The organism is Pseudomonas sp. P65(2024), from assembly GCF_057480955.1.
On sequence record NZ_JBLIYX010000014.1, the window covers coordinates 56995 to 113564 of the forward strand.

51 protein-coding genes (2 of these 51 only partly in view) are annotated in these 56570 nt (G+C 66.3%); 31 read left to right on the forward strand and 20 right to left on the reverse strand.

Features of this window, described 5'->3' with window-relative positions:
* Both AC25MA_RS18465 and xseA read right to left on the reverse strand, forming a co-directional pair.
* Positions 1 to 498, reverse strand: partial view of a M23 family metallopeptidase gene (locus AC25MA_RS18465; protein WP_069017657.1) — the 5' portion only. It extends 330 nt beyond the left edge of the window; only the first 498 of its 828 coding nucleotides appear in the window; its start codon is at positions 496 to 498; its stop codon lies beyond the left edge, outside the window.
* A gap of 3 nt (positions 499 to 501) precedes the next feature.
* Positions 502 to 1881 carry an exodeoxyribonuclease VII large subunit gene (gene xseA, locus AC25MA_RS18470; RefSeq protein WP_486972282.1) on the reverse strand — a complete coding sequence of 460 codons (1380 nt, stop codon included), beginning with the start codon at positions 1879 to 1881 and terminating at the stop codon, positions 502 to 504.
* A 138-nt stretch (positions 1882 to 2019) separates the two neighbouring features.
* On the opposite strand from xseA, the gene AC25MA_RS18475 reads away from it, so the two are divergent.
* The gene (locus AC25MA_RS18475) at positions 2020 to 2784 is read left to right on the forward strand and encodes an N-acetylmuramoyl-L-alanine amidase (RefSeq protein ID WP_486972283.1); all 765 of its coding nucleotides are present in this window, start codon (positions 2020 to 2022) and stop codon (positions 2782 to 2784) included.
* On the opposite strand, the gene AC25MA_RS18480 is transcribed toward AC25MA_RS18475, so the two are convergent.
* The gene (locus tag AC25MA_RS18480) at positions 2772 to 3671 is read right to left on the reverse strand and encodes a LysR family transcriptional regulator (RefSeq protein ID WP_069017653.1); all 900 of its coding nucleotides are present in this window, start codon (positions 3669 to 3671) and stop codon (positions 2772 to 2774) included. The two genes, AC25MA_RS18475 and AC25MA_RS18480, sit on opposite strands and share 13 nt — an antisense overlap.
* Positions 3672 to 3768: 97 nt before the next feature.
* Here AC25MA_RS18480 and AC25MA_RS18485 point away from each other — a divergent pair, with 97 nt between their 5' ends.
* The 4 genes from AC25MA_RS18485 (at position 3769) to guaA (ending at position 8341) form a co-directional block, all read left to right on the forward strand.
* The gene (locus AC25MA_RS18485) at positions 3769 to 4524 is read left to right on the forward strand and encodes a sulfite exporter TauE/SafE family protein (RefSeq protein ID WP_028691635.1); all 756 of its coding nucleotides are present in this window, start codon (positions 3769 to 3771) and stop codon (positions 4522 to 4524) included.
* A gap of 50 nt (positions 4525 to 4574) precedes the next feature.
* Positions 4575 to 5132 (forward strand): hypothetical protein, encoded by a 558-nt coding sequence (locus AC25MA_RS18490; RefSeq protein ID WP_023628476.1) that lies wholly within the window; start codon positions 4575 to 4577, stop codon positions 5130 to 5132.
* Positions 5133 to 5218: 86 nt separating this feature from the next.
* Entirely contained in the window at positions 5219 to 6688 is a 1470-nt protein-coding gene (guaB, locus tag AC25MA_RS18495) for an IMP dehydrogenase (RefSeq protein ID WP_028691634.1), read from the forward strand.
* Positions 6689 to 6763: 75 nt separating this feature from the next.
* The gene (gene guaA / locus AC25MA_RS18500; RefSeq protein ID WP_088852311.1) at positions 6764 to 8341 is read left to right on the forward strand and encodes a glutamine-hydrolyzing GMP synthase; all 1578 of its coding nucleotides are present in this window, start codon (positions 6764 to 6766) and stop codon (positions 8339 to 8341) included.
* A 66-nt stretch (positions 8342 to 8407) separates the two neighbouring features.
* Here guaA and AC25MA_RS18505 read toward each other — a convergent pair whose 3' ends face one another.
* Positions 8408 to 9352, reverse strand: coding sequence for a helix-turn-helix transcriptional regulator (locus AC25MA_RS18505; RefSeq protein WP_186596985.1), 945 nt, complete (start codon positions 9350 to 9352; stop codon positions 8408 to 8410).
* A gap of 177 nt (positions 9353 to 9529) precedes the next feature.
* Here AC25MA_RS18505 and AC25MA_RS18510 point away from each other — a divergent pair, with 177 nt between their 5' ends.
* From AC25MA_RS18510 to tadA, 6 genes are all read left to right on the forward strand, one after another.
* Positions 9530 to 9976, forward strand: a complete 447-nt coding sequence (locus tag AC25MA_RS18510; RefSeq protein WP_050704160.1) for a hypothetical protein — start codon at positions 9530 to 9532, stop codon at positions 9974 to 9976.
* A gap of 2 nt (positions 9977 to 9978) precedes the next feature.
* Entirely contained in the window at positions 9979 to 10638 is a 660-nt protein-coding gene (locus tag AC25MA_RS18515; protein WP_081100399.1) for a hypothetical protein, read from the forward strand.
* Complete coding sequence (locus tag AC25MA_RS18520) at positions 10598 to 11296, forward strand: hypothetical protein (RefSeq protein ID WP_238348151.1); 699 nt, start codon at positions 10598 to 10600, stop codon at positions 11294 to 11296. Before AC25MA_RS18515 ends, AC25MA_RS18520 begins: the two co-directional genes overlap by 41 nt.
* Before the next feature lie 31 nt (positions 11297 to 11327).
* Positions 11328 to 12800 carry a M48 family metallopeptidase gene (locus tag AC25MA_RS18525; RefSeq protein ID WP_486972284.1) on the forward strand — a complete coding sequence of 491 codons (1473 nt, stop codon included), beginning with the start codon at positions 11328 to 11330 and terminating at the stop codon, positions 12798 to 12800.
* Positions 12801 to 12889: 89 nt separating this feature from the next.
* Positions 12890 to 14272, forward strand: a complete 1383-nt coding sequence (locus AC25MA_RS18530) for a multicopper oxidase family protein (RefSeq protein WP_486972285.1) — start codon at positions 12890 to 12892, stop codon at positions 14270 to 14272.
* A complete protein-coding gene (gene tadA, locus AC25MA_RS18535; RefSeq protein WP_028691629.1) occupies positions 14272 to 14754 on the forward strand; it encodes a tRNA adenosine(34) deaminase TadA in 483 nt (160 codons plus the stop codon). The genes AC25MA_RS18530 and tadA overlap by 1 nt, the downstream gene beginning before the upstream one ends.
* Positions 14755 to 14816: 62 nt before the next feature.
* Here the strand turns inward: tadA and mltF are convergent, their stop codons facing one another.
* The gene (mltF, locus tag AC25MA_RS18540; RefSeq protein ID WP_486972286.1) at positions 14817 to 16274 is read right to left on the reverse strand and encodes a membrane-bound lytic murein transglycosylase MltF; all 1458 of its coding nucleotides are present in this window, start codon (positions 16272 to 16274) and stop codon (positions 14817 to 14819) included.
* A 278-nt stretch (positions 16275 to 16552) separates the two neighbouring features.
* Between mltF and purL the strand changes: the two genes are divergently transcribed.
* Positions 16553 to 20452: a phosphoribosylformylglycinamidine synthase gene (purL, locus tag AC25MA_RS18545; RefSeq protein ID WP_028691627.1), complete on the forward strand. Its 3900-nt coding sequence runs from the start codon at positions 16553 to 16555 to the stop codon at positions 20450 to 20452.
* 2 nt (positions 20453 to 20454) lie between these two features.
* Positions 20455 to 20766, forward strand: coding sequence for a YqfO family protein (locus tag AC25MA_RS18550; protein ID WP_028691626.1), 312 nt, complete (start codon positions 20455 to 20457; stop codon positions 20764 to 20766).
* Between the two features lie 87 nt (positions 20767 to 20853).
* Here the strand turns inward: AC25MA_RS18550 and nagE are convergent, their stop codons facing one another.
* The 8 genes from nagE to tatA all read right to left on the reverse strand — a co-directional run bounded on the left by nagE (position 20854) and on the right by tatA (position 29421).
* Positions 20854 to 22512, reverse strand: coding sequence for an N-acetylglucosamine-specific PTS transporter subunit IIBC (gene nagE, locus AC25MA_RS18555; protein ID WP_486972287.1), 1659 nt, complete (start codon positions 22510 to 22512; stop codon positions 20854 to 20856).
* 12 nt (positions 22513 to 22524) lie between these two features.
* Positions 22525 to 25068, reverse strand: a complete 2544-nt coding sequence (gene ptsP, locus AC25MA_RS18560) for a phosphoenolpyruvate--protein phosphotransferase (protein ID WP_486972288.1) — start codon at positions 25066 to 25068, stop codon at positions 22525 to 22527.
* 18 nt (positions 25069 to 25086) lie between these two features.
* Positions 25087 to 26109, reverse strand: a complete 1023-nt coding sequence (locus AC25MA_RS18565) for an SIS domain-containing protein (RefSeq protein ID WP_486972289.1) — start codon at positions 26107 to 26109, stop codon at positions 25087 to 25089.
* On the reverse strand, positions 26106 to 27194 hold the full coding sequence (nagA, locus tag AC25MA_RS18570) for an N-acetylglucosamine-6-phosphate deacetylase (protein WP_280064213.1): 1089 nt from the start codon (positions 27192 to 27194) through the stop codon (positions 26106 to 26108). The genes AC25MA_RS18565 and nagA overlap by 4 nt, the downstream gene beginning before the upstream one ends.
* A gap of 11 nt (positions 27195 to 27205) precedes the next feature.
* Positions 27206 to 27937, reverse strand: coding sequence for a GntR family transcriptional regulator (locus AC25MA_RS18575; RefSeq protein WP_028691621.1), 732 nt, complete (start codon positions 27935 to 27937; stop codon positions 27206 to 27208).
* Positions 27938 to 28181: 244 nt separating this feature from the next.
* Positions 28182 to 28916, reverse strand: a complete 735-nt coding sequence (gene tatC, locus AC25MA_RS18580) for a twin-arginine translocase subunit TatC (protein WP_062360469.1) — start codon at positions 28914 to 28916, stop codon at positions 28182 to 28184.
* Complete coding sequence (gene tatB / locus AC25MA_RS18585) at positions 28916 to 29203, reverse strand: Sec-independent protein translocase protein TatB (RefSeq protein WP_486972290.1); 288 nt, start codon at positions 29201 to 29203, stop codon at positions 28916 to 28918. The genes tatC and tatB overlap by 1 nt, the downstream gene beginning before the upstream one ends.
* On the reverse strand, positions 29203 to 29421 hold the full coding sequence (tatA, locus tag AC25MA_RS18590) for a twin-arginine translocase TatA/TatE family subunit (RefSeq protein WP_186596971.1): 219 nt from the start codon (positions 29419 to 29421) through the stop codon (positions 29203 to 29205). The genes tatB and tatA overlap by 1 nt, the downstream gene beginning before the upstream one ends.
* 135 nt (positions 29422 to 29556) lie before the next feature.
* Between tatA and gspK the strand changes: the two genes are divergently transcribed.
* Positions 29557 to 30522, forward strand: coding sequence for a type II secretion system minor pseudopilin GspK (gene gspK / locus AC25MA_RS18595; RefSeq protein ID WP_236248232.1), 966 nt, complete (start codon positions 29557 to 29559; stop codon positions 30520 to 30522).
* Between the two features lie 122 nt (positions 30523 to 30644).
* On the opposite strand, the gene AC25MA_RS18600 is transcribed toward gspK, so the two are convergent.
* Positions 30645 to 32690, reverse strand: a complete 2046-nt coding sequence (locus AC25MA_RS18600) for a PhoX family protein (protein WP_486972291.1) — start codon at positions 32688 to 32690, stop codon at positions 30645 to 30647.
* A gap of 218 nt (positions 32691 to 32908) precedes the next feature.
* Between AC25MA_RS18600 and AC25MA_RS18605 the strand changes: the two genes are divergently transcribed.
* The 12 genes from AC25MA_RS18605 to AC25MA_RS18660 are packed head-to-tail and all read left to right on the forward strand — an operon-like array spanning position 32909 to position 43532.
* Complete coding sequence (locus AC25MA_RS18605) at positions 32909 to 34552, forward strand: bifunctional UDP-sugar hydrolase/5'-nucleotidase (RefSeq protein ID WP_236248233.1); 1644 nt, start codon at positions 32909 to 32911, stop codon at positions 34550 to 34552.
* Positions 34549 to 34968: a pilus assembly protein PilZ gene (locus AC25MA_RS18610; RefSeq protein WP_036986278.1), complete on the forward strand. Its 420-nt coding sequence runs from the start codon at positions 34549 to 34551 to the stop codon at positions 34966 to 34968. The genes AC25MA_RS18605 and AC25MA_RS18610 overlap by 4 nt, the downstream gene beginning before the upstream one ends.
* 3 nt (positions 34969 to 34971) lie before the next feature.
* Positions 34972 to 36924 carry a type II secretion system secretin GspD gene (gene gspD, locus AC25MA_RS18615; protein WP_486972292.1) on the forward strand — a complete coding sequence of 651 codons (1953 nt, stop codon included), beginning with the start codon at positions 34972 to 34974 and terminating at the stop codon, positions 36922 to 36924.
* The gene (locus AC25MA_RS18620; protein WP_088851971.1) at positions 36924 to 38372 is read left to right on the forward strand and encodes a GspE/PulE family protein; all 1449 of its coding nucleotides are present in this window, start codon (positions 36924 to 36926) and stop codon (positions 38370 to 38372) included. Before gspD ends, AC25MA_RS18620 begins: the two co-directional genes overlap by 1 nt.
* Before the next feature lie 2 nt (positions 38373 to 38374).
* Entirely contained in the window at positions 38375 to 39571 is a 1197-nt protein-coding gene (gspF, locus tag AC25MA_RS18625; RefSeq protein ID WP_486972293.1) for a type II secretion system inner membrane protein GspF, read from the forward strand.
* Between the two features lie 14 nt (positions 39572 to 39585).
* On the forward strand, positions 39586 to 40020 hold the full coding sequence (gene gspG / locus AC25MA_RS18630; protein WP_028691608.1) for a type II secretion system major pseudopilin GspG: 435 nt from the start codon (positions 39586 to 39588) through the stop codon (positions 40018 to 40020).
* 1 nt (position 40021) lies between these two features.
* A complete protein-coding gene (gene gspH, locus AC25MA_RS18635; protein WP_182324204.1) occupies positions 40022 to 40483 on the forward strand; it encodes a type II secretion system minor pseudopilin GspH in 462 nt (153 codons plus the stop codon).
* A complete protein-coding gene (locus AC25MA_RS18640) occupies positions 40480 to 40848 on the forward strand; it encodes a type II secretion system protein (protein WP_028691606.1) in 369 nt (122 codons plus the stop codon). The genes gspH and AC25MA_RS18640 overlap by 4 nt, the downstream gene beginning before the upstream one ends.
* A complete protein-coding gene (locus AC25MA_RS18645) occupies positions 40845 to 41435 on the forward strand; it encodes a prepilin-type N-terminal cleavage/methylation domain-containing protein (protein WP_182324206.1) in 591 nt (196 codons plus the stop codon). Before AC25MA_RS18640 ends, AC25MA_RS18645 begins: the two co-directional genes overlap by 4 nt.
* On the forward strand, positions 41432 to 42493 hold the full coding sequence (locus tag AC25MA_RS18650; protein ID WP_207851935.1) for a GspL/Epsl periplasmic domain-containing protein: 1062 nt from the start codon (positions 41432 to 41434) through the stop codon (positions 42491 to 42493). The genes AC25MA_RS18645 and AC25MA_RS18650 overlap by 4 nt, the downstream gene beginning before the upstream one ends.
* Positions 42490 to 42876, forward strand: a complete 387-nt coding sequence (gspM, locus tag AC25MA_RS18655) for a type II secretion system protein GspM (protein WP_486972294.1) — start codon at positions 42490 to 42492, stop codon at positions 42874 to 42876. The genes AC25MA_RS18650 and gspM overlap by 4 nt, the downstream gene beginning before the upstream one ends.
* On the forward strand, positions 42873 to 43532 hold the full coding sequence (locus AC25MA_RS18660) for a general secretion pathway protein GspN (protein WP_069016788.1): 660 nt from the start codon (positions 42873 to 42875) through the stop codon (positions 43530 to 43532). The genes gspM and AC25MA_RS18660 overlap by 4 nt, the downstream gene beginning before the upstream one ends.
* A gap of 1 nt (position 43533) precedes the next feature.
* Here AC25MA_RS18660 and AC25MA_RS18665 read toward each other — a convergent pair whose 3' ends face one another.
* From AC25MA_RS18665 to AC25MA_RS18680, 4 genes are all read right to left on the reverse strand, one after another.
* Positions 43534 to 45240, reverse strand: a complete 1707-nt coding sequence (locus tag AC25MA_RS18665) for a ShlB/FhaC/HecB family hemolysin secretion/activation protein (protein WP_182324212.1) — start codon at positions 45238 to 45240, stop codon at positions 43534 to 43536.
* 99 nt (positions 45241 to 45339) lie between these two features.
* Complete coding sequence (locus tag AC25MA_RS18670; protein ID WP_486972295.1) at positions 45340 to 49461, reverse strand: hemagglutinin repeat-containing protein; 4122 nt, start codon at positions 49459 to 49461, stop codon at positions 45340 to 45342.
* 146 nt (positions 49462 to 49607) lie between these two features.
* Complete coding sequence (locus AC25MA_RS18675) at positions 49608 to 50171, reverse strand: L,D-transpeptidase family protein (protein WP_062360491.1); 564 nt, start codon at positions 50169 to 50171, stop codon at positions 49608 to 49610.
* Positions 50172 to 50191: 20 nt separating this feature from the next.
* Positions 50192 to 50746 (reverse strand): NUDIX hydrolase, encoded by a 555-nt coding sequence (locus tag AC25MA_RS18680; protein WP_069016785.1) that lies wholly within the window; start codon positions 50744 to 50746, stop codon positions 50192 to 50194.
* Between the two features lie 137 nt (positions 50747 to 50883).
* Between AC25MA_RS18680 and AC25MA_RS18685 the strand changes: the two genes are divergently transcribed.
* From AC25MA_RS18685 to purT, 5 genes are all read left to right on the forward strand, one after another.
* A complete protein-coding gene (locus AC25MA_RS18685; RefSeq protein WP_062360495.1) occupies positions 50884 to 51483 on the forward strand; it encodes a CoA pyrophosphatase in 600 nt (199 codons plus the stop codon).
* A 44-nt stretch (positions 51484 to 51527) separates the two neighbouring features.
* On the forward strand, positions 51528 to 52052 hold the full coding sequence (locus AC25MA_RS18690; RefSeq protein ID WP_062360497.1) for a gamma carbonic anhydrase family protein: 525 nt from the start codon (positions 51528 to 51530) through the stop codon (positions 52050 to 52052).
* Positions 52042 to 52239 carry a DUF1289 domain-containing protein gene (locus AC25MA_RS18695; RefSeq protein WP_028691596.1) on the forward strand — a complete coding sequence of 66 codons (198 nt, stop codon included), beginning with the start codon at positions 52042 to 52044 and terminating at the stop codon, positions 52237 to 52239. Before AC25MA_RS18690 ends, AC25MA_RS18695 begins: the two co-directional genes overlap by 11 nt.
* 87 nt (positions 52240 to 52326) lie before the next feature.
* Complete coding sequence (locus tag AC25MA_RS18700; protein WP_028691595.1) at positions 52327 to 52794, forward strand: VUT family protein; 468 nt, start codon at positions 52327 to 52329, stop codon at positions 52792 to 52794.
* Positions 52795 to 52868: 74 nt separating this feature from the next.
* Positions 52869 to 54050, forward strand: a complete 1182-nt coding sequence (gene purT / locus AC25MA_RS18705; protein WP_050704195.1) for a formate-dependent phosphoribosylglycinamide formyltransferase — start codon at positions 52869 to 52871, stop codon at positions 54048 to 54050.
* 78 nt (positions 54051 to 54128) lie between these two features.
* Here the strand turns inward: purT and AC25MA_RS18710 are convergent, their stop codons facing one another.
* Both AC25MA_RS18710 and AC25MA_RS18715 read right to left on the reverse strand, forming a co-directional pair.
* Positions 54129 to 55433, reverse strand: a complete 1305-nt coding sequence (locus AC25MA_RS18710; RefSeq protein ID WP_062574980.1) for an MFS transporter — start codon at positions 55431 to 55433, stop codon at positions 54129 to 54131.
* A gap of 242 nt (positions 55434 to 55675) precedes the next feature.
* Positions 55676 to 56570: the 3' portion of a transporter associated domain-containing protein gene (locus tag AC25MA_RS18715; protein WP_028691592.1), read on the reverse strand. The gene runs 293 nt beyond the window's last position; the window shows 895 of its 1188 coding nt (coding positions 294–1188); its start codon lies off the right edge, out of view — the gene reads right to left on this strand; the stop codon is at positions 55676 to 55678.

Here is a 56570-nt window from a genome sequence, read left to right on the forward strand (position 1 = left end):
GTTGAAGAAGCGGCGCACGCCGAACTTGCTCGACAGCGGGCCGTTGACCGGCTTGTCGAGGATCAGGTTGCTCGGCAGGGTCGGGCTGAAGCTGCGGTAGGCCTTGACCTGCTCGGCCAGCTCGCGGTCGATGCGCTTGAGGTCCTCGGGCTCGGGGTTGACCTGGCGCTTGTTCTTCAGGGTGATGTGCTGTTCGGGGTATTTCTTGCTGCCCACGCTGAAGCGGATGTCGCGCCCCCCCTGGGTGAGCACGGCGCTACCGGGTTTCTGGGTGAGCGGGATGCCGACGATGGCCAGCCAGTTGTCCTGCTCCTTCACCACCAGCACCGGCTTGCCGTCGAAGCGGGCGCTGGGCGCGCTGGCGGCCGGCCCCAGGTTGACCACGGCCACGCCGCCGGGCACCGGCTTGTCGAGGGTGCGGGTGATGTAGCTGGCCTGGGCCGCGGTGAGCGGCAGCAGCAGGGCAAGGGCGAGCAGGGGCGCGAACAGGCGGGGCATGTGTCAGTCCAGTAGCGAGAGGTTGACCGGAGTCTGGTGGTTGTCCTCGACCCGCACCTTGAGCTCGCCTTCGTTGAGGCGGGCGGTCAGGCGCTGGCCGTTGTGGGTCTGCGCGGCGCTGCGGATGGCCTGGCCGCGCTCGTCGAGAAGGATGCTGTAGCCGCGGGCGAGGGTGGCCAATGGGCTGACCACCTGCAGCGTCTGCAACTGCGCCTGGAAGCGCTGGCGGCGGTCCTTGATCACCTCGCGCATGGCCCGTGGCAGGCGCTCGGCCAGGCTGTCCAGGCGCTGCTTGAGCAGTTTCAGGTTGCGTCCCGGGTGTTGCGCGGCCAGGCGCATGTCGAGGCGGCCGAGGCGTTCGTGGCGTTGGCGCAGGTTCAGCGCGAAGGCGCGGCGCAGGCGCATGTCCAGGTCGTCCAGGCGTTGGGCCTGCTGGCGCAGGCGCTCACCGGGGTGGCGCAGGCGTCGGGTCAGGCCCTCGACGCGCAGGCGGTCATGGGCCAGACGGCTCTGCATGCGCAGCAACAGGCGCCGCTGCAGGCTGTCCAGGCGCTGCTGCAGGCCGCTGCTGTCGGGGGCGAGCAGCTCGGCGGCGGCTGATGGCGTGGGGGCGCGCACGTCGGCGACGAAGTCGCTGATCGACACGTCGGTCTCATGGCCCACGGCGCTGACGATCGGCGTCACGCAGGCGGCCACGGCACGGGCCACGGCCTCTTCGTTGAAGCACCAGAGGTCTTCCAGCGAGCCGCCGCCACGGGCCAGGATCAGCGCGTCGAAGCCCTGCCGGTCGGCCATCTGCAGGGCGCGGACGATCTGCGCGATGGCCTCTCGGCCTTGCACGGCGGTAGGGATCAGGTTGAGCTCGACCTGCGGCGCACGGCGGCGGAACACGCTGATGATGTCGCGGATCACCGCGCCGGTGGGCGAGGTGACGATGCCGATGCGCCGCGGATGGGCCGGCAGCGGCTGCTTTCGTTCGGTGCTGAACAGCCCCTCGGCGCCGAGCTTTTCCTTCAGCGCCTCGAAGGCCAGGCGCAGGGCGCCGTCACCGGCCGGTTCGACGGTGTCGAGGATCAGCTGGTAGTCGCCGCGGCCCTCGAACAGCGAAACCTTGCCGCGCACCTTGACCGCCAGGCCATCGCGCAGGGCCTGGCGCACGCGAGCGGCGTTTTGCCGGAACAGCGCGCAGCGGATCTGCGCGCCGCTGTCCTTGAGGGTGAAGTACATGTGGCCGGAGGCCGGGCGGGCGAGGTTGGAAATCTCGCCTTCCACCCAGACACTGCGGAACACGTCCTCGAGCAGCACGCGGGCGCGGCCGTTGAGCTGGCTGACGGTGAGGACCTCGCGGTCCAGGCCGAGTCGTTCGAAAGGGTCTCTGATCATGCCGGGCATCATAAAGGAGCCGTCGCGCGGATGCACTGTGCCGGCTGCTGGCACGCCCCACCTTGGGAGCATTTCCGGCTGTCGGCCCCGATATCCGGCGATGCACGCTGGGCGCCTGATTCCATGAGGAGATTCGCCATGTATCCCATAGACGCCTACACCTACCGCTCCAAGGCGTTCAACCGACGGGTGCGATTCCTGGTGCTGCATTACACAGCCGTCAATTTCAACGGCTCGATCAATGCGCTGGTCAACAGTCCCCAGGTCAGCGCCCATTACCTGGTGCCCGACCCATCCGATCCGAGCTTCACCAGTGCAGGTTTCGACGCGATGCGCACCTTCAACCTCGTCGACGAGAACGAGCGCGCCTGGCACGCGGGTGTCAGCGGCTGGGCCGGACGCAGCAACCTGAACGATACGTCGATCGGCATCGAGATCGTCAGCCAGGCGTCGGTGAGCAACGGCCAGTTCGTGTTCCCGCCCTATCACCCCCAACAGGTGGAGGCCTTGATCCAGCTGGGCCAGGCGATCCTGCAGCGCTATCCGGACATCACGCCGACCCAGGTGGTCGGCCACAGCGACATCGCCATTGGCCGCAAGAGTGACCCGGGTGCCGCTTTTCCCTGGCAGGCGCTGCACCAGGCCGGTATCGGTGCCTGGTATGACGAGGCGCGCAAGGCGTACTACCAGCAGCGGTTCGCGGGCTGCCTGCCGCAGGTCAAGGTCGTCCTCGCCAAGCTGCGTACCTACGGCTATAGCTTCCCGACCAGCCCCGATCCGGCCCAGGTGCGTGCAGTGCTCAGGGCGTTCCAGCTGCATTTCCGGCCAGGCAACTTTGACGGTGTACTGGATGCCGAAACCGCGGCGATCATCTTTGCGCTGGTGGAGCGCTACATGCCCTGATCGCCCTGTGGCAAGCGCAGGCTATCCAGTAGCTTTCTCGACAGCGCTCCCGCGTCGCGTCGGCAGGCCAGGGCCACGGTGCTCTGGCAGGCCTCGGCCAGCGGCACGAAGGTGACCGAGGGCGGGGCGATCTCGCGCATGCTCAGGGGCAGCAACGCCACCCCGAACCCAGCCTGGATAAGCTGCAGTTGGGTGGTCTTGCGCGATACCACCTGCGCCGCCTGGGGAAAGAATCCCTCGTTCATGCACAGCGACGCCGACAGGTAGCTCAAGCCGCCGCGCTGACGATGGGGTATGGAAATGAAGCGTTCCTCGCGCAGTTGCCCCAGTCGGACACTGCCAGTCGTGGCCAGTGGATGGCTCGCCGCCACCGCCAGCAGCAGGGGCTCGTCGAATAGCGCATGCAGCTCCACGCCCTCGTGCTGGCGCAGCACCGGCAGGCGCAGCAGACCGATTTCCAGGCGGCCCTCGGCGATGTCCTCCAGTTGCGCCTCCGACGATTGCTGGGCGATCTCCAAGGAGACGCCGGGGTTGTCCGCGAGGTAGGTGCCGAGGCGCTGCAGCAGTTGTCCAGTCAACGGCACGGTACTGGAGTGGTTCAGCCGCAGACTGCCACGCAGGCCCTGGCCCACCTCGCGGGCCAGACGTTCGGCTTTGTCCAGGTCGGCCAGCAGGTGTCGGGCGCGGTCAAGGAAAGCCAATCCTGCGGCGGTCAGCCGTGGCTGGCGCGCGGTGCGTTCGAACAACGCGGACCCCAGGTGCAGCTCCAGTTCCTTGATCTGTCGGCTGAGAGCCGACTGGGCGATGTACAGCCGCTCGGCGGCGGCACTGAAGCTGCCGGCCTCGGCGATTTCGACGAAGTAGCGCAGTTGGCGGATCGAGGTCATGCCATGCCTTTTTCAGATATCTCGTGGCGTAAAGGCATATTAGTCGGCATGGCTTGTCGCTGGCTAACCTTCTGGGGTCTCCCGAGGAATTGCTGCGATGCTCGCTCAACTGTCGTTTTCCATGCTCGACTGGCTACCCATCCTGCTAGGTGTGGGGGTGGCTTATATCGTCTTCGGCATCGCCGGTTTCGGCACCGCGCTGGTCGCTGGCCCCGTGCTGATCCATTTCATGCCATTGTCGCGGATCGTTCCGTTGCTGGTGCTGCTGGACTTCGTCGCCGCCTTCGGCAACCTGCTACCGTCGCGGCGCGACGTGGTGCGCGGCGAACTGCTCAGGCTGCTGCCGTTCATGGCCGTGGGCTGCACGCTGGGCGTGGTGTTCCTGCTGCGCCTGAAGTCCGATGTGCTGCTGTTGCTGATGGGGCTGTTCGTCACCGCCTATGCGGTCTATGGCCTGGCGGTGAAGGTACGGCCGGCGAATCTGTCGGGCGCCTGGGCGGTGCCCATGGGGACGGTAGGCGGGTTGTTCGGCGCCCTGTTCGGCAGTGGTGGTTTTCTGTACGCGATCTACCTCAGTGCGCGGCTGGAGGCCAAGGAGCAGGTGCGGGCGACCCAGGTCGCGCTGATCAGTTGCAGCACGGTGGTGCGCCTGTCGCTGTTCCTGATCGCCGGGGTGTATGCCGACGCCAGCCTGTTGCTGCTGGCCGCCTGCCTGCTGCCGGTGATGTTCATCGGTACCTGGCTGGGCCGACGGTTGACGCTGAGGCTGTCCCGCGAGGCCTTCGTGCGGCTGGTCACCTGGCTGGTGCTGGCCAGCGGCCTGGCGTTGATCGGTCGCTACCTGAGCGCCTGAGCAGGCGGTAGAATTGCGTCCTTACCGCAGTTCCCAGGCCCGCCTCAAGCATGAACACCCAGAGCATCATCGTCCCCAAGCTGTCCACCGTGCCGGTCCACGAAGCCCGGGCCCGCGCGATCCTGCGCTGGCTGGTGCGCGAGAAAATCGTCGAGGAGCAGTTGAGCACCTGTGGCCGCACCGGCAATCGCATGGGCCATGCCCTGGCCGAAGGGGCGCGCAAGGTGGCCCTGCACCCCGAGAAACTGCCGTTCGGTGAGCAGGTCAATGGCCTGGAGGTGATGCTCAAGCGCTGCATCTACACCCCCACCGACGGTTTTCTCGAGGAGGCCGGCTGCCCGGAATGCCGGCGCGAGGTGGGCGAGCCGCTGTTCGAGAGCCTGGAGGAGTGGATGCCGGGGGTGAGTGACAACTTCACCTGCCCGCTGTGCGGCTTCGAGGACGACATCAATGGCTTCCTTTACCTGCAGCCGTGTGCCTTTTCCAACCTGGGGTTCATCTTCAATAACTGGGGCGAGGCCGGGTTCACCCAGGCCTTCCTCGACAGCTTCGCCGACTGGCTGGACCAGCCGGTGGCGGTGGTGCAGGTAAAACTGCCGCAAGGCTGACCGAAGGCCCTTATTTTGCATTGAGCGGCGCGCCATGGATGGGTATAATGGCGCGCTTCCATTTTTCCCTCCCGGGAGCCCCCGCGATGCTGCGTATCAGCCAAGAAGCCCTGACTTTCGACGATATCCTCCTTGTACCTGGCTACTCCGAGGTACTGCCCAATGAAGTCAGTCTCAAGACCCGTTTGACTCGTGGCATCGAGCTGAACATTCCCCTGGTCTCCGCCGCCATGGACACCGTGACCGAAGCGCGCCTGGCCATCGCCATGGCCCAGGAAGGCGGCATCGGCATCATCCACAAGAACATGACCATCGAGCAGCAGGCCGGCGAAGTACGCAAGGTCAAGAAGTTCGAGGCTGGCGTGGTCAAGGACCCGATCACCATCGACGCCGACGCCACCGTGCGCGACCTGTTCGACCTGACCCGCCTGAACAACATCTCCGGTGTTCCGGTGCTGGCGAACGGCGATCTGGTCGGCATCGTCACCTCCCGTGACGTGCGTTTCGAAACCCGCCTGGACGCCAAGGTCCGCGACGTGATGACCCCCAAAGAGCGTCTGGTCACCGTCCGCGAAGGCGCCGACAAGAACGAAGTCCGCGAGCTGCTGCACAAGCACCGCCTGGAAAAAGTCCTGATCGTCGACGACAAGTTCAACCTCAAGGGCATGATGACCGTCAAGGACATCGAGAAGGCCAAGGCCTACCCGCTGGCCAGCAAGGACGACCAGGGTCGTCTGCGCGTCGGCGCCGCGGTCGGCACCGGCAAGGACACCGGTGAGCGCGTAGCCGCCCTGGTGGCCGCCGGCGTTGACGTGGTGGTGGTGGACACCGCCCACGGTCACTCCAAAGGCGTGATCGACCGCGTTCGCTGGGTCAAGGAGAACTACCCGCAAGTGCAGGTGATCGGCGGCAACATCGCCACCGGCGCTGCCGCCAAGGCCCTGGCTGAAGCTGGCGCCGACGCGGTCAAGGTCGGTATCGGCCCGGGCTCGATCTGCACCACCCGTATCGTCGCCGGTGTCGGCGTGCCGCAGATCAGCGCCATCGCCAACGTCGCCGCCGCACTGGAAGGCACGGGCGTGCCGCTGATCGCCGACGGCGGCATCCGCTTCTCGGGTGACCTGTCCAAGGCCATCGTTGCCGGCGCCTCGTGCGTGATGATGGGCTCGATGTTCGCCGGTACCGAAGAAGCCCCGGGTGAAGTCGAACTGTTCCAGGGCCGTTCCTACAAGGCCTACCGCGGCATGGGCTCGCTGGGTGCCATGGCACAGGCGCAAGGCTCCTCCGACCGCTACTTCCAGGACTCCTCGGCCGGCGCCGAGAAGCTGGTACCGGAAGGCATCGAAGGCCGCGTGCCTTACAAGGGCGCCCTGGCCGCGATCATCCACCAGCTGATGGGCGGCCTGCGTTCGTCCATGGGCTACACCGGCAGCGCGACCATCGAAGAGATGCGTACCAAGCCGGAGTTCGTGCGCATCACCGGTGCCGGCATGGCCGAGTCCCACGTGCATGACGTGCAGATCACCAAAGAAGCCCCTAACTACCGCGTAGGCTGAGGCTTCAAGCAATAGCAAGCGGGGCTGTCATGACAGCCCCGTGTCGTTTCCGATTTCCACTGACGAGATTGAGTCATGGCCCTCGACATTCACGCTCACCGCATCCTGATCCTCGATTTCGGTTCCCAGTACACCCAGCTGATCGCCCGCCGCGTGCGCGAGATCGGCGTGTACTGCGAGCTGCACCCGTTCGACATGGACGATGAAGCGATCCGCGAATTCAACCCGCGCGGCATCATCCTGGCCGGAGGTCCCGAGTCGGTCCACGAAGCCAACAGCCCACGCGCCCCGCAAGCGGTGTTCGACCTGAAGGTCCCGGTGCTGGGCATCTGCTACGGCATGCAGACCATGGCCGAGCAGATGGGCGGCAAGGTCGAAGGTTCCGACCTGCGCGAGTTCGGCTATGCCCGCGTCGACGTGGTCGGCAAGAGCCGCCTGCTCGACGGCATCGAAGACCATGTCGATGACGATGGCGTGCTGGGCCTGGACGTGTGGATGAGCCACGGCGACAAGGTCACCCAGATGCCGGGCAACTTCCATGTGCTGGCCAGCACCCCGAGCTGCCCGATCGCCGGCATGTACGACGATGCCCTGGGCTACTACGGCGTGCAGTTCCACCCGGAAGTGACCCACACCAAGCAAGGCGGTCGCATCCTGTCGCGCTTCGTCAAGGACATCTGCGGCTGCGAAGCCCTGTGGACCGCCTCGAACATCGTCGAGGACGCCATTGCCCAGGTACGCGCACAGGTCGGTTCGGCCAACGTCCTGCTCGGCCTGTCCGGCGGCGTCGACTCCTCCGTGGTTGCCGCGCTGCTGCACCGCGCCATCGGCGACCAGCTGACCTGCGTATTCGTCGACAACGGCCTGCTGCGCCTGCACGAAGGCGACCAGGTGATGGCCATGTTCAAGGAGAACATGGGCGTCAAGGTCATCCGCGCCGATGCCGAGAAGCAGTTCCTCGACAACCTGGCCGGCGAAGCCGACCCTGAGAAGAAGCGCAAGATCATTGGTCGCACCTTCATCGACGTGTTCGATGCCGAGGCCAGCAAGCTGGAGAACATCCAGTTCCTCGCCCAGGGCACCATCTACCCCGACGTGATCGAGTCGGCCGGCGCCAAGAGCGGCAAGGCCCATGTGATCAAGTCGCACCACAACGTCGGTGGCCTGCCGGAGGAAATGAACCTCAAGCTGGTCGAGCCGCTGCGCGAGCTGTTCAAGGACGAAGTACGCAAGATCGGCCTGGAGCTGGGCCTGCCGTACGACATGGTCTACCGCCACCCGTTCCCGGGCCCGGGCCTGGGCGTGCGCATCCTGGGTGAAGTGAAGAAGGAGTACGCCGACATCCTGCGTCGCGCCGACCATATCTTCATCGAAGAACTGCGCAAGGCCGACTGGTACCACAAGACCAGCCAGGCGTTCGTGGTGTTCCAGCCGGTCAAGTCGGTCGGCGTCGTCGGCGACGGCCGTCGCTACGCCTGGGTCGTGGCCCTGCGTGCCGTCGAGACCGTGGACTTCATGACCGCGCGCTGGGCGCACCTGCCGTACGAGCTGCTGGAAACCGTCAGCGGTCGTATCATCAATGAAATCGACGGCATCTCCCGCGTCACCTATGACGTGTCGAGCAAGCCGCCGGCGACCATTGAGTGGGAATGATCCCGACTCGCGGTTGAGTGAAACGGGCCTGCATTGCAGGCCCGTTTTTTTTGGGGGGGCTGAACCCTACTCAGCCCCGGGAGAATGCCCAAAATACGCCTTGTAGGCATGGCAGAAATTGGCCGGGTTGGCGTAGCCGACATGATAGGCAACCTGCGATACCTGCCAGCGACGCTCCAGCAGCAGGGCGCGGGCCAGCTCCATTCTCTGTTGCCGAACATACTGCAAGAGCGACCGACCGTACTCGTGGCTGAAAGCGCGGCGCAAGGTGGTCTCGCTCACCCCCAGCTGGCGAGCGAGTGCGGCAGCAGTGGGCGGTGCGTTCAGGTTTTCATCGAGCTGGCGGCGCGTTTCAATGGCCAGGTCGCGGCGCCCCCGGTCTTGAGTCTTTTCGGCGGATCTGTGCCCGATCAGGTGGCTGGCCAGTTCCAGCATGATGGCCAAGCTCAGGCTCTCGCAATGCAGGCGCCTGAGCCCGCCGGTATAGGGCGACAGATACAGCTGCTGGAACAGGCGGCTCACCGCTGGACACTGCGGTAGCTGGTCGAAGCGCATGCCGTCGGCGACAAGTGCCAACAGGGGCTTGAGCTGCGCGTCCTCCCGGGCCAGTTCTTGCAGGTAATCGCCGGCAATACGTACTCCGGCCATGCGGGCATGACTGTTGGCGGGCAGTTGGTCCTGCGCCTCCAGGCTTTCACCCAGGCTCAGCATGTGCAACTGGCCAGGGGCATAACTGTTGAGCCTACCGTCCACCGTGTGCTGCCACGCCCCGTCGAACACCTGCACGATGCACAGGCTTTGCGGTAGCACCTTGTCGATCCTCAGCGGCTCTGGAAACTGCAGGTTGCAATCGAAGTATTGCAACCCGCTGTGTACCGTCTGCGCCCGATAGTGGCCGGTCGCGCTACCCATCACTCGCGCGCTGCTCGCATCCAGTACACCAGCCTCAGCGAGTGACCCGGGGCTGTCGAATGAAAAGTCGGTGTCGAGGTAGGGGCTGATCGATCGCATGTGCGCTAGGCATCCTTGGCTGAGGGCGGCATGGCCGCGAATGGTAACGCGCGCACATTTTCAGCGACAGCCGTTGTGCGCAGGGTGCTGTCTGTTGTGCGAGCCGGTCAGCGGGGTTGGCTAGTCGGGCCAGGCTTATTTCAATGGGCGTTTGTTTCGATTCAGGATGGAAAAGACATGCTCGCTTATCGCAAATGGACAGCCCTGGTGGTGGCTGCGCTCGCCCTGTGGCTGGGCCAGGTTCACGCTGAACAACGGCCGGAAGTGGCCGACCAGGTAGTTGCCTACATGGGGGCGCAAGGGACCAAGGTGTGGACGCTGCGTATCGGTGAACGTGCCGCCAACGAAGCGCTGGTACAAATCGAAGGCATCGATCACGACTGGAACATGCGCATCCAGAAAATGCAGGTGGAGAAGACCAGCAAGGACACCCGCTACTCCACCACCGTGGACGGCAAGAAGTACGTGGTGCTGATCATCCAGGGCAACTGGGGCGGCGAGTTGAACCTGCCGGGTGAGGCGCAGACACAGCAGGTCGGCTATTCGGAAGGGCTGTCGCGTGAGGGCAATGCCCAGGCGTTCCTTACCGATTATCTGGCAGCACAAAACACGGAGGCGCAATGATCATGGGCGAGTTCAACGACCCGCTGTCCGAACTGTCTGGCTCGCTGGGCCAGGACTACGAGCAAAGCCGTGCCGCCCAGCGCGACCGAGTGATCGCTGAGCTCAAGCAGGTAATCGAGCGCGTGCCCGAGCAGAGCGAGTTCACCAACTCCCGGCGTTACCGGATCTGGGGGCCAGTATTGTTGCTGGGTGCACTGATTATCACGGCCGTGACCTTCAACCCGGAACGCTTGGGGGCGGTTGCAGCAGGTGTCTTCATCACCTTGATCGCAGCAGCGGTGACCTGGCAACACCGTAATGCCGGTACCCAGGTATTCATGCGCTTGACCCGCCGGCAGTTGTTCGTCGATACGCTGGATGCACCGGTAGACCTGGCGGAAGTGGAGGACGTTTCGGTCAAGGATGAAGGGCTGGTCATGGTACAGACGCTGGAAATGAGCAGCGAAGCCGTCCTGCCAAAGCATCATGTGGTGAAACTGCAGTTCTTCGGTAACCAGGCCATGGTGTTGAAGAAACCGCGACCGCAGATCCGCATCATGTCCGCAGGCCTGGCCAGCAACGGACGCAAGCTGGGGAACGAGGAAGTGCTCGCGCTGCTGGCAGCCTACCGCGATGCGGCACATGCGCAACGGCAATTGGATCTGTTGCAGAACGATGGATAACGGCGAACGCGAAGCCCACCTCGCGTACCTGCAGGCTCAGGCTGATGGCCCCACCGACAGCTTCGTACTGCTGGAGCATTCGCTCGGTAACGCGCTGGCATGTGCTGTGATTGGCCTGTTGTTCGGCGCGCTGGGCATATGGCTGACCGCTCTGGCGGTGCGGTTCAGTCCCGGTGCCAGCAGCGGTGTCATCTGGCTGATGTCTGGTTTCGGCCTCGGCCTGGCCGGCGTCGGGGTGGCGGGGCTGGCCTGTGCCGTCGTGCTATACCGCCGGCACGGCAAGCGGGTGCTGAGCGTGACACCAGATACCCTGTGCTTCGCCAACGCGCAGGCGCCGACCCCACTGGACTCCTTCGACGGCTTCGAGGTCGAGCAGGGTTACTTCACTACCTGGCTGATCTTTACCGTGTCGGCGTTCAGCCATGCACCAGTGCTGGCACCGGCCTGTTTCAGGGCGCTGGCCTCACCTGACGCGGTGGTCGTCGCGGGCGGCTTGCGCGTCAGGCTGTGGCTGTGCACGCCCGTCGTGGCTGGGCGACGCCTTGGCCTGCAGGAACTGGTGGATCTGCTTTATGCCTATGTGCAAGCGGCCCAGGCCAGGCGTACGTTGGCGCAGCTGTTTCCGGGTGTGGCGCGGATGGGTGAAGCGGCCAGATGAGCCTGAACGTGACCATTGGCGCTCTGGGGCAATGAAGCGCTTCGGCTGGGGCCTGATCCTGCTGCTGTTGCCTCTGGTGCTGTTTGGCTGGGGTAAAGTGCAGTACTGGCGGGCTGACACGGCGCAGGATCAGGCCCGGACCATACGGCAATGGCTGGCTGCCCCCGATGAGACGTTGCCACGCCAATTGCCGTGGGAAGCCCGCAAGGAGCTTGCCAGGCATGTCGATCCGCGGCAGGCCCTGCAGCGCCAACTGGACCTGCTCGATGCGGATCGCCACTGGGTAAGCGTACGCAAGGTGATGGCAAGTGTGAGCTGCTGGCTGGCAGTGGCCACTCTGCTGGCAGGCCTCTGGGCCTGGCTCAAGCTGAAGTTGGGCGCCTGGCGGGCGCTGCGCTCTGCGGCCTACCTGTATGAACGCATGATGGCCAACTGGCAGGCCCTGGGCTGTTGCTTGAGTCTCTACATGGTCATGCTTGCCGGTTCGCTGTGCCTGTTGCTGCTCTATGAGGCCAGTTCCGGAGCAAGCCGCGCAGCGCAGGGCGGCATGACGGTGCTGGTCGTGGTGCTGCCGCTGGCCTCAGTCCTGGTTGTGTGTGTTCGCCAGGTCTGGCGAATGCGTCGGCACTGGCCGCTGATGCAGTCTCCGACCGCCAGTTTTCTCGCCCGCCCGCTAGGCAGGCAGGCGACGCCAGCGGTGTGGCAGTGGATCGAGACCTTGGCAACACAACTGCACGCGCCTGTCCCGGACCATATCGTGGTCGGCCTTGACCAGGGTTTTTTCGTCACCAGTGTTCCGATCCTGCTGCAGCCCGGGGGGCAGGTCCTCAGGGGGCGCACGTTGTATCTGCCTCTACCTTGCCTGGCTGCCTTGAGCCAGGCCGAGGCGGCCTCGGTCATCGGTCACGAACTGGGCCATTTCAGGCGCCGTGATACGGAGCGGGGCAGCGAAACCAGTGCGCGTTTCAGCCTGATGTGCGCGCATTATTCGGCCATGGTCGGTGACGAGGATGCTCCGCGCTGGGTGGTTCGGCCCACCTTGTGGCTGGCCGGGCAGTTCTTGCACCATTTCCAGCTTGCGGTTCATCACTGGGGGCGTGCACAGGAATTGCTGGCTGATCGGGCAGGTGCCGAGGTCGCTGGCCCGAAGCTGTTCGTACAGGCGCTGTTACGGGTGATTGCCCTGGGTCGGGTGATCGACGGCTTGTTGGTCGCACACGGTGGCAGCAACCTATTGCGGGCGCTGGCGGCGCACCTGCAAGGCACGCCGTTGCATCTGGGCGAGGAAGTGCTGGGGCTGGCCACTGCCCATCCGTTCGATACGCACCCCGACCTCGCCACGCGCCTGAACAACCTGGACATCCTGCTCGACCCGCAATTGCTGCAGGCCGCCTTGCGCGTGCCGTCCGCTGATGACCAGCAGTGGTTCAATGACCTTTGTCTGGCTCCAGGCAGCACTTGCGATAGCAAGGCTGCGGGCAGCATCCAAAGAGACTTCACTTAATATTTCCCATTTGCAGGTGTATCGTATTCGCCCTTCATCGCCAGCCATGCTGGCAGCTTGATTGCGCAGAACACGAGGTACCCGCACCAATGTCCTTCACCCGTCGACAAATGCTCAAGGGCCTGACCGGCCTTGCAGTGGTAGGCCTGGGCGCCGGAGGCGCGGCGCGTTACTGGCTTGGCAAGGTCGAAGACGACAACGCCGGGCACGACTATGAACTGATCGCCGCGCCCCTGGACGTCGAGCTGGTGCCGGGCTTCAAGACCGAGGCCTGGGCCTTCGGTCCGTCGGCGCCGGGCACCGAGCTGCGGGTGCGCCAAGGCACCTGGCTGCGGGTACGCTTCATCAATCAGCTGCCGGTCGAGACCACCATCCACTGGCACGGCATCCGTTTGCCGCTGGAGATGGACGGGGTTCCATATGTCTCGCAGTTGCCGGTCAAGCCGGGCGAATACTTCGATTACAAGTTCCGTGTGCCGGATGCCGGCAGCTACTGGTATCACCCCCATGTGAGCAGCTCCGAGGAACTGGGGCGTGGGCTGGTTGGCCCACTGATTGTCGAAGAGCGCGAACCGACCGGTTTCAAGCACGAGCGCACCCTCAGCCTGAAGAACTGGCACGTGGACGAGCAGGGCGCCTGGCTGCCGTTCAGCATCCCCCGCGAGGCGGCCCGCAACGGCACCGCCGGGCGCCTGATTACCATCAACGGTCAGGCTGAGTCGGTCACCGAACTGCCGGCCGGGCAGGTGGTGCGGGTACGCCTGCTGAACCTGGACAACACCTGGACTTACCGCTTGAACCTCAAGGGCAACTGCGAGGCGATGATCTACGCTCTCGATGGCAATCCGGTGACCCCGCGACCGCTGGACGACGAGTACTGGCTTGGGCCGGGCATGCGCATCTGTCTGGCCATCCGCATGCCCGAGGCGGGCGAGGAAGTTTCCCTGCGAGACGGCTTCGTACGCCTGGGCACCCTGCGCTCGGTGGCCAGCAGCGAGGCGCCCGGCGACTGGCCCAAGGCCCTGCCGCCCAACCCGGTTGCCGAGCCGGACCTGGAGAACGCCGAGAAGCTCAACTTCAATTTCGAATGGGTCGGCAAGGTCTCGGTGAACACCGAGAACGGCAAGCCGCCGAGCTTGTGGCAGATCAATGGCCAGGCCTGGGACATCACCGACAAGACCTGCGCCGACCGGCCAATCGCCACGCTGCAGAAGGGCAAGAGCTACATCCTCGAGCTGAAGAACATGACTCAGTACCAGCACCCTATCCACCTGCATGGCATGAGTTTCAAGGTGATCGCCTCCAATCGGCGCAAGATCGTCGAGCCGTGGTTCACCGACACCTACCTGCTGGGCAAGAACGAGCGGGCCCAGGTGGCGCTGGTGGCGGATAACCCAGGCACCTGGATGTTCCATTGCCATGTCATCGATCACATGGAAACCGGCCTGATGGCCGCGATCGCGGTGGTCTGATGCGACCGCAGATCATCGATCGCAGCCGCGACCAGGAATTCATGCGCCTGGCCCTGGAGCTGGCCGCCGAGGGCGCGGCCTTGGGCGAGGTGCCGGTGGGCGCGGTGCTGGTGCAGCACGGCCAGGTGATCGGCCAGGGTTTCAACCGGCCGATCATCGACAGCGACCCCAGCGCCCACGCCGAAATGGTGGCGATCCGTGCCGCGGCCAAGTCGGCCAGCAACTACCGGCTGCCGGGCAGTACCCTGTACGTGACCCTGGAGCCGTGCAGCATGTGCGCGGGGTTGATCGTCCATTCGCGGGTGGCGCGGGTGGTCTACGGAGCGCTGGAACCCAAGGCGGGGATCGTGCAGAGCCAGGGGCAGTTCTTCAGCCAGGGGTTTCTCAACCATCGGGTGATGTTCGAGGGTGGGGTGCTGGCAGAGGAGTGCGGAACGATCTTGAGTGAGTTCTTCAAGGCGCGGCGGGCGAAAGGTCAATGATCGATCGCGGGGCAAGCCCGCTCCCACCGATATCGTGGGAGCGGGCTTGCCCCGCGATGGCATCACATCGGCGGCGACTGTTCCGCCGGCTTGTCCTTGTTAACCGCAGGCACATGTAGGTTGCCCTCGGCCACCTGGCCTTCGAGCTGCGGCTGCGTGACCCAGGTGAGGATGTCGTAGTAGCGGCGGATGTTGGCCACGAAGTGTACCGGCTCGCCGCCGCGGGCGTAGCCGTACTTGGTCTTGCTGTACCACTGCTTCTGCGACAGGCGCGGCAGCATTTTTTTCACGTCCAGCCACTTGTTCGGGTTCAGGCCTTCGCGCTTGGCCAGGGTGCGGGCGTCTTCGAGGTGGCCGCTGCCGACGTTGTAGGCGGCCAGGGCGAACCAGGTGCGGTCTGGCTCCTTGATGCTGTCGTCGAGCTGGTCCTTGACCAGCATGAAGTACTTGGCGCCACCCTGGATGCTCTGCTTGGGGTCCAGGCGGTTGGACACGCCCATGGCCTGGGCGGTGCGCTGGGTCAGCATCATCAGGCCGCGCACGCCGGTCTTGGAGGTGACCTCGGGCTGCCACATCGATTCCTGGTAGCCGATCGCGGCGAGCAGGCGCCAGTCGACCTGCTCGACCTTGGAGCTGGTCTTGAAGTGTTTCTCGTACTTGGGCAGGCGCTGCTGCAGATGCTGGGCGAAGGTGTAGGCGCCGACGTAGCCGAGGACATCGACGTGGCCGTAGTAACGGTCCTTCAGACGCTGCAGGGTGCCGTTCTTCTGCGACTTGTCGAGAAACTCGTTGATCTCGTTGAGCAGGCTGTTGTCTTCGCCGGCAGCTACCGCCCAGCGCTGGTCGCGGGTGTCGCCCAGGTCGAAGGCCACGCGCACGTTGGGGAAGTACACCTGGTTCATAGCCAGCTCGTTGGAGTCGACCAGGGTCAGGTCGATCTGGCCCTCGTCGACCATGCGCAGCAGGTCGACCACCTCGACGGCGTCGGACTCCTCGTACTCCAGCCCCGGGTTCTGCTTTTTCAGTTCGGCGAGCTGGTCGGCGTGGCTGCTGCCCTTGAGCACCATGATCTTCTTGCCCACCAATCCCTTGACGCTGGTCGGCCGCGAGCGGCCATTGCGGTAGATGACCTGTGGGGTCACCTCGAGGTAGGGGTGGGAGAACTTCGCCTGGGCGGCACGGCGCTCGCTGCTGACCAGGCCGGCGGCGGCCAGTACCGGGCCGGACGGCTTGCCCAGCTGGTCGAACAGCTCATCGAGGTTGTCGGCGGTCTCGATCTCCAGCTTCACGCCCAGGTCGTCGGCGAAGCGCTTGACCAGTTCGTATTCGAAACCGGTTTCGCCGTTGCGGTCCTGGAAGTAGGTGGCCGGGCTGTTGCGGGTAATCACGCGCAATACGCCATCCTCCTTGACGCGTTCGAGGGTGCTGGGTTTTTCAACGCAGGCACCGAGCATCAGGAAGAGTCCGGTTGCGAGGAGCCATCTGGCGCATCGCTGGCGCAAAACAGTGTGGGCGAACATAGGGTGCAGTATACGCAAAGGACCGGCGGCGCCATATCTCGACAATATGTGGCTTGTCTGGTAGCACGTCGCTGTGCCTGCGACAGGGCGCAGCCGGTCATGGGAGCGGGCTTGCCCCGCGATTCGGCCGCTACCGCAATCAAAAGCCCTGGTTTTTTTGACCCCTGGGTCCGGTTCCACCGCCCGGCAGCATTGGCGTTGAGCGGGTGCCGAAAGCCTGCGAATTAGGCTAGAATGCACGGCCTCTAAGCACACCCCTTCCTGAGGCTGTCCCGACGATGTTGATCCTGCGCGGCGCTCCTGCCCTTTCTGCCTTTCGCCACGGTAAATTACTCGAGCAACTGAGCCAGAAAGTCCCCGCTGTTACTGGTTTGTATGCCGAATTCGCCCACTTCGCCGACGTCGACGGCGAGCTGACCGCCGACCAGCAGCAGGTGCTGGGCCGTCTGCTCAAGTACGGCCCGAGCGTGCCGGTGCAGGAGCCAGCTGGCCGCCTGTTCCTGGTCGTGCCGCGCCTGGGCACCATCTCGCCCTGGGCATCCAAGGCCAGCGACATCGCCCACAACTGCGGCCTGCAGTCGATCCAGCGCCTGGAGCGCGGCATCGCCTACTACGTCGCCGGTAATATTTCCGACGCCGACGCCCAGGTCCTCGCCGCCGAGCTGCATGACCGCATGACCCAGCGCGTGCTGGCCAAGCTGGAAGACGCCGCCGACCTGTTCAGCCACGCCCAGCCCAAGCCGATGACCTCGGTGGACATCCTCGCCGGTGGCCGCGCCGCCCTGGCGCAGGCCAACATCGACCTGGGCCTGGCCCTGGCCGAGGACGAGATCGACTACCTGGTCAACGCCTTCCAGGGTCTCAAGCGCAACCCGAACGACATCGAACTGATGATGTTCGCCCAGGCCAACTCCGAGCACTGCCGCCACAAGATCTTCAACGCCAGCTGGGACATCGACGGCCAGGCGCAGGAGAAGAGCCTGTTCGGCATGATCAAGAACACCTACCAGATGCACAGCGAAGGCGTGCTGTCTGCGTACAAGGACAACGCCTCGGTGATCGTCGGCAGCGTCGCCGGCCGCTTCTTCCCGAACCCTGAGACCCGCCAGTACGGCGCGGTACAGGAGCCGGTGCACATCCTGATGAAAGTCGAGACGCACAACCACCCGACCGCCATCGCCCCGTTCTCCGGCGCCTCCACCGGCTCCGGCGGCGAGATCCGCGACGAAGGCGCCACCGGCCGTGGCGCCAAGCCCAAGGCTGGCCTGACTGGCTTCACCGTCTCCAACCTGCGCATCCCGGGCTTCGAGCAGCCCTGGGAGAAGCCGTACGGCAAGCCTGAGCGCATCGTCGATGCCCTCGACATCATGATCGAAGGCCCGCTGGGCGGCGCCGCGTTCAACAACGAATTCGGTCGCCCGGCACTGACCGGTTACTTCCGTACCTTCGAGCAGGGCATCAACACCCCGCACGGTGAGGAAGTCCGTGGCTACCACAAGCCGATCATGCTCGCCGGCGGCATGGGCAACATCCGTGAAGACCACGTGCAGAAAGGCGAGATCACCATCGGCGCCAAGCTGATCGTGCTCGGCGGCCCGGCCATGCTGATCGGCCTGGGCGGCGGCGCCGCTTCGTCGGTGGCCACCGGAGCCAGCTCCGCCGACCTGGATTTCGCCTCGGTACAGCGCGAGAACCCGGAAATGGAGCGCCGTTGCCAGGAAGTCATCGACCGCTGCTGGCAATTGGGCGACAAGAACCCGATCGCCTTCATCCACGACGTTGGCGCCGGCGGCATCTCCAACGCCTTCCCGGAGCTGGTCAACGACGGTGGCCGCGGTGGCCGCTTCGAACTGCGCAACGTGCCCAACGACGAGCCGGGCATGGCCCCGCACGAGATCTGGTCCAACGAATCCCAGGAGCGCTACGTGCTGGCGGTCAGCGCCGAGGACTTCGAGCGCTTCCAGGCCATCTGCGAGCGTGAGCGCTGCCCGTTCGCGGTCGTCGGCGAGGCCACCGAAGAGAAGCACCTCACCGTCACCGACAGCCACTTCGACAACACCCCGGTGGACATGCCGCTGGACGTGCTGCTGGGCAAGCCGCCGCGCATGCACCGCTCGGTCACCCGCGAAGCGGAGCTGGGCGATGAGTTCGACCCGAGCACCCTGGAACTCAAGGACTCGGTCGAGCGTGTCCTGCGTCACCCGGCCGTGGCCAGCAAGAGCTTCCTGATCACCATCGGCGACCGTACCATCACCGGCCTCGTGGCCCGTGACCAGATGGTCGGCCCATGGCAAGTGCCGGTGGCCGACTGCGCCGTCACCGCCACCAGCTTCGACGTCTACACCGGTGAAGCCATGGCCATGGGCGAACGCACGCCGCTGGCCCTGCTCGACGCCCCGGCGTCCGGGCGCATGGCGATCGGCGAAACGCTGACCAACCTGGCGGCCTCGCGCATCGAGAAGCTGTCCGACATCAAACTGTCGGCCAACTGGATGTCCGCCGCCGGTCACCCGGGTGAAGACGCCCGCCTGTACGACACCGTCAAGGCCGTCGGCATGGAGCTGTGCCCGGAGCTGGGTATCACCATTCCGGTCGGTAAAGACTCGATGTCGATGAAGACCCAGTGGAGCGAAGCGGGCGAGCAGAAGAGCGTCACCTCGCCGATGTCGCTGATCATTACCGGCTTTGCCCCGGTCACCGACATCCGCAAGACCCTGACCCCGCAACTGCGCATGGACAAGGGCGAAACCGACCTGATCCTGATCGACCTGGGCCGTGGCCAGAACCGCATGGGCGCCTCGATCCTGGCGCAGACCCACGGCAAGCTGGCCGCCCAGGCGCCGGACGTCGATGATGCCGAGGACCTCAAGGCGTTCTTCGCCGTGATCCAGGGCCTGAACGAAGACGGCCACCTGCTGGCCTACCACGACCGTTCCGACGGCGGCCTGATGACCACCGTGCTGGAAATGGCCTTTGCCGGCCACTGCGGCCTTGACCTGGAACTGGGCAACCTGACCAGCAAGCGCGAGAAAGTCGCGGCCATCCTCTTCAACGAAGAGCTGGGCGCAGTGATCCAGGTCCGTCAGGACGCCACGCCGGACGTACTGGCGCAGTTCAGCGCTGCAGGTTTGGGCGAAGATTGCGTCGCCGTGATCGGCCAGCCGATCAACAACGGTGAAGTGCTGATCAAGTTCGAAGGTGAAGAACTGTTCAAGGGTGAGCGCCGCCTGCTGCAGCGCCAGTGGGCCGAGACCAGCTACCAGGTCCAGCGCCTGCGCGACAACGCCGACTGCGCCGACCAGGAATTCAACGCCCTGCTGGAAGAAGACAACCCGGGCCTGTCGGTCAAGCTCGGCTACGACGTCAACGAAGACATCGCCGCGCCGTACATCAAGAAGGGCGTGCGCCCGCAAGTGGCGATCCTGCGCGAGCAGGGCGTCAACGGCCAGGTCGAGATGGCTGCCGCCTTCGACCGCGCGGGTTTCGCTGCGGTCGACGTGCACATGAGCGACATCCTGTCTGGCCGTGTCGACTTCGAAGCCTTCAAAGGTCTGGTGGCCTGCGGTGGCTTCTCCTACGGCGACGTGCTGGGTGCCGGTGAGGGCTGGGCCAAGTCGGCGCTGTTCAACGCCCGTGCCCGTGATGCCTTCCAGGCCTTCTTCGAGCGTACCGACAGCTTCGCCCTGGGCGTGTGCAACGGTTGCCAGATGATGTCCAACCTGCACGAGCTGATCCCGGGCACCGAGTACTGGCCGCACTTCGTGCGCAACCGCTCGGAGCAGTTCGAGGCGCGCGTGGCCATGGTTGAGGTGCAGAAGTCCAACTCGATCTTCCTGCAGGGCATGGCCGGTTCGCGCATGCCGATCGCCATCGCCCACGGCGAAGGCCATGCCGAGTTCGCCAGCGAGGAAGCACTGCTGGAAGCCGACCTGTCCGGTTGCGTGGCCCTGCGCTACGTCGACAACCACGGCAAGGTCACCGAAGCCTATCCGGCCAACCCGAACGGCTCGCCGCGTGGCATCACCGGCCTGACCAGCCGCGACGGCCGCGTGACCATCATGATGCCGCACCCGGAGCGGATGTTCCGCGCCGTGCAGAACTCCTGGCGCCCGGATGAGTGGCAGGAAGACGCGGCCCTGATGCGCATGTTCCGCAATGCGCGGGTGTGGGTGAACTAAGGGTGTACAAGCTCGCCTTCTTCGTCCCCGACAGCCATGTCGAGGTGGTCAAGGCCGCCGTGTTCGCCGCTGGAGGCGGGCGCATCGGCGACTACGACCACTGCGCCTGGCAGACCCTGGGCCAGGGCCAGTTCCGCCCGTTGGACGGCAGCCAGCCGTACCTCGGGCAGGGCGGCCAGGTCGAGGTGGTCGAGGAGTGGAAGGTGGAGCTGGTGGTGGCTGATGCGCTGATCGCCCAGGTGGTCGCCGCGCTCAAGCAGAGCCACCCGTATGAAACGCCGGCTTATGAGGTTTGGCCGCTGGCGGACTTCTAGAACGGCGTCGAATGACATCGCGGGGCAAGCCCGCTCCCACAAGGCCTGTTGATACCTTGTGGGAGCGGGCTTGCCCCGCGATGCTTTTCAGCCCTGCAAAGCGCTGCTTAACGCAGGCGCCTTGCTACCCACGACCAGATGCCACACCCCACCCGCCTGCGGACTCACCCCCAGGCATCCCAGCGCGATCAAGCGTTCCTGCGCTACCTTGCCCTCATCCCTGACCCGTACCCGCACCCGGCTCGAGGCCACGCACAGGGCCTCCAGCAGATTGTCTCGCCCGCCCAGGGCCTGCAGCCATTGATCCGCGACGACCGTCTCGGTGACCACCGCGGCCTTCTCGGCAACCGGCGGCGCCACCCGCGCATGGGGCAGTTCCCCGCGAATCTCGTCGGCCAGCGCATCGGCCATCGGCCCCACCACCACCTGCAGGCTGCCACCGGTACCGGGGCGTACCACGGCGAGGGCGCCGAGGGCCTTCAAGTCTTGGTCGCGGGCCAGGTTGCGGTCGGCCAGTACCAGGCGCAGGCGCGTGGTGCAGGCATCCACGCCCTGCAGGTTGGCCGCGCCGCCGAGGGCGTCGATGTAGCGCCGGGCCCGTGGCGCATCGCTGCCCTCGGCCTGGCTGGCCGCCTGTTCCTCGCGGCCGGGGGTCTTCAGGTCGAAACGGCGGATGCAGTAGTCGAACACGAAGTAGTAGACCAACCCATAGAGCACGCCCACCGGGAACACCAGCCAGCCGTGGCTCGAACGCCCCCAGCCCAGGGCCATGTCGATGCCGCCGCCGGAGAAGGTGAAACCCAGGCGGATCCCCAGCAGGTCGCAGATGGCCATGGACAACCCGGTCAGCAGCGCATGGATCAGGTACAGCAGCGGCGCCAGGAACATGAAGGCGAATTCGATCGGCTCGGTCACCCCGGTCAGCGCCGAGGTCAGCGCCATCGACAGCAGCACCCCGCCGATCAGCTTGCGCCGCTGTGGCAGGGCATGGCGGTACATGGCCAGGCAGGCGGCGGGCAGGCCGAAGATCATCACCGGGAACATGCCGGTCATGAACTGGCCGGCGTTTGGGTCGCCGGCGAAGAAGCGCGCCAGATCGCCCGTGACCACTTGGCCGCTGGCCGCCTGGAAGCTGCCGAAGACGAACCACACCAGGTTGTTGAGGATATGGTGCAGGCCGGTGATGATCAGCAGCCGGTTGAGCACGCCGAAGAAGAATGCGCCGATGCTGCCGCTCTCCAGCATCAGCTGGCCGAGCGCGTTGATGCCGTGCTGGATCGGTGGCCAGATCAGGCCGAACAGCAGCCCGAGGAACACCGCCGATACCCCGGTGGCGATCGGCACGAAGCGCCGGCCACCGAAGAACGCCAGGTAGTCCGGCAGCTGGATGTCCTTGAAGCGGTTGTACAGGCCGCCGCCGAGCAGGCCGCAGATGATGCCGGCGAGCATGCCCATGTCGATCTTCGGATCGATCACCTTCAGCGTCGCCACCAGCACCAGGTAGCCGATGGCGCCGGCCAGGCCCGCGGTGCCGTTATTGTCGCGGGCGAAGCCCACGGCGATGCCGATGGCGAAGATCAGCGCCAGGTTGGCGAAGATCGCTTGCCCGGCGTCATGCACCAGGGCGATGTCGAGCAGGTCGGTGTCGCCCAGGCGCAGCAACAGGCCGGCGATGGGCAGGATGGCGATGGGCAGCATCAAGGCGCGGCCGAGCCGCTGCAGGCCCTGGATGAAGTGCTGGTACATGGTGCGCTCCGATTATTGTTGTAGGGCCATGGGGGCCGCGGATTGGGCGTGGGATTGCGCGGCGAAGTCGCGGCAGGCCTGGCGTACTGCCCCGGCGCTGGCCAGGCCCAGCAGGCCCTGGCTGAAGCGGTGGCAGGCACTGGCGTCGAGCTGGCGGACCAGGGCCTTGATCTCGCCGATTTGCGGCGCGCTGACCGACAGCTCGGCCACGCCGAGGCCGACCAGCACCGGCGTGGCCAGCGGATCGCTGGCCAGCGCACCGCACACGCCAACCCAGCGGCCGTGTTTCGCCGCGCCCTGGCAGGTCAGCTCGATCAGGCGTAGCAGTGCCGGGTGCAGGGCATCGACCCGCGCCGCAAGCCCGGCATGGTCACGGTCCATGGCCAGGGTGTACTGGGACAGGTCGTTGGTGCCGATGGAGAAGAAGTCCGCGTGCTCGGCCAGGCGCTCGGCGAGCAGCGCCGCGGCCGGCACCTCGATCATCACCCCCAGTTCGGCGCGCGCCGTCACGCCCAGCTCGGCGGCCAGCCGGTCGAGGCGCTGGCGGATGGCGATCAGCTCGTCGACCTCGGTGACCATCGGCAGCATGATCCGGCAGCGCCGCTGCGGGCTGACCTGGAGCAGGGCGCGCAGTTGCTGGTCGAGCAGCTCCGGGCGGAACTGGCCCAGGCGGATGCCGCGCAGGCCCAGCACCGGATTGGCCTCGGCCGGCAGGGGCAGGTAATCGAGCTGCTTGTCGCCGCCGACGTCGATGGTGCGAATGATCACCGGGCGCTCGGCCATCGCGTCGAGCACTGCCTGGTAGGCGTTGCGCTGCTCGGCCTCGTCCGGTGCGGTGGGGCGGTCGATGAACAGGAACTCGCTGCGCAGCAGGCCGATGCCGTCGGCGCCCAGGGCCAGGGCCTGGGCGGCTTCTTCGGCGCTGGCGACGTTGGCCGCGACCTCGATCAACTGGCCATCGCGGGTACGCGCGCCTTGCTGTGCGGCGGCCTGCTGGCGCTGGCGGATTTCGCGGCGTTGCTGCAGGTGGCAGTGGACCTCGGCCAGGCGTTGTGGGGCGGCCTGGGTTTCCAGGCGGCCCTGGTCGGCGTCCAGCACCAGGGGCGTGCCGGCGGGCAGGTCGAGCAGCGCTTCGCCCACGGCCACCAGGCATGGCAGGCCGCGGGCACGGGCGAGGATGGCGACGTGCGAGGTGGCGCCACCGGCGGCCATGCACAGCCCGGCGACATCGTGGCGGGTGAGCAGCAGCAGGTCGGAGGGGGTCAGTTCGTGGGCGACGACGATGGCCGCCGGTGGCAGGCGCAGTTGCCGGGTTTCGCCGAGCAGGGCGCGCAGCACCCGCTGCTGCAGGTCGTAGAGGTCGTTGGCGCGCTCGGCCAGCAACGGGTTGCCCAGGCTGCGCAGGACCTGGCACTGGGTCTCGATGGCGCGGCTCCAGGCATGGCTGGCGGCGACGCCGCCAGCGATATGCTGGCGGGCATCGCCGAGCAGAGCCGGGTCGTCGAGCAGGGCCAGGTGGGCCTCGAGAATCGCCGCCGCGTCCTCCTGGCCGCGAGGCAGGTGCCGCCAGTCGCGGTCGATGGCATGGCGGACCTCGGCCAGGGCGCTGTTCAGCGCCTGGTGCTGCTCGCCGGGGTCGTTGTCGCCGCTGTCCGCCGGCAGGCTGATGCCGTCCAGGCGCGCCAGTGGCCCGAGGGCGAGGCCGGGGGCGGCGCAGACACCGTTGAGCACGCCGGGCTCTGTATTGGGCTTGGGCGTGGCGGCACTGGTGGGCACGTGGGTGGCATGGCGCTCACCGACCGAGGCGGTCTGCACGGCGGCGATCAATGCCTGCAGCGCGGCCTGGTTGTCCGGCCCGGTGCAAATCAGTTCGACTTCGGCGCCTTCACCAACGCCCAGGCCCATGACCGCCACCAGGCTGTTGAGGTCGGCCTCGCGCTCGGCGAAGCGCAGCACGGCATGGCTCTGGAAGCCTTGCGCGGTCTGGCGCAGCAGGGCGGCTGGGCGGGCATGCAGACCGCCGTGATGAGCGACCCGGGCATGACCGCATGCACGCTCATGGCTGACCGGGCGTGCCTGCGCTTCGCTGCCCGTGGCCTCGACCTCCAGCAGCGCCGCGCCCAGGCGTGAAGCGCCTGTGTCCAGTCGCGTCAGGCCAAAGCCCGGGCCATTGCTGACCAGCATCACGGTGACCAGGCTGACGCAGTGCTGCGCCACCAGGTCCATGTCGAAGCGCACCAGCGGTTGTCCCTGTTTCACTTGGTCGCCCAGCGCCACCAGCGGCGAGAAACCGCGCCCCTGCAGCTGCACGGTGTCGACACCGATATGCAAGAGGACTTCCGCGCCGTTGGCCGCGCGCAGGGTCAGCGCATGGCCGGTGCGCGCCAGTTGCACCACTTCACCGGCGCAGGGCGCGTGCAGCACGTCGTTCAACGGGTCGATGGCGACGCCGTCGCCCAGTGTGCCGCTGCTGAACACCGGGTCCGGTACCTGGTCCAGCGGTACCTGCGGTCCGGCGAGCGGGGCATGGAGGATGATCTTGTTATTGTCGGGCATGCGCTGTTCCTCGCGGCTTCACTGCGTGCAGGTCACTTTGCTCAGGTGGCGCGGCTGGTCGGGGTCGAGGCCGCGGGCCTCGGCCAGGGCCGCGGCCATGATGTAGAAGCTCTGGATCGCCAGCAGCGGGTCCAGGGCCGGGTGTTCGGCGCCGCTCAGGGTGAGGTCGCGCCCGGCGATATCGGCTGGTGCCGCCAACAGCACGCGGGCGCCGCGCTGGCGCATGTCGGCGGCCAGCTGCAGCAGCCCGGCCTGCTCGACGCCACGGGGGGCGAACACCAGCAGCGGGTACTGGGCATCGATCAGGGCCATCGGCCCATGGCGCACTTCGGCGCTGCTGAAGGCCTCGGCCTGGATCACCGAGGTTTCCTTGAGTTTGAGCGCGGCCTCCTGGGCGATGGCGAAGCCCGCGCCGCGGCCGATCACCATCAGGCGCTCGCTGTCGCGCAGGGTATCGATGGCTGGGCTCCAGTCTTGCCCGGCGGCCTCGCGCAGCTGCGCGGGCAGGGCAAGGCCGGCTTCCTGCAGGGCGCGATCTTGGCCCCAGTGGGCGACCAGGCGGGCGCCGGCAGCCAGGGTGGCGACGAAGCTCTTGGTCGCCGCCACTGATAGCTCAGGGCCTGCGCACAGCGGCAAGTGGTACTGGCAGGCCTGCTCCAGGGGCGAGCCTTCGGCGTTGACCAGCGAGACCGTGGTCGCCCCGCACTGGCCCAGGCGGCGCAGGCTTTCGACCAGGTCCGGGCTCTGCCCCGACTGCGAGAAGCCCAGCGCCACCTGGCCACGTACTCGCAGTGGCGCCTGCTGCAAAGTCACCACGGACATCGGCAGCGAAGCCACCGGCAGCCCCAGTTGCTGCATGGCGATGTAGGCGAAGTAGCTGGCGGCGTGGTCCGAGCTGCCCCGGGCCACGGTCAGCGCCACTTGCGGATCGAGCCGGCGCAGCTGTTCGGCCAGGGTTTCCAGGCGCGGGTCCAGCGTCTGCGTCTGACGTTCGACGACCTCGGCGCAGGCGCGGGCTTCTTCGAGCATCCTTGAACTCATGCGGTTTCTCCTTCGATCATCACGGCGGTCAGGTTCAGTTGGCGGTCCAGCAGCACCGCGTCGGCCCAGGCGCCCGGTTGCAGGCGGCCACGGTCGGCGATGCCGAGATAATCGGCGGGATGGCGGGACAGGCGCTCGGAGGCTTCGGCCAGCGGCAGGCCGATCTTCACCAGGTTGCGCAGGGCCTGGTCCATGGTCAGGGTGCTGCCGGCCAGGGTGCCGTCGGGCAGGCGCACGCCGCCCAGGCACTTGGTCACGGTGTGGCTGCCCAGGCGGTATTCGCCGTCGGGCATGCCGGCGGCGGCGGTGGAGTCGGTCACGCAGTACAGGCACGGGATCGAGCGCAGGGCCACGCGCATGGCGCCGGGGTGCACGTGCAGCAGGTCGGGAATCAGCTCGGCGTAGCGGGCATGGGCCAGGGCCGCGCCGACGATGCCCGGCTCGCGGTGGTGCAGCGGGCTCATGGCGTTGTACAGGTGGGTGAAGCTGGTGGCGCCGGCCTCCAGGGCTGCCACGCCTTCTTCGTAGCTGCCCAGGGTATGGCCGAGCTGCAGGCGGATGCCGCGCTGGCTCAGGGCCTGGATCAGCGGCAGGTGGCCGGCGATTTCCGGGGCGATGGTGATGACCTTGATCGGCGCCAGGGCCAGGTATTGCTCGACCTCGTCGAGCAGCGCCTGGTGGGCGAAGTTCGGCTGCGCGCCGAGCTTGCCGGGGTTGATGTACGGGCCTTCCAGGTGCACGCCGAGGATGCGCGCGCCCTGGCGCGGTTGCTTGAGGTGTTCGCCCAGTTCGGCGAGCACGCGGGTCAGTTCCTCGCGGGGCGCGGTCATGGTGGTGGCCAGCAGCGAGGTGGTGCCGAAACGCCGGTGGGTACGGGCGATGGTGGCGAAGGCATCGCCGCCCTGCATGATGTCGCTGCCTCCACCCCCGTGCACGTGCAGGTCGATGAAGCCGGGCAGCAGGTACGGCAGGTCGTTGGCCTGCGGGTCGCACGGCGTACCCTCGATGGCCCGGATGCGGCCGTTTTCGAGGTGCAGTTGTCCGCGCACCCAGCCGTCGGGGGTGAGGATGTTGGCGATGTCCATGGGGGCTCCGGTCAGCGTCGCAGTTCGGCGACGAAGTCGTAGTAGTCGTTGCGGCAGTAGGTGTCGGTCAGCTCGATGGCGGTGTTGTCGTCGAGGTAGCCGATACGGGTCATCAGCAGCATGGCGGTGCCGGGGGCGATGCCCACCTGGGCGGCCAGTTCGTCGCTGGCGTTGATTGCGCGGATGTGTTGCAGGGCGCGGACCACCGGGCGGCCGAGCCGGTCGAGGTGCTGGTAGAGCGAATCGCCGATGGCCTGCGGGTCGCCGAGCAGGCGGGCGGGCAGGGTGCTGACCTCCACCGCCATGACGATATCGTCGGCCTTGCGCAGGCGCTTGAGGTGGACCACCTGGTCGGTGGGCGACAGGCCGAGGCGGATCAGTTCGTCGTTGCTCGGGGTGCCGATGCTGCGCTCGAGCCACTGGGAGCTGGGCACGAAGCCCTTCATGCGCAGCATTTCGCTGAAGCTCGACAGACGTGACAGGGGTTGTTCGAGGCGTGGCGTGATGAAGGTGCCGGAGCCCTGGATGCGATGGATCAGGCCTTGTTCGAGCAGGACCTCAAGGGCCTTGCGCGCGGTGACCCGGGAGATGTCCAGGGTTTCGCTGAGGGTGCGCTCCGAGGGCAGCGCCTGGTCGGCGGTCCATTGGCCGGCGTGGATGGCCTGCTCAAGGTTGCGCGCCAGTTGCAGGTAGAGCGGGGTGGCGCTGGTGTCGTCGGGGCGCAGGGCCGATAGAGGACGCATGGGCGGTGTCCGATATTGTTGTTGGGTGGAAATTAATACCACTTTAATACCAGGTCAATACCACTGGTCTGATCAGGAATCTCGTTCTTGATTCTGGGGGCGCTTTGCGCCCCTTTCCGACCGGTCCGGCGCCCCGGCAAGGCCGCTCCCACAGGGACCGCACCATGGCAGAACTGGCACATATCCTGTGGGAGCGGCCTTGTGTCGCGAAAGGGCTGCAAAGCAGCCCCGACAATCCATCGGTCTACCCCGCCCGGCGCACCAACCCACACGCCAGCAACCCCACCTCGAACAGCACCCACATCGGCACCGCCAGCAGGGTCTGGGAAAACACATCCGGCGGCGTCAGGATCATCCCCACCACGAAGCAGCCGACGATCACATAGGGCCGGCTGCGCCGCAGCGTGGCCACGTCGGTCAGCCCCGCCCAGACCACGATGAAGGTCGCCACCGGGATCTCGAAGGCCAGGCCGAACGCCAAAAACAGTGCCAGGATGAAGTCCAGGTACAAGCCGATGTCGGTCATCATCGCCACCCCGTCCGGGGTCACGCTGGCGAAGAAGCCGAACATCATCGGGAATACCAGGAAGAACGCGAAGGCCATGCCACCGTAGAACAGCAGGATGCTCGACACCAGCAGCGGCAGGGCAATGCGCCGTTCGCGGCGGTACAGCCCCGGGGCGATGAAGCCCCAGGCCTGGTGCAGCAGCAGCGGCATGGCGACGAACAGCGCGCACATCGCCGTCAGCTTGAACGGCGTGAGGAACGGCGAGGTGACGCTGGTGGCGATCATGCTGGCGCCTTCGGGCAGGTAGCGGCGCAGCGGTTCGGAGATGTGCGTGTACAGCGTCTGGGCGAAGGGGAACAAGCCGCAGAACACCAGCGCAACCACCAGCAGGCAGCGCACCAGGCGCTTGCGCAGGTCGCGCAGGTGGTCGGTCAGCGGCATGCGCGCCGCCTGGTCGAGGGCGAGGGACATCAGGCGTTTTCCTTGGTGTGGACGACCGGGGTCGGGTCATTGGCCGGCGTCGCGTCGAGCTGGATGCCCTGGCGGATCTCCTGCTCCAGGCGCTGCAACGGCGCGGCATCCAGGGCGGGCATGTCGATCTCCCGCTCCACCTGCGTCTTCAACGCATGCAGCGCCCGCCGCGCCTGGCCCAGCCCACGGCCGAGGGTACGCGCCGCCACCGGCAGGCGCTCGGGGCCGAGCACCAGCAAGGCGACGATGCCGACCAGCAGCAGTTCGGTGAAGCCGATCTCGAACATCAGGCCTGACGATCCGATTGCGCCTGCTGCATCGGCTGATTGTTCAGCACCTGCGGTTGTTGCTCGACGCTGTTGTCGGCAGTACCGCCCATGGACTTGCGAAAGCCCTGGATCGCTTCACCGACATCACTGCCCAGCCCCTTGAGACGCTTGGTGCCGAACAGCAGGAAGACGATCAACAGCACGATCACCAATTGCCAGATTCCGATGCCACCCATGTAAGACCACTCCTGTCAGGCCAAAGAAAAAGAAGGCCAATCCTGCCTTGTGCAGATGACGGGCACATGACTGCCATCTGGCTGAAACAACGGGCGTGTTGACTGGCGCTTTTCAGCAGCCACGGGAAGACAGGGATGGGGCGCAGGCGACAACAGGGCGCGGCACTGCTGATGGTGCTGGTGGTGCTGGCGATGCTCGCGGCGGGGCTGGCCTGGCTGGTGGAAGATGGCCGGCGCCAGGTGGACGAGGTGCGCCTGTTGCACCAGCGCGTGCAGGTACGGGCCATGGAGCAGGCCGGGCTGGCCTATGCCTCCCAGGCCCTGCGCGATCCGGCTTGGCGGGCCAGCCCGCTGTTCTGGCAGGCCCTGCGTGGGCAGCCGTTGGCCTATGACTTCGGTGCCGGCAAGGCGCAACTGCGGGTGATCGACCAGCACACATGCTTCAACGTCAATGCCCTGCTGGGCGAGGACGGTCCACGGGCCGAGCGCCAGCTACGCCACCTGCTCGGCGACGACATGGCCGCCGAGCGGCTGGTCGATGCCCTGGCCGACTGGCTGGATGCCGACAGCGATGCCCGCTTGCAAGGGGCCGAGAGTGCCCAGTACCTGCGCCAGCAGCCACCCCGGTTGGCGGCCAACCAGCCAATGCTCGACACCAGTGAGCTCAACCTGCTGTTGGAGCCGGACAGTGGCCGGCAAGGCCGCTACCGGATGCTCTGCGCACTGCCCTCGACCGGTGGCTGGCGACTCAATGCCAACGCCCTGGGGCTGGTGCACCTGCCGTTGCTGGAGGCCCTGTACGAGGGGCAGTTTTCCCGTTCGATGCTCAGCCGCATCATCAGCGGCCGGCCGGCGGCGGGCTATGTGGATGCCACGGCATTGCGCCAGGCGCTGGGCGCGGTGGATGACGAGACCTTCGCCCGGCTAAGCGAAGGGTTGTTGCTCAACAGCGGCCATTTCGTGCTGCAGCTGTCGTTCGAGGAAGAGGGGCGCACGCTGCGCAGCCAGTTCCAGATCGAGGCGCTGGGCGTGGTGCAATGGCATGCGCGGGTGCCGGCGCAGCAGGTGCGGGTCAGGGGTAGGGAGGCAGGGGCCTGGTAGAACGTGATCGCGGGGCAAGTCGTATCGGCGCACCGCCGCTCCCACAAGGAATACGCAAGTCCTTGTGGGAGCGGCGGTGCGCCGATGCGACTTGCCCCGCGATTGGGTCGAAAGGCGATCGATCAGAGGGTACCGATCTCCCCACCATCATTACGCTGGATCACCACCGTCGAAGCCCGTGGCCGCACCGAGGTGCCGGTTGGCGTGACATCGGTGGCCTTGTCGGTGGTCGGCCAGTTGTCCGGGTGCTGGATGTTGACGAACATCGTCTTGTTGTCCGGGGTGAAGGTGATGCCCGTCACCTCGCAACCGTTCGGCCCGACGAAGAAGCGGCGCAGGGCCGCCTGGTTGGTGGCGTTGACCGGGATCTGCTTGCCGTTGGCGTCCACCAGGTCGGTGGGGATCACCGCCAGCAGCTGGTCGTTGGTGTAGCTGGTCAGGGTGGCCTCGCCGTTGTCGGTCTCGAACCACAGCACGCCGCGGCTATCGAAGCTCATGCCGTCGGGGCTGGCGAACTGGTTCAGTTCGGTCAGGCCGGAGCGGTTGATGTCCGGGGCGCCGGCGGCATTGGCGCCGAACACGAAGATGTCCCAGGTGAAGGTCTTGTGATCGTCGCTGTCGTGCCAACGGATGATGTGGCCGTGGCGGTTCGGGCCGCGCGGGTTGGCCGCGTCGACCTTGGCGGCGGTGCGCGCGCTGTTGTTGGTCAGGGTCAGGTAGACGTCGCCGTTGAGCGGGTTGACGGCGGTCCACTCCGGACGGTCCATGGGCGTGGCGCCCACGGCGTCGGCAGCGCCACGGGTGTTGAGGATGATGCCCGGCAAATCGGTGAACAACGCGCCGAGGGTGCTGCTACCGGTGGTCGGGGTGGCGACGTCGAGCAGCAGCCAGGCGCCGGTGCCGTTGGCGTCGAAGCGGGCCACGTAGAGCTTGCCCTTGTCCAGGTACTTGGCGCCGGTGGCCAGACGGTCGGCCGGGTTGGCATCGGCCGGGTCCCACAGGGCGTCGGAGACGAACTTGTACAGGTACTCGTTGTTGGAGTCGTCGCCGGTGTACCAGACCAGCGGCTTGCCGGCCACCGGCAGGCCCGGGCAGCAGCCTTCGTGGCGGAAGCGGCCCAGGGCGGTGCGTTTTACCGCCAGGGTGTTGCTGGTGTACGGGTCGATCTCGACGATGTAGCCGTAGGTGCTGGCTTCGTTGCGGAAGTCATCGGTGGCGCTGGCGCCGGTGGGGGTGATGTCGAAGCGGGCGAACTCGCCGGCCACTTCACTGGCGTCACCGGCCGCGGTTTCCCACTTGTACTGGCCGCTGCTGCTGGATACGCCGATGCGCACCTGGTTGGCCGGGCGGGTGCCCTTGTTGACGAAGATGCCGGGCCAGTTCTCCTCGCAGGTCAGGTAGGTGCCCCACGGGGTATAGCCGTTGCCGCAGTTGTTGTTGGTGCCGCGGCACTGGGTGCCGGTGGGGGAGAACTTGGTCTTGACGTGATCGGTGCCGCGCATCGGGCCTGCGATGTCCATCAGCGAGACGGTGGTGAAGCGGCGGTTGAGCGGGTCGTTATCGACCACCTGCCAGCGCCCGGCAACCTTGCTGATGCGCACCACGCCCGCGCCGTGGGCGTTGATCTCCTTGCGCACTTCCTCGACCGGGCGCTTGCCGGCGACGGTGGTGGGGCCGGCCGGGTGCAGGGCGGCGGTGTCGATGTACTCGAAGTTGATCGCCAGCAGGCCATCGCTGGAGCTGCCGTTGATGGGGAAGAAGTGCATGCCGTCATGGTGCATGCCCATGGCGTTGGCCTGGTCGGTGGAGGTGTTGCTGCCATCGGCCTTCCAGGGGTTGGCGGTGGCGTTCAGCGGTGTGCCCCAGGGCGCCAGCACATAGGCGCTGTAGCCGGCGGCGACTACGCAGGCATCGGTGCGCGAGCCTGGAATGGAATTGAAGCCCAGCTTGAGTTTCGGTTTCTCCGGCTGGGGCGCCGGATCGTCGTTGTCGGAGCCGCCGCCGCCGTCGAAGCAACCGGTCAGGCCGGTGCCGGCGATCATGGCGATGGCGGCGCCGAGGCTGCCGCGCACCACGGCGCGACGGCTCAGGTAGGTGTCCATGACACTGGCCATCGGCAGGTTGCCGCTCAGGTTCCGGTCCAGGTTATCGCCGGTATCTCGACTCATCAGGGTGTCCTTTTTTGGCTGAGTTGAAGGAGACCGCGACTCTAGACGGCAAGTATGTCGATTGATTGGCAGAAATGTTAAAGGGCGTTTAAAACGCGCTGCTATTACTAAAGGCCTAGTCCAGGCTGTTTTGGAATTAACAGCGGATTTCTGCCATCAAACTGTCACGCCAACGCCGCAATATCCGGGGCCCAACGTGAACAGGGATGGCGGAGTCGATGGCAAGCAGTATGGGCAGGCGCGAGGTGATCGGGTGGCTGGGCGTCGGTGCGCTGGCGCCGCTGCTCGGTGCCTGTTCCACGCTGCCGGGGCCGCGTGGCGGCAGCGACCGGGCGCTGGACCTGCTGTATGTGGCCGACACCCTCGATGCCCGTCAGCCGGGCCAGGCCGTGGTGCCGGCCACGCGCCTGGGACCGGTCAGCCACCTGGGTCGTGCACCCTGGATGAGCGGGCCCAACGCCAGTGCCGGGCAACCGGAGCTGGCGCCATTGCTCGATGCCCGCCTGGTCGGACAAGCCCGTACGGGTGGTTACGCGGTGCTGGCAGCGTTGCTCGAACAATTGCGCGCCGAAGCTGGCAGTGAGCACTGCCTGACCTTGGAGAACGGCCAGTGCTGGAACGGCAGTGGCCTGGCCTACCTCACTCAGGGCGAAAGCGGCGTGCAGGGCAGCCAGCTGCTGGGCAGCGAGGCGCGGGTCAGCAGCGATGAGCGGGTGCTGTGGCCGCAGCGCAGCGCCGGGCTCTATCGCCAGTCTTCTTCTATCACCCTCGGCGCCGGACTGGCCGACACCCAGGCCAAGGCGCTGGGCGTTGAAGGCGTCAAGGTGTTCCAGCGTGCTGGTGTGCGCATTGCGGTTGTGGGGGTTACCGACCCTTACGCCCAGGACCAGAAAGCCTCCCTGAAACAGTGGTACCAGTCCCTTCAACCGAGCTTCCAGCAGGCCCGGCGCGAGGCCGACCTGGTGGTTGCGCTGGCGGATGTCGGTACCGGCCCCGGTCTGTGGCTGGCCGAGCGGGTGCCGGAAGTGGATGTGCTGCTGTGCGCCCGTGGCCAGGACCTGTGGCCCGCGCCGGTAATGGCGAGCCAGGCCAGTGGCCGGCGGGTGCCGGTGTTGTTCGCGGGCTGCCGGGCCAGTGGCGCGTTTCGCCTGCGTTGCCGCCATACCGGTGGCCAGTGGCAGTTCGAGACGCGTTTTTTTCCGGCCTTCGAGCACAGCCTCGGACCGCAAGCCCAGGCCCGCGCCAGCCAGCTGCGCGGCGAACTGCAACGCCAGCGCAGCGGCCACGCCGCCTGGCTCGACCAGCCCCTGGCCCGCGCCCCCGAGGCGTTGTGGCGCCGCGATACCCGTGGCGGCAGCTGGGACCGCCTGCTGCACCAGGCATTAGCCGACGATTCGAGCATGCCGGTGCTGCTGCCTGGCCTGCGTTACGACTTCCCGCTGCGGGCGGGTGAGCCGATCACCCGTGAACACCTGATCAGTCTCACCGGCGGCTACCCCGCGCCAGTGGTCGAAGCCCCGGCGCGCCAGGTCGAACAGGTACTGGAGAACGCCGCCGAGCAACTGTTCGGCGACCCGCTGCTGCTGGACAACAGCCAGGACCTGCCGCGCTGGCAGAGCCAGGACTGGCAGGTGAGCTACAGCCCCAACGGCAAGCGCATCATCGGCCTGCAGCCGGTGGAGGGCCTGTGCCGCACCTTCGGCCTGCACTTCGACGCCCAGGCCGGCGTACCGCTGTGGCAGACCCTGGAAGCCTGGCTGACCCGGCAGACGCCGGGCTGGGCGCTGGCCACCCTGCAATTGCCGGCGGTGCGCTACGTCCAGGGCCATCCGGGCTGGCACCCGCACCAGGTGGCGGCGTGACTTCGCGCCTGGTCACCTTCGCCTTGCTGACCCTGGCCGGCTGGCTGGCGGCGCAATGTGTGCTGCTGCTCAGCCGCCAGCCGCTGCCGGCCACTGCGCCCGTTCAGACGGACGTTGCGCTGCCGGGCCTGCTGGTGGAGCACTGGCAGGCTCCCGTCGATGACGGAAGTATCCCCATCACCCGCCTGCCCCTGGCCTACCTGGGCGGGCTCAAGGCCCAGCCGCTGTCGGCCAGCGTGGTGGTGCTGCGCCATGGCCAGCAGGTGCGCACCCTTGGCCGTGGCCAGCGCCTGGCGCCGGGCATCGTGCTGCAGGACATCGACGCCGATGGCCTGATCTTCGACAACAACGGGCGGCGCGAGCGCCTGCCCTGGCCGCCACGCCCCGCCGTGACCGGCTTCAAGCGCCAAGGATGAATGATGATCGCAAGGTACTGTCTGGCCGGGCTGCTGATGCTCGGCATGTCCCTGGCCCGGGCCGAAGAGCCGGAAGTGTTCGCCGACGACGGCACGCCGTTGTACGAGGTCAATTTCGTCGACACCGAGCTGGGTGAGTTCATCGACAGCGTGTCGCGCATCACCGGCACCACGTTCATCGTCGACCCGCGAGTGCAGGGCAAGGTCACCGTGCGCACGGTCGATCGGCATGACGCCGACGCCATCTACGATATCTTCCTGGCCCAGCTACGGGCCCAGGGCTTCGCCGCCGTGGACCTGCCCAACGGCAGCGTGAAGATCGTTCCCGACCAGGCCGCGCGCCTGGAGCCGGTGCCGGTGGAAAGCGCCAACAAGAAGTCCGAGGGCAGCGATGGCGTGGCCACCCGCGTGTTCAATGTGCGCAACGCCGCCAGCGAGCAGATGCTCGGCATCCTCAAGCCACTGATCGACCCACGGGTCGGCGTGATCACCCCGTACCCGGCCGCCAACCTGCTGGTGGTCACCGACTGGCGCAGCAACCTGGAGCGTATCGACAGCCTGCTGCGCCAGCTCGACCAGGTCAGCGACGAGCCGTTGCAGGTCATCCCGCTCAAGCACGCCAGCGCCGCTGACACCGCGGGCCTGGTGACCCGCCTGCTGGCCCGCGAGCAGGGCAGCGATGCCGCCCAGGTGGTCGCCGACCCGCGCAGCAATGCCTTGCTGGTACGCGGCAGCGCCGACAGCCGCGAGCGTGTGCGGGCCTTGCTGGCCCAGCTCGACCGGCCCGGCGACAACCTGCGCAGCAGCAATACCCAGGTCATGTACCTGCGCCACGCCAACGCCGCCGAGGTGGTCAAGGTACTGCGCGGCCTGAGCCAGGCCGGCGCGGTGCCAGCCGCCGAAGGCGAGGGCAAGGACGCAGCGCCGGTGCCGGCGACCAGCGATTCGGGGATCCGCCTGGAGTACGAGGAGGGCACCAACGCCGTGGTGATGGTCGGCCCGGACAGCGAGCTGGCTGCCTTCCGCAGCATCGTCGAGCAGTTGGACATCCGTCGGGCGCAGGTGGTGGTCGAGGCGATCATCGCCGAGGTGTCCGACAGCAGCGCCCAGGAACTCGGCGTGCAGTGGCTGTTCGCCGACGAGAAGTTCGGCGCCGGCATCGTCAACTTCGGCGGCAACGGGGTGAACATCGCCAGCATCGCCGGTGCCGCCAGCAGCGGCGACAACGAAAAACTCGGCAAGCTGCTGTCGGCCACCACCGGCGCCACCGCCGGCATCGGCCATATCGGCGGCGGTTTCAACTTCGCCATGCTGGTCAACGCGCTCAAGGGCAAGAGCGGCTTCAACCTGCTGTCCACGCCGACCCTGCTGACCCTGGACAACGCCGAAGCGTCGATCCTGGTCGGCCAGGAGGTGCCGTTCGTCACCGGCTCCGTCACCCAGAACAATGCCAACCCCTACCAGACCATCGAGCGCAAGGAAGTGGGGGTGAAGCTGCGCATCAAGCCGCAGGTCAATGTCGACAACAGCGTGCGCCTGGACATCGTCCAGGAGGTGTCGTCGATCGCCGACTCCAGCGCCGCCAGCGATGTGATCACCAACAAGCGCGAGATCAAGACCAAGGTGATGGTCGAGGACAACGGCCTGGTGATCCTCGGCGGGCTGATCAGCGACGAGCTTGCCACCAGCAACCAGCGCGTGCCGCTGCTCGGCGACATTCCCTACCTGGGCCGGCTGTTCCGCTCCGACGCCAGCAAGAACACCAAGCAGAACCTGATGGTGTTCATCCGCCCGCGCATCCTGCGTGACGGCGAGAGCCTGGCCGGCCTGAGCCAGCAGAAGTACCAGAGCCTGCAACAGAACACGCCGCTCAAGCTGCCGTCCCTGGCCGAGGGCCTGCCGTTGCTGCAGGTGTTCCCCTCCAGCCGGGCGCGCCTCGAAGGCGGTGACTGGTGATGCTGCCTTATCGCCTGGCGCGCCAGAGCGGCGTGGCCATGGCACCGACCGAAGGCGGCTGGCAGTTGTGGTTGCGCAGCAATGCCGACAGCGACCAGTTGCAGGAGCTGTTGCGCGTGCATGGTCTGCCGGTCAGCCTGGAGCGCCTTGACGGCGCGCAGTTCGACGAGCGCCTCGGCCAGCTCTACCAGGCCGGCGAGGCGGCGAACGAGGCCTTGATCGAAGGCATCGGCGAGCAGGTTGACCTGGACAGCCTGATGAGCGAGATGCCGCGCATCGAGGACTTGCTGGAAAGCGACGACGAAGCCCCGGTGATCCGCCTGATCAACGGCCTGTTTGGCCAGGCCTTGCGCCTGCGTGCCTCGGATATCCATATCGAGACCTTCGAGCAGAGCCTGGTGGTGCGCCTGCGCGTCGACGGCCACCTGCGCGAGGTGCTGCGCCCGCCGCGGGCGCTGTCGGCGATGCTGGTGTCGCGGATCAAGGTCATGGCCCGGCTTGATATCGCCGAGAAGCGCCAGCCCCAGGACGGCCGCATCACCCTGCGCGCCGCCGGGCGCGAGGTGGATGTGCGGGTCTCGACCCTGCCCGGCATCCATGGCGAGCGGGTGGTGATGCGGGTGCTCGACAAGCAGGCCAGCCTGCTGGCGCTGGACAACCTGGGCATGCCCGCCGCCGTGCTGCGCGGCCTGCGCGGCTGCCTGGCGCGGCCCAACGGCATCGTGCTGTCCACCGGCCCCACCGGCTCGGGCAAGACCACCACGCTGTACGCCAGCCTCAACAGCCTGAACGACGGCAGCCGCAACATTCTCACCGTCGAGGATCCGGTCGAGTACGCCATCGCCGGCATCGGCCAGACCGCCATCAACCCCCGCGCCGGGCTGACCTTTGCCAGTGGCCTGCGCGCAATCCTGCGCCAGGACCCGGACGTGATCATGCTCGGCGAGATCCGCGACCAGGAAACCGCGCAGATCGCCGTGCAGGCCAGCCTCACCGGGCACCTGGTGCTGTCGACCCTGCACACCAACAGCGCCCTCGGCGCGGTGACCCGCCTGCGTGACATGGGCATCGAGCCGTTTCTGATCGCCTCGTGCCTGCGCGGCGTGCTGGCCCAGCGCCTGGTGCGGCGGCTGTGCAGCTGCGCGGTGGCTCGGCCATTGCAAAGCGCCGAGCGCGAGCTGTGGCCGGAACTGGGCAGCCTGCGCGAGAGCTATCACCCGGTCGGCTGTGAGCATTGCCAGGACAGCGGCTATGTCGGCCGGTTGGGGCTGTACGAATTCATCGAGCTGGATGCCGGGCTGGTCGCGATGCTCTACGACGGCGAAAGCGAGCTGGCCATGCAGGCCTACCTGGATGGCCGCCGGCAGAGCCTGGTGGCCATGGCTAGCGATTGCCTGGCCCGTGGCGAGACCAGCCTGGCCGAAGTGCTGCGCGTGGTGCAGGGCTGAGCATGCCGACCTATCGCTATCAGGCCGTGGACATGAACGGTAAGGCGCACAAGGCCAGCGTGCAGGCCGACAGCGAGCGGCATGCGCGCCAGTTGCTGCGCGAGCAGGGCCTGTTCGCCCGGCAGTTGCAGCGCCACGACAGCACGCAGTCCCGTCGCCAGCGCCTGACCCGCGCCCAGCTGTGCGAGCTGACCCGCCAACTGGCGACCCTGATTGGTGCCGGCATCCCACTGGTCGATGCCCTTGCGACGCTGGAGCGGCAACTGCGCCAACCAGCCCTGCATGCGGTGTTGGTGACCCTGCGTGGCTCACTCGCTGAAGGCCTTGGGCTGGCCCGTAGCCTGGCACGCCAAGGCGCGCCGTTCACCGGGCTGTACTGCGCGCTGGTCGAGGCCGGCGAGCGCTCCGGGCGCCTGGGGCAGGTGCTGGCGCGCCTGGCCGATCACCTTGAGCAGGTGCAGCGCCAGCGCCACAAGGCACGTACCGCGCTGATCTACCCGGCGGTGCTGATGGGCGTGTCGCTGGCGGTGGTGATTGGCTTGATGACCTTCGTGGTGCCCAAGCTCACCGAGCAGTTCGCCCATTCCGGGCAGAGCCTGCCACTGATTACTTCGCTGCTGATCGGCATCAGCCAGGGGCTGGTCCAGGCCGGGCCGTACTTGCTGGCGCTGGCGATCGGGCTGGCAGTGGCCGGTGGCTGGCTGCTGCGCAAGCCGCACTGGCGCCTGCGCCGCGACGACCTGCTGCTGCGCCTGCCGCGTGTCGGGGCGCTGCTGCAGGTGCTGGAGAGCGCGCGCCTGGCGCGCAGCCTGGCGATTCTCTGCGGCAGTGGCGTGGCCCTGCTCGAAGCCCTGCAGGTGGCCACCGAGACGGTCGGCAACCTGCGTATCCATGCCGCCATGGCGCAGGTACGCCAGCAGGTGCAGGGCGGCACCAGCCTGCACCGGGCGCTGGACGGCGCCGGCCAGTTTCCGCCGCTGCTGGTGAACATGGTCGGCAGCGGCGAGGCCAGCGGCACCCTGGCCGACATGCTCGAACGCGTGGCCGATGACCAGGAGCGCGGCTTCGCCCGCCAGGTGGACACCGCCATGGCGCTGTTCGAACCGCTGATGATCCTGGTGATGGGCGCGGTGGTGCTGTTCATCGTGCTGGCGGTGCTGCTGCCAATCATGCAGCTCAACCAGGGATTGCAACTGTGACAAGGAGACTTCTCATGCAACAACGACGCAATCGCCAGGGTGGCTTCACGCTGATGGAGATCATGGTGGTGATCTTCATCATCGGCCTGTTGATCGCCGTGGTCGCGCCCAGCGTGCTGGGCAACCAGGACAAGGCCATGAAGCAGAAGGTCATGGCCGACCTTGCGACCCTGGAGCAGGCGCTGGACATGTACCGCCTGGACAACCTGCGCTTCCCCAGCAACGAACAGGGCCTGGCGGCGCTGGCGAAGAAACCGACCCAGGAACCGCTGCCGCGCAGTTGGCGCAGCGATGGCTATATCCGTCGACTGCCAGAGGATCCGTGGGGTACGCCGTACCAGTACCGCATGCCCGGCGAGCATGGCCGGGTCGATGTCTATTCGCTGGGCGCCGATGGTGTGCCGGGCGGCGAAGGGCTCGATGCCGATCTGGGCAACTGGGCGCTCTGAAATGTCTGCCCGCTCCCACGCTACCCCGATCCAACAGTGTGGCTTCAGCCTGCTCGAGCTGCTGGTGGTGCTGGCCATCGCCGCGCTGATGACCAGCCTGGCGGTGGCCTGGCTCGACAGCGGCAGGAGCAGCGTCGACCAGACCCTCGACCGCCTGGCCGCCGCCACTTTGGCCCAGGCCGACCTGGCGCGCCATGCCGGGCAACTGCGGGGGATACGCTGGAACGGTCAGCGGCCTGAGTTCGTGCGCCGTCAAGGTGATCAATGGCAGGTGGAAACCGTTGCATTGGGCGATTGGCCCAAGGGCCTGCGCCCGGACTGGCCAGCCAGCCAGACGCCCGTGCTGCTGTTCACCCCCGATGGCTGGGCCCGCCCGGGCACTGTGCGCTGGCGCTGGGCCGAGGGCGGCCGGCGTTGGGACTGGGACCGCAGCGGCCAGTTGCGCGTGAGCGTGATGCCATGAAACGCGGGCAACGGGGCTTCACCTTGCTCGAAGTGAGTGTGGCCCTGGGCATCGCCGCGGTCCTGGCGGTGATCACCAGCCAGGTCCTGCGCCAGCGCCTGGCCGTGCAGGACACCGTGCAGCAGCATCGCCTGGGCCTGCTGTGCGCCCGCGAGCTGCAGGCGCGTTTCGCGGTCGAGCAGTACTGGCCGGCGGCCAACCAGGACAGCGGCGTGCTGGTCGAGGGCGGGCAGGCCTGCCATTGGCAGCTGCAGTTGCGTCGTACCGGGGTGCGCGACCTGCGTCGTGGCGAACTGTTGCTGCATGCCGACCGCGACCAGCGCCTGCCGCTGGGGCAGTACACCGTGTTCCTGGAGCGGCCATGAAGCGGCGCCAGGCAGGCATGACCCTGATCGAACTGCTGGTGGCCCTGGCCCTCACTGCATTACTCGGGGTGTTGCTGTCGGCGCTGGTCAACGGTTGGCTGAAGGTGCGCGAGCGGCTTGACGAACAGGTGCGCGAAACCGGCGTGCTGGATTTCTGCCTGGCCCTGGAGCGGCGTTTCGATAGCCCGGTGCTGCGCCGCCTGTATGAACAGCGCCTGCCGCTGGCGCCGCGCTGGCTCGACTGGCAACCCGACCGCCAGCAACTGCTGTGGGTGGCCGCCGCTGCCTGGCCCCAGGCCGAGGGCGGCTCGCGCCTGCAACGCCAGCGTTTGCGTTTCGAGCCTCGCGAACAGCGCCTGCTGCTGGAAACCTCGGCCGACCTCTACGCCGCCGCAGCCCCGCAATGGGTGATGCGCGAGCGGTTGGAGCGGGTCAGCGCGATGAACATCCTCTACCACCAGTCCGGCCGCTGGCTGGCCTGGCCTTCCGAACAACCGGCGCACCCCGGACGGGGTGTGCGCGTGGAGCTAGTGCGTGATGGAGCACCGTCTACCTGCACCTTCGTTCTGCCCTGGGGGCGCTCATGAAGCTTGAATGGCGCCGCCGGGCGCCGGCACAACCCTGGTTGTTGCTGCGTCCAGGCGAGGTCTGGGAGTGGCTGCTGGTGATCCAGGGCCGTCCGGTGCGCGAGGGACTGGGGGAGCCACCGCCAGGGCTCGAGGCGCGCGTCGCCCTGATCGTTCCCGGCGAGCAGTGCAGCCACTTCCAGCTGGCCGCGCCGCCCGGGCTCAAGCGCGAAGAGTGGCCGTTGCTGGTCGAGGACCGCTTGCTGCAAGGCGCCGATGATGTGCTGTGTGCCTGTATCGGGCGTCACGCGGGGCAGGTGCAATTGCTGGTGGTGGCGCGGGCGAGGCTGGATGAATGGCGTGCGCAGTGCTCCGCCTGGGCGCTGCCGGTTGAGCGTTGCTGGGCTGAGTTCCAGCTGCTGCCCGACAGCGTGGGCGCGTCGGGTTGGCATTGGCGGCGAGGGACGGTGAGCCTGTACAAGGCCCAGGCACGTTGGTTGGCCTGGCCACAGGTGCTCGGTTTGCCGCCTACGTTGGACTGGCTGGCCGACGACGCTGAATGCATCGAGGGCCCATGGCCAGAAGTGCTGGCGCCGCTCGATGGCCTGTCGGGGGTGTTCGAGGCGCGACAGGCCCGCTCACGCCCGCGCTTGCAGGGCGGGCAATCGCGCCTGGCCGTCGCCTGCCTGGCGTTAGCCCTGGCGTGGGGCGGACTCTGGTGTGCGCAACAGTGGCGACAGGCCCAGGTCTATCGCGCCCAGGTGCTGGCGGTGACCGGTCCCCAGGCGACACCACGCCAGGCGGCGCTGGCGCTCAAGCGCCTGCGGGACGACGCCGGTGAAAGCCAGGTGCGCCTGCGTCTGCTCGACGCGGTGCAGGCGCAGGTCCATGCCTGGTTGAACGATCACCCTGGCTGGCAGGTGCGGGCGGTGCGGTACGACGGCCAGCGCTGGCACCTGGAGCTGGAAGGCGAGGGCACAGGCGCGCCCTGGCAGGACATGGCCACGGCGATTGGCGTGCACGTCCAGGTGGAAGACGAGGCACGCCGGGTGGTGTTCGACTTGGGGAGCGCAGCATGAACCGTGAATGGTTGCAGCAGCATCGGCTATCGCTGGCCTGGGGAGTCGTCGCGCTGTTGGTTGCGCTGCTGGCGCTGCGCGAGGGCATCGCCTATTGGCGTGAGCAGGCGCAGTGGCGGGCGCTGGCCGAATCGTTGACGGCGCAAGCGCAGCAACCCGCATTGACCCTGGAAGGGCTGCACCAGTCGGCTCAGGCGCGACACATCGAGCTCGCCGAGGTGCAGCCCGAGGACGAAGGCTGGCTGGCGCGTGGCAAGGTGGCCGATGCCCAGGCGCTGCAAGGCTGGTTGCAGGCCCTGCGCGATGATGGCGCGCGGCCTTTGCAGTGGGAATTGGAGCGGGACACCGAGGGGCTGCGCTTTACCGTGCGGCTGCGGCCATGAAGCGGCGGGCTGGCCTGTGGATGGCCCTGGTGTTCTGCCTGACGCTGTTGGTGGAGCTGCCAGCGCGTTGGTTGGTCGCCGGGTTCGGGCTACCGGCCGAGGGCGTGAGCGGCAGCCTGTGGCAAGGGCAGGCCGAGCGGCTGGGTGCGGCAGGACCGGTGCAATGGACGTGGCGAGCATGGCAGCGCGATCTGCAGGTTCGGTTGGTTTTTCAAGGTCAGGGTTGGCAAGGGCGCCTGAGCGGCTGGCCGTGGCGTTGGCAGGCCGGGCTGCAGGCAGTGGGCGCGCAGCCCAGCGCGGCCCTGGGATACCGCCTGACCGGGCAGTGGCAAGGGGGTATCAGCCTGCAAGGCTCGGGGCAGCGTTGCCTGGCCGCCGAAGGGCGGATCACGGTGGTCGACCTGGCTTTGAGCGCCCCGTGGTCCCTGGGATTGGGGGAGGGGACGCTGGAAATGGACTGTCGCCAGGGCTGGCGGCTGGTCGCGGGGCTGGTTCGCCAAGGCCAACACCAGCTCGGCCTGGAGGCCGACCTGGTGGCACGGCGGGCGCAGCTCGATTTCGCAATGTCGGCCGATGCCGGCCTGACCCCGGTGCTGCGCGGCCTGCAATGGCTGGGGCCGGTAGACACTATTGGACAGCGTGGGCTGAGCTGGTAGCTCAAATGCTCAGGGACCACTGGGCTACCCAGAAACCGTGTTCCAACGCCTTGCGCCGTCGATCGCTGGCATGCAGGGCGCGCTGGTAGTCCAGGCGCAGGCTGCTGCGTGGGACGCTCAGCTCAATACCCACCGAGGCACCGGTCAGGCGCTGGGAGGGACTCTCGCGCATATAGCGGGCCCAGCCATGGTCAAGGCCTATCGATGGGCGTGCTTGCACAGGCCAGGTCCAACCCGAGGGCAGCGGCTGACTGAGGGTGTTGCGCCAGACGGCGGCACTGGCGCCGGTCACGTTGTGCTGACGAAAACCGCGCACGGCCGAGTGATCGCTGAGCTGCTGCTGTTCGATCGCGGGCAGGACATCGGTGCTGAATTGCAGGGCCAGTTCACTCTGCCAACGCCATGGGTGCTCGGCAGGGCCTTGGCGCAGGTGCAGGAGGTTGGCGCGGTACTTTGTGAAGTCCGGACGGGGCGCACGCTTGTTGTGGTGGGGCTGGTCGGCGCCGAACCAGTCCACGCCCTTGCTCACGCCCAGGTACAGGTTCCATAGCCCGCTCTCCAGCCACAGCAGATTGAGGCCGGCATCGACGGTACTCAGGGTCGGGCTCTGCAGCGCCAGTACCACCGGGCCAAAGCGGTTGGTCAATGCCTTGCGGTCCACGCGGGTGCTGGCACTGAGCATGCCTTGGCGATTGCGCCAGAGCACACGCTCCGCGCCAAGGCCGAAAAACTCGTTCTCGCCATTGCTGCTGTAGCGGGTCCGGGGCACCGGGGCACTGTAGCGCATCTGGCTGGCGTTGAGGCTGAAGGTCCAGGGACCGTGAGGCAGGCTGTAATGGAGGCTCAAGCCTTCGGTTTGTCCTGGTGCTTCGAAAACGGTCCGGTTGAACGACAGGCGCAGGTCGTCGTTCAAACCCAGCGGGCTGTCCAGGCCCAGGCCCAGGTTCAGACGATGGCGGCCGGTCGTTTCACCGCCACGGTTGTCGATGCTGGCGTCCAGGTGCACGCGTGAGCAGACCTGCCGAGGTTTGATCACGACGCGGGTCCCCCCTTGCAACTCCCCAGGCAGCAGGGCCATTTCCAGGTCGTAGGCGCGCAGACGATTAAGTTGGTCGAGGCCTTGCTCAAGATCCGGCAAATGCAGGGGGCGGCCGAGTGTGCCTGGAAACGCGTTGCCCAGTGACAGGGGCAGGCCCTGGTCAGTGATTTCGATCGATTCTATGAAGCCCTCGACAATCACGATATCCAGTGGGGCGCCATGTTCAGGGGGGCGTGCAACGTAGGGGCGGCTGGTGGGATAGCCGGCCTGCACGTACTGCTGGGTGATTGCCTTGAGCAATCGGTCGATTTCTGCTGCGCCCATGCATGAGGACGACAAGGCGCGTACGGTGGGTTCAAGGTGCTGGGACCGAAGTGTTCGGTTGCCCGCCAGTCGCACGCCACTCACTGCCCAGCAGCGTTGACCCTGTTCGGTGGACGGTGTTTCGCTTCGGTGTGCTCTGTCGATGGGCCGTGAATGTTCCCAGCGTTCGAGTCGTCGGTCCTGTTCCAGTTTTCGCAGTGACTGCTGTTGGTCGCGTAGGTCCTGGCCGGCCGGATCGATCCAGCGTGGAGCCGCTACTACCGCCGATGGGCAGGCCAGGAAGATACTGGCAAGCAGGATGCTCGCGGCTCGGTATGAGACGCGGCTGAAAGTGCGGGTGTTCATGGGTCTGGGTCCGATACCGGTCCTCGCCAGCTCGGCGATTCAGGGTTGGATGGGGAGGTGCAGCGGCCTGTGGGCCGCTGCTTGCCAGGTGTTCGCGCCTCAGCGCTTGCGGCCCTGCTCAATTTGCGAGACGTACTCGGTGGTGGTGTCGTGGCCACTGCTTTCGTACGGCTTGTTGTTGCTGTTGCCTTCACCCTTGCCATGGAACAGGCTGGTGAAGAAGCCGACCGCACTCTTTGTCAGGCCCCCTGGCGTCAGGTCTACGTTGACCTTGGTATCCTCCTGATAGTCGCGGCCGCTGAGGTTCTGTCGGGTAATGCTGCTCCCGACGTCGACCTTGCCATCGCTGGCCTGTACTTTGGCGCCGACAAGATGGGTTGTGCCCCCGACGCCCAGGTCGATGCCCTGTGTGCCGGAGAGGGTGGTCTGTTGTGTGACGGTATCGTCAAGCTTCCTGGAGAGGCCTCCCTTGATTGCCGGCGTGACCTTGTCGGTGACCGTGCTCCAGAGCGCACTGACGATTTCGCCGATGTCGCCTTTGTCGAAGGCGTCCGCCAGTGATGGCTTGGCATCACCGGAAGCGTCTGCGGCGTCTTTCTGGTTCATTTTGATATCGGCATTGAGGGCCTTGGCGTCAGTCTGGTTCTTGCGACTTGCCACCAGCAGATCGCCACCGATTTCGCCTGCGACATGATGGGCTTCGACCTGGGCACCTTCGATACGGGTATCGCCTTTACTCTGTAACTCGACTGTGTCGGCGCGCAGACGGCTGTCGCTCCAGGTCGTGTTGTTGCGCGTGTCCAGTTCAAGCTGGACCAGGGCGTTCGCGCCTCCCAGTCCTATTGCTGAAAGCTTGGCTCCGGCGCCGAGGGTGACATCGAGGCTGTCGTGTTGTTCGGTGTTGCCTGCGGCTTCGATCAACACGCCACCATTGCGAGCCTCGAGGCCGATCTTCCGAGCACTGGCCTGCAACCCTTGCACGTTGAGGGCAGCATCATTGCTGGCCAGGCTCGTGAGCTGCACCGCCCCGTTACTGTCGAACGTCGCGCCGACGGCGGTACGCTTTTCCTGGCTGGTCCGGCCAAAGGTGCCTTCAGCGCCCAGACCGCCACCCACAGCGCTCCCCGAGCCATCCAGTTTGCCACCCCAGGTACCGCCCACCTTGGTTTCGGTATCGCCGGCTGCGGCAACGGTCAGCAGACCCTCACTGTGCAGCGTGATATCGCCGGTGGCCACGGTGCCGCTACCGATGCGCGTTCCCTCCAGACGCAGGTCGCCATGGCTGGAGAGCCCAACCTCATGCTTGCTGTCGATTTGCGCGACTCGCGCCTTGCTGTTCTGAGCCTCGTGCGTGTGGTGTTTGAGAGTACCCTGCGCCCCGCCATTGGCTCCGATCAGGTTGACACCCGCCTTCAGCGCCAGGCCTGCCTCCAGTGTCGTGGTTTTCTCCACGGTGCGGTCATGAACAGCCGCCAGTGTCAGGTCACCTTGGCTATCCAGGCGCACCGCACCCTCGCCGCCGTCGATGCGGGTACCCTCGTAGTGTCCGTTACCCGTGAGCGCGACCTGAACCCCATGCTTGCCCTGCAGACTGCCAACGCGGGCAAGCGTGGTTTCTCCCAGGCTCGCCTCGGAGCCCCCATGCCCTTCAAGCGTGCCGTTGACATCCGTCAAGGTCTTGCTGTCCACGCGCAGGTTACCGCCTGCGTTGACGCGGCTTGTTTCACGGGTAGTGCGATCACTGGCGGCCAGCATCTGGTGTTCGCCCGCCACGATCCGCAGATCACCCGCCTTGGCGTTGTAGTCGGTGCCCTCGTCCTTGATGCTGTCATAGGCCTGAACGATGACACGCCCTGCTTCGAATGTGCTGACCTGCGCCGTGCTGGTGGTGTCCCTCTGCTTGAGCGACTGGTGCTCCAGGGCCAGCTTTGCCTCCAGGTTTGGCTTCTGCGAATCGTTGAGCGTCGATTCGGCTTTCTGGCCTGTAGCCAACTGGCGCAAATGGTCGAAGGCGTACTTGGCGCGATCTGTCACGTATGCATAGTCGGCACTGACACCCAGGCCTCCATCCCACTTGCTCAGGAGGGTCTCGCGTACCGTGGTGTCGGCTGCCGCCTGGTTGTCGATCGTGTCAGCATTTATTTCCAGCGATCCTTGCGCCTGCACCTGGGCGGCAGAGGTAACCAGCTTTGCGGCATCGATCTTCATGTCACCGCTTGATTTCAGCGTGCTGCGTTGAACGGTGGACTGACTTTGGAGCTCGACGGTCGGACCCTGGTAGCCGTCGATGCTCACGCCGACACGCTCGGTCCCGATGGTGGCACTCAGCGCCGCGCCGCGGGTGGTGTCGAGGGTGTGTCTGCTCTCGTTATCGTAGGCCGCTGCAAGTTCGATGTCGTTGGCGTTGGCGGTGAGACTGCCGGCATTCGCTTGAACCTCGGAGCCCTTGAGCGTCAGCTTGCGAGCACTGGCCAAGGAAACGGTGCCGGCACTGACCGAACTCGCCACCTGGCGAGTCAAGGCTGTATTTTCATCCTTGTGCAAATGCTCGTAACCGATTTTCGCGGAGTACTGGCCTGAATCCGTTGCCGTTTCCCCGGCGCTGGCAACGAAGTCGCGAACACCAGTGATGCGATGACCCTGGTCGTTTTCCTCGGCGCTTTCAATGGTCAAGTCGCCCTTGCTGTCCAGCTGGAGGTGGTGCTTGGCATTGAGGTGTGAGCCACTGACCTGCATGTCGCTGCCGGCATGCGCAACGAGTTTGTTGCCCTTGAGCGTGCTGGCTTTGACCTGCTCTGTGTGCGACGTGCCGTCAGTGTCTGTGCGGTCAAGGTAAATGGTGTGGCTGTGCTGTTCCTTGGTATCGCGGCTTTCCAGGCCGGCGCCGATCGTCATCTTGTTGCCACTGCGCAGGTTAAGGGTGCTTCCTGCTTCAAGCTGTGCGGCGGTCAGCGTCAGGTCATTACCTGCCAGCAGGTCCAGATCGTCCTGCGCCACAAGGCGACTGCTCACAATCTTGCGATCGGTGGTCTCGGTAAGGCCCTTGCGGCTTTCGGTGGTGACGAACCAACTCTTCTTCACCCAGTCGACAGGGTCCTTCTGCAAGGTTTCGCGGGTAATGGTATCGAGCGTCAGGTTCTTCCCAGCGTTGAGCTCGACTTGCCGGCCCTTGCCATTGGCCGCAGTGAACTGCAAATCGTGCGCAGCGCTCAGCGCCAGCTTGCCGTTGCTGCTGGTGAGGTTGGTCTGGAGTAGTTCGTCGCCTTGCACCACCAGGTTACCGGCTGACTGGATGCTCAGGTCACCACGTTCCGCGTGCAGGTTCATCCCACCGATCTGCACACCCGCGCCCTCGGCAGTGCTCACGATGCGAATCTGACCGGCGCGCATCGAGCCGAGCAGGCTGGCGTCAATGGATCCGGATACGCCAGGCAGATGCTGCAGCACAGCGCGGTTTTCGGCATCGACAGTATTACGTCCGACGGTGAGGTTCAGGTCGTCCTTGGCCAACAGCAAGCCTTTGGCATCGATACGTGGCGCGATAAGCGCCAAGGCGCCTTCGCCATTGCTCAGGCCACGCCCCAGCACATTGAGGGCGCCGCGGGCATCACGGCTGTCGAGATGTTTGACCTGCCCATCCTGGACGTGCGCATTACCTACCACGAAGCCCGCGCGGGTCGTATTGATGAAGCTGCCACCGTTGACCGTGATGCCGTTGGGATTGGCAAGCAGGTAATCGGCTTTCTGCCCGAAGATTTCCTGCGCGCCTTCGATTTTCGAGGCGTTCTGGCTGATGACCTCGTTGAGGATGGTCGAGGCGGCCTGGCCTTGGAACTGCGGGTTGGCGCCGAGCTGGCCGGCCAGTTGCGATTGCCCGGCCTGCAGGGCGTTGTTCAACACCAGACCTTGCCTGCCGACGTTGTAGTCGAGGAACTGATTGTGCGACAGGCCGCTGGCATTGGGTGCGACGATGTCGATCACCGGAACGCCGTGGCCATTGTCGATGATCGGGGTACCGCCAGGGCCCGGCGCCGGGGTCAGGGCGCCTTGCGCTTGGACCTGGGTGGTGCCCAGCAGGGCGAGAAAGACAGCCCAGCGTAAAGTGTCGGGACTGGTTTTGGGAGCAGGATTTTGCATGAGAACCTCGCAAGTGATGTACGAAATCGAGTAATCATTTGCGGGAATTTTAAGAAGACTGTTGATGGCGTTTATGTGGCTCAATGCCATCACTTTGTGGGAAGGAATGCTCTTTGTCGCGTAGGAAAAGTGAGCAGATATCTACAGAAACGGAGTTTGACGGCGAAAGAGAAAGGCCTGCCCTGCGTGAGCAGGACAGGCCTTCGTCGTAATCGGATGAGTCGAGAGGATCAGGGCCGGATTTCGATCAGCGTGCCGTCCTTGACCATGCTCCACACCTCGCGCATGTCGTCATTGCGCATGGCGATGCAGCCCTCGGTCCAGTCGAGGGTGTGGAAGTACCACTCGGGGTACTCCTCGTTGATCGGCGTGCCGTGGATCATGATCATGCTGCCGGGGGGCACGCCTTCGCTGCGGGCCTTGGCGGCATCGGTGATGTTCGGGTAGGAGATGTGCATGGCCAGGTTGTAGCGGTCGCTGACCTTGCGCCAGTCAAGCCAGTACAGCCCTTCAGGGGTCTTCTTGTCGCCCTCGCGCTGCTTGGCGCCCTTGGGCTGCTTGCCCAGGGAGATGCGGTAGGTCTTGAGCGGCTCGCCGCGGCTGATCAACTGCAGGCGGCGTTCGGACTTGATCACCAGCACCTTGTCGATCAGCCGTTCCTGCTGGGCGCCGCCAGTGGCGGGCTGGGCCGGCGACTGCACGGCCGACGGTGTCTTGCGGATGATGGTCTCGGTGAAGGCGGCTTGCGACACCGAGGCGACACTGAGGCAGAAGAGGGCAAGCAGCCAGCGCATGAAACCGTATCCCTGAAGACTTAAATGGTGGGCGACGAAACGTTCATCGGCGGCAGGTATTCATGGCCTATGGGGTAGTGCTGCCTGATGCGGTCGCGATAATAGCATTCTAGTGTGCGTGTGACGGTGCGGAAAGCCAGCTCGCCCCAGGGGATCTCGTGTTCCTCGAACAGGCGCACCTCCAGGCTCTCGATGCCCACGGCGAAGTCCAGGTCGGCCAGCTCGGCACGGAAGAACACGTGTACCTGGTTGATGTGCGGCAGGTCGAACAGCTGGTACAGGCTCATCTCGGCTACCCGGGCGCAGGCCTCCTCGACGGTTTCGCGACGGGCGGCGGCATCCAGGGTCTCGCCGTTCTCCATGAACCCGGCGGGCAAGGTCCAGAAGCCCCGGCGCGGCTCGATGGCGCGGCGGCACAGCAGCACCTGGGAACGCCAGATGGGCAGCACCCCGGCGACGATGTTGGGGTTCTGGTAGTGGATGGTCTGGCAATGGTCGCAGACATACCGCAGGCGGCTGTCGCCTTCGGGGATCCGCTGGGTGACCGGTTGGCCGCACGCGCTGCAGAATTTCATGCTTACATTCATTCCAATGGGGTCGGACTATCTTGGCGCGCCCGGCCCGCCCACCGCAAGCGGCCTGCGGGCGGGGCTTGGGTGCCTCGCGGCTTTGGTGCATCATGCAAGGCAGGCCTTGGACACGAGAGTGCGTAATGCTGGATGAGCTTCTTCGCCGAATGAGCAACCATACCCCCGCGTCACTGGAGACGGACCGCCGTTTCCCAGAAGCGGCGGTGTTGTTGCCCATTACCCGTAGCGAAGAGCCGGAGCTGGTGCTGACCCTGCGCGCCCAGGGCCTGTCGACCCACGGCGGCGAAGTTGCCTTTCCTGGCGGTCGGCGCGATCCGGAAGACCCCGACCTGGTGTTCACCGCCCTGCGCGAGGCCGAGGAAGAAATCGGCCTGCCGCCCGGGCTGGTCGAGGTGATCGGGCCGCTGAGCCCGGTGATCTCGTTGCACGGCCTGAAGGTGACACCGTTCGTCGGTTTGATCCCCGACTATGTCGAGTACTGCGCCAATGACGCCGAAATTGCCGCAGTGTTCACCGTGCCGCTGGCGTTCTTCCGTCAGGATCCCCGTGATCACACCCATCGCATCGACTACCAGGGGCGCAGCTGGTACGTGCCCAGCTACCGTTACGGCGACTACAAGATCTGGGGCTTGTCGGCGATCATGATCGTCGAACTGGTCAACCTGCTGTTCGATGCCGGCATCAGCCTGCACCAGCCACCCGAGCGTTTCATCAAGAACTGAGCGGGGTACACCCCGCCACCGCGTTCAACCGTGAGGAGCGATACATGAAATACCGCCTGGGCGACCTGCGGGTCGAGACCCATCCCGAGAGCTGGACCGCGCCCAACGCCACGCTGATCGGCAAGGTGCGCCTGCAGGCCCGCGCCAGCGTCTGGTTCGGCGCGGTGCTGCGCGGCGACAACGAGCTGATCGACATCGGCGAGGACAGCAACGTCCAGGACGGCACGGTGATGCACACCGACATGGGTGCGCCGCTGACCATCGGCCGTGGCGTGACCATCGGCCACAACGCCATGCTGCACGGCTGCATGGTCGGGGACTACAGCCTGATCGGCATCAACGCGGTGATTCTCAATGGGGCGCGGATCGGCAAGCATTGCATCATCGGCGCCAATGCGCTGATCCCCGAAGGCAAGGAAATTCCCGACGGTTCGCTGGTGATGGGCTCGCCGGGCAAAGTGGTGCGCGAGCTTACCGAGCAGCAGAAGCGCATGCTCGAGGCCAGCGCCGCGCACTACGTGCACAACGCCCAGCGCTATGCGCGTGAGCTGGTGATCGATGAAGACTGACGAACGGCCCGTGGCCTCGCCCTGCGTCAGCATCTGCGCGCTGGACGAGCAGGATATCTGCACCGGGTGCCAGCGCACGGTGGACGAGATCACCCGCTGGGGGCGGATGGACAACGAGCAGCGCCGGGAGGTGCTCAAGAAATGCCATGAGCGGGCGCTGGCGGCGGGGCTGGTGATTGGCCTGTAACACGGGACGCCGGTGGCGTGGGAGCGGGCTTGTCCCGCGATGGGGCCGGCGCTAATCTGTGCGGCTGGCCCACCGAACGCAAAGACCATGTTCTATCTCATCGCCTACATCAGCAGCGTGGTGCTGATCAACTACGCCTTTTCCAGCGCGCCGCACCTGGACGTGATCTGGTCCGCCTGGGGCGGATTGGTGTTCATCCTGCGCGACATGGTGCAGACCCGCTACGGCCACGGCGCGTTGCTGGCCATGCTGGCGGCGCTGGTGCTGTCCTACGCGACGTCGGAGCCGGCCATCGCCCTGGCCAGCGCCACCGCGTTCTTCGTCTCCGAGCTGATCGACTGGCTGGTGTTCAGCGTCACCCGACGGCCTTTGCGTGACCGCCTGTGGTTGAGTTCGGCGCTGAGCATCCCGGTCGACACCTTCATCTTCTTCGGCATGATCGGCGCGCTGACCCCGGCGGTGATCGGCACAGCGCTGGCCTCGAAGTTCGCCGGGGTAACGGCGGTCTGGTTGATCATGGCCTGGCGGGCACGGCGCGCGGTGGCCACATCCTGATGTAGAATACCGGTCCATTTTTCAGCGGGCGGCAGCCAGCGTGGCGCGGCCCCGGACGCCTTCGAGGACCTGAAATGACCCGTATCGGAACCCCATTGTCGCCCACCGCGACCCGTGTACTGCTGTGCGGCTGCGGCGAGTTGGGCAAGGAAGTGGTGATCGAGCTGCAGCGCCTGGGTGTCGAGGTGATTGCCGTGGACCGTTACGCCAACGCGCCGGCCATGCAGGTCGCGCACCGCAGCCATGTGATCAACATGCTCGACGGCGTCGCCCTGCGCGCGGTGATCGAGGCTGAGAAACCGCACTACATCGTGCCCGAGATCGAGGCCATCGCCACCGCCACCTTGGTCGAGCTGGAAAACGAAGGCTTCAACGTGGTGCCCACCGCCCGCGCCACCCAGCTGACCATGAACCGCGAAGGCATCCGCCGCCTGGCGGCCGAAGAGCTCGACCTGCCGACTTCGCCGTATCACTTCGCCGACACCTACGAGGACTACGCCAAGGCCGTGGCCGACCTGGGCTACCCGTGCGTGGTCAAGCCGGTGATGAGCTCCTCGGGCAAGGGCCAGAGCCTGCTGCGTGGCGACGATGACCTGCGAAAAGCCTGGGACTACGCCCAGGAAGGTGGCCGCGCCGGCAAGGGCCGGGTGATCATCGAGGGCTTCATCGACTTTGAGTACGAGATCACCCTGCTGACCGTGCGCCATGTGGGCGGCACCACTTTCCTCGCGCCGGTCGGTCACCGTCAGGAGAAGGGCGACTATCAGGAGTCCTGGCAACCCCAGGCCATGAGCCCGAAGGCCTTGGCCGAGTCGCAGCGGGTGGCCCAGGCGGTCACCGACGCGTTGGGCGGGCGTGGCCTGTTCGGCGTGGAGCTGTTCGTCAAGGGCGACCAGGTGTGGTTCAGCGAGGTCTCGCCGCGTCCGCACGACACCGGCCTTGTGACCCTGATCTCCCAGGACCTGTCGCAGTTCGCCCTGCATGCCCGGGCCATTCTCGGCCTGCCGATCCCGGTGGTGCGCCAGTTCGGTCCATCGGCCTCGGCGGTGATCCTGCCGGAAGGCCAGTCGCAGCAGACCAGCTTCGCCAACCTCGGCGCCGCACTGAGCGAGCCGGATACCGCCATTCGCCTGTTCGGCAAGCCTGAGATCAACGGCACCCGCCGCATGGGCGTGTGCCTGGCTCGCGACGAGTCGGTCGAGGCCGCCCGGGCCAAGGCGACCCGTGCTTCGCAAGCCGTGAAAGTCGAGTTCTGACCTGAAACGATCGCGGGGCAAGCCCGCTCCCACGCCAGTATCAGCCTGGCGTGGGAGCGGGCTTGCCCCGCGATTGCTTCAAAGCTCGGTATTGCGCGTCTCTTTCAGGCACAACACGGCAATCAGGCTGATCACCGCCGCCACTGACACATACCCTCCCACCCAGCTCAATCCCCCCATGCTCACCAGCTTCTGGGCAAAGAACGGTGCCGCCGAGGCGCCGACGATACCGCCCAGGTTGTAGGCCGCCGAGGCGCCGGTGTAGCGCACATGGGTCGGGAACAGCTCGGGCAGCAGCGCGCCCATCGGCGCGAAGGTCACCCCCATCAGGAACAGCTCGATGGCCAGGAACAGCGCCACGCCCGTGGTAGAGCCCGAGGTCAGCAGCGGTTCCATGGTGAAACCCGAGGCGATCGCCAGCAGGCCGCCGACCACCAGCACCGGCTTGCGCCCGTAACGGTCGCTGAGCCAGGCCGACAGCGGCGTGGCCAGGGCCATGAACACCACCGCGAAGCACAGCAGGCCGAGGAAGGTCTCGCGACTGTAGCCGAGGGTGGTCACGCCATAGCTGAGCGAGAATACCGTGGAGATGTAGAACAGCGCATAGCACACCACCATGGCCGCGGCGCCCAGCAGGGTCGGCAGCCAGTAGCGGGCGAACAGGTCGACCACCGGCATCTTCACCCGTTCGTGACGGGCGACCGCCTTGGCGAACACCGGGCTTTCCTCCAGCTTCAGGCGCACGTACAGGCCGACCAGCACCAGCGCCGCGCTAAGCAGGAACGGAATGCGCCAGCCCCATTCGCGGAACTGCTCGTCGCTGAGCACCAGGGCCAGGGTGAGGAACAGGCCGTTGGCGGCGAGAAAGCCGATCGACGGGCCCAGCTGCGGGAACATGCCGAACCAGGCGCGCTTGCCCTGTGGCGCGTTCTCGGTGGCCAGCAGCGCCGCGCCGCCCCATTCGCCGCCCAGCCCCAGGCCTTGGCCGAAGCGCAGCAGGCAAAGGATGATCGGCGCCCAGACGCCGATGCTGTCATAGCCGGGCAGCACGCCGATCAGCGTGGTGGACACGCCCATCAGCAGCAGCGAGGCGACCAGCGTCGACTTGCGCCCGATGCGGTCGCCAAAGTGGCCGAACAGCGCCGAGCCCAGCGGGCGGGCGAGGAAGGCGATACCAAAGGTGAGAAAGGCCGCGAGCATCTGCGCGGTGCCGGAGCCTGACGGGAAGAATACCGGCCCGATCACCAGCGCGGCGGCGGTGGCGTAGACGTAGAAATCGTAGAACTCGATGGCGGTGCCGATGAAACTGGCGGTGGCCACCCGGGCCGGCGAATTGACCGGTGTTGCCGAGGCAGGTTCGGCGTAGGTGCTGCTGGTAGTCATGCGAAGGTCCCTGACAGTCATGCTCCATGGGGCACGGCCCATGTGACGGGCACACGGGAGCCGGAGCGTATTGTTGTTGGTCGCGCGACTGACGATAGCCCAGGGGATAGGCGGTGAGCGGTTGCTGTTCGGGGTGCTGAAGCAGGACCGCGGGGCGTGTCAGTGGTGCGGACTGGCCGTCGGGCGCTGGGTGCGGATAGCGGGCGGGACGGCAGGGCTGGGTAAGCGTGTTTCGAGTATAGCTAGCGAGTCAGTGTCCAGACCAGTACCTTGCTCGCGCAATTATCCTCGGTTTCGAGGATTTCCAGCCGATATCTGCCAATTTTGAGACATACCGCGCTTGCCGGGATGCTTTCCAATGCCTCGGTGACCAGCCCGTTGAGGGTTTTCGGCCCGCCGTCGCAGGGCAGGTGCCAGCCAAGGGTGCGGTTGATCTCGCGCAGCGAGGCCGTCCCCTCGATGACGAAGCGGCCATCGGGTTGGGGGTGGACGTGAGGGTTGTCCAGGCTCTGCTCGTCCTCGAACTCGCCGACGATCTCCTCGAGGATATCCTCCAGGGTGACGATGCCCAGCACCTCGCCGTACTCGTCCACCACCACGCCCATGCGCCGCTGCTGCTTGTGGAAGTTCAGCAACTGCATCTGCAGCGGGGTGCTTTCGGGGACGAAGTAGGGTTCGTAACAGGCCGCCTGGAGTTTCTCAGGGGTCAGCTCGGCTCGCGGCAGCAGGTGGCTGATCAGCTTGGTGTTGAGTACCGCTTCGACCTGGTTGATGTCGTTGTGGTAGACCGGCAGGCGGGTGTGACGGCTGACGATCAGTTGCTCGATGATGCGTTCGATGGGGTCGTCGAGGTTGATGCCGTCGACTTCGTTTCGTGGCACGAGGATGTCGTTGACGGTGATCTTGTCCAGTGCCTGCAGGCCTTCGAGCAGGCCGTGGCGGGTGCTGTCAGTCGGGCCGTCCTCGTCGAAGTCGTCGTCTGCTTGCGGATGCAGGGCCACCGCCGTGGGTTGCGCGCGGAACGGGCGCAGGATCTGCTTGGCGCAGCCGTCGAGCAGGCAGCCCAGCGGCTGCAGCAGCGCCAGCGGCCATTTAAGCAGGTTATCGCCCAGACTCAGGAAGGCTTGCGGGTCGCGG

Coding starts and splice junctions, on each gene's coding strand:
- nagA (WP_280064213.1), bottom strand. CDS start 27,194: ATGGACATCGCCAACATCCTCACCCCCGACGGCTGGGTGCGCGGACAA.
- AC25MA_RS18600 (WP_486972291.1), bottom strand. CDS start 32,690: ATGAGTCGAGATACCGGCGATAACCTGGACCGGAACCTGAGCGGCAAC.
- tadA (WP_028691629.1), top strand. CDS start 14,272: ATGCGACCGCAGATCATCGATCGCAGCCGCGACCAGGAATTCATGCGC.
- AC25MA_RS18605 (WP_236248233.1), top strand. CDS start 32,909: ATGGCAAGCAGTATGGGCAGGCGCGAGGTGATCGGGTGGCTGGGCGTC.
- gspD (WP_486972292.1), top strand. CDS start 34,972: ATGATCGCAAGGTACTGTCTGGCCGGGCTGCTGATGCTCGGCATGTCC.
- AC25MA_RS18620 (WP_088851971.1), top strand. CDS start 36,924: ATGCTGCCTTATCGCCTGGCGCGCCAGAGCGGCGTGGCCATGGCACCG.
- AC25MA_RS18710 (WP_062574980.1), bottom strand. CDS start 55,433: ATGACTACCAGCAGCACCTACGCCGAACCTGCCTCGGCAACACCGGTC.
- AC25MA_RS18685 (WP_062360495.1), top strand. CDS start 50,884: ATGCTGGATGAGCTTCTTCGCCGAATGAGCAACCATACCCCCGCGTCA.
- gspG (WP_028691608.1), top strand. CDS start 39,586: ATGCAACAACGACGCAATCGCCAGGGTGGCTTCACGCTGATGGAGATC.
- guaB (WP_028691634.1), top strand. CDS start 5,219: ATGCTGCGTATCAGCCAAGAAGCCCTGACTTTCGACGATATCCTCCTT.
- AC25MA_RS18700 (WP_028691595.1), top strand. CDS start 52,327: ATGTTCTATCTCATCGCCTACATCAGCAGCGTGGTGCTGATCAACTAC.
- AC25MA_RS18660 (WP_069016788.1), top strand. CDS start 42,873: ATGAAGCGGCGGGCTGGCCTGTGGATGGCCCTGGTGTTCTGCCTGACG.
- AC25MA_RS18645 (WP_182324206.1), top strand. CDS start 40,845: ATGAAGCGGCGCCAGGCAGGCATGACCCTGATCGAACTGCTGGTGGCC.
- gspF (WP_486972293.1), top strand. CDS start 38,375: ATGCCGACCTATCGCTATCAGGCCGTGGACATGAACGGTAAGGCGCAC.
- gspK (WP_236248232.1), top strand. CDS start 29,557: ATGGGGCGCAGGCGACAACAGGGCGCGGCACTGCTGATGGTGCTGGTG.
- AC25MA_RS18650 (WP_207851935.1), top strand. CDS start 41,432: ATGAAGCTTGAATGGCGCCGCCGGGCGCCGGCACAACCCTGGTTGTTG.
- purT (WP_050704195.1), top strand. CDS start 52,869: ATGACCCGTATCGGAACCCCATTGTCGCCCACCGCGACCCGTGTACTG.
- AC25MA_RS18515 (WP_081100399.1), top strand. CDS start 9,979: ATGGGCGAGTTCAACGACCCGCTGTCCGAACTGTCTGGCTCGCTGGGC.
- gspH (WP_182324204.1), top strand. CDS start 40,022: ATGTCTGCCCGCTCCCACGCTACCCCGATCCAACAGTGTGGCTTCAGC.
- AC25MA_RS18575 (WP_028691621.1), bottom strand. CDS start 27,937: ATGCGTCCTCTATCGGCCCTGCGCCCCGACGACACCAGCGCCACCCCG.
- AC25MA_RS18505 (WP_186596985.1), bottom strand. CDS start 9,352: ATGCGATCGATCAGCCCCTACCTCGACACCGACTTTTCATTCGACAGC.
- gspM (WP_486972294.1), top strand. CDS start 42,490: ATGAACCGTGAATGGTTGCAGCAGCATCGGCTATCGCTGGCCTGGGGA.
- tatA (WP_186596971.1), bottom strand. CDS start 29,421: ATGGGTGGCATCGGAATCTGGCAATTGGTGATCGTGCTGTTGATCGTC.
- AC25MA_RS18695 (WP_028691596.1), top strand. CDS start 52,042: ATGAAGACTGACGAACGGCCCGTGGCCTCGCCCTGCGTCAGCATCTGC.
- mltF (WP_486972286.1), bottom strand. CDS start 16,274: ATGTTCGCCCACACTGTTTTGCGCCAGCGATGCGCCAGATGGCTCCTC.
- AC25MA_RS18665 (WP_182324212.1), bottom strand. CDS start 45,240: ATGAACACCCGCACTTTCAGCCGCGTCTCATACCGAGCCGCGAGCATC.
- AC25MA_RS18530 (WP_486972285.1), top strand. CDS start 12,890: ATGTCCTTCACCCGTCGACAAATGCTCAAGGGCCTGACCGGCCTTGCA.
- AC25MA_RS18565 (WP_486972289.1), bottom strand. CDS start 26,109: ATGAGTTCAAGGATGCTCGAAGAAGCCCGCGCCTGCGCCGAGGTCGTC.
- AC25MA_RS18490 (WP_023628476.1), top strand. CDS start 4,575: ATGAACACCCAGAGCATCATCGTCCCCAAGCTGTCCACCGTGCCGGTC.
- nagE (WP_486972287.1), bottom strand. CDS start 22,512: ATGTACCAGCACTTCATCCAGGGCCTGCAGCGGCTCGGCCGCGCCTTG.
- xseA (WP_486972282.1), bottom strand. CDS start 1,881: ATGATCAGAGACCCTTTCGAACGACTCGGCCTGGACCGCGAGGTCCTC.
- AC25MA_RS18680 (WP_069016785.1), bottom strand. CDS start 50,746: ATGAAATTCTGCAGCGCGTGCGGCCAACCGGTCACCCAGCGGATCCCC.
- AC25MA_RS18510 (WP_050704160.1), top strand. CDS start 9,530: ATGCTCGCTTATCGCAAATGGACAGCCCTGGTGGTGGCTGCGCTCGCC.
- AC25MA_RS18480 (WP_069017653.1), bottom strand. CDS start 3,671: ATGACCTCGATCCGCCAACTGCGCTACTTCGTCGAAATCGCCGAGGCC.
- AC25MA_RS18475 (WP_486972283.1), top strand. CDS start 2,020: ATGTATCCCATAGACGCCTACACCTACCGCTCCAAGGCGTTCAACCGA.
- AC25MA_RS18520 (WP_238348151.1), top strand. CDS start 10,598: ATGCGCAACGGCAATTGGATCTGTTGCAGAACGATGGATAACGGCGAA.
- purL (WP_028691627.1), top strand. CDS start 16,553: ATGTTGATCCTGCGCGGCGCTCCTGCCCTTTCTGCCTTTCGCCACGGT.
- AC25MA_RS18525 (WP_486972284.1), top strand. CDS start 11,328: ATGAAGCGCTTCGGCTGGGGCCTGATCCTGCTGCTGTTGCCTCTGGTG.
- AC25MA_RS18485 (WP_028691635.1), top strand. CDS start 3,769: ATGCTCGCTCAACTGTCGTTTTCCATGCTCGACTGGCTACCCATCCTG.
- AC25MA_RS18640 (WP_028691606.1), top strand. CDS start 40,480: ATGAAACGCGGGCAACGGGGCTTCACCTTGCTCGAAGTGAGTGTGGCC.
- ptsP (WP_486972288.1), bottom strand. CDS start 25,068: ATGCCCGACAATAACAAGATCATCCTCCATGCCCCGCTCGCCGGACCG.
- AC25MA_RS18690 (WP_062360497.1), top strand. CDS start 51,528: ATGAAATACCGCCTGGGCGACCTGCGGGTCGAGACCCATCCCGAGAGC.
- tatB (WP_486972290.1), bottom strand. CDS start 29,203: ATGTTCGAGATCGGCTTCACCGAACTGCTGCTGGTCGGCATCGTCGCC.
- guaA (WP_088852311.1), top strand. CDS start 6,764: ATGGCCCTCGACATTCACGCTCACCGCATCCTGATCCTCGATTTCGGT.
- tatC (WP_062360469.1), bottom strand. CDS start 28,916: ATGTCCCTCGCCCTCGACCAGGCGGCGCGCATGCCGCTGACCGACCAC.
- AC25MA_RS18675 (WP_062360491.1), bottom strand. CDS start 50,171: ATGCGCTGGCTGCTTGCCCTCTTCTGCCTCAGTGTCGCCTCGGTGTCG.